Here is a 55,749-nt window from a genome sequence, read left to right as displayed (position 1 = left end):
ACCGGCCCGGCACGCGTGTTCGACGACGAGCAGAGCGCGATGGATGCGATCCTGGCCAACAGGATCCAGGCGGGCGATGTGCTGGTGCTGCGCTATCTCGGCCCCAAGGGCGGCCCCGGCATGCCCGAAATGCTCGCGCCGACGTCGGCGATCATCGGCAAGGGCCTGGGCGAATCGGTCGGCTTCATCACCGACGGCCGCTTCTCGGGCGGCACCTGGGGCATGGTGGTCGGCCACGTCGCACCGGAAGCCTATGTCGGCGGCACCATCGCGCTGGTGCAGGAAGGCGACTCGATCACGATCGACGCGCACCAGCTGCTGCTGCAGCTGAACGTCAGCGACGACGAACTGGCGCGCCGCCGTGCCGCCTGGAAGCAACCGGCGCCGCGCTATACGCGCGGCGTGCTGGCCAAGTTCGCGAAGCTGGCGTCGACGGCCAGCAAGGGGGCGGTCACCGACTGAAGCCGGACGGCGGTGCGGCGGCAACGACCGCCTCGCCCGCCCGATCGGCCGGACCGATCCGATCCCATTCGAATTCGAAGCCTGCGCGTTCGCGGGCTTCTTTTTTGCGGCTCGCGCCGCGGCGTGTTTACGCCATTTCATTACCGCAGCCATCACGATGCCCACCTACCGCTCCAAGACCTCCACCGCCGGCCGCAACATGGCAGGCGCGCGCTCCCTTTGGCGCGCGACCGGCATGAAAGACGAGGACTTTTCCAAGCCGATCGTCGCCGTCGTCAATTCCTTTACGCAGTTCGTTCCCGGGCACGTGCACCTGAAGGACCTGGGCCAGCTGGTGGCGCGCGAGATCGAGGCGGCGGGCGGCGTCGCCAAGGAATTCAACACCATCGCGGTCGATGACGGCATCGCGATGGGCCACGACGGCATGCTGTACTCGCTGCCCAGCCGCGACATCATCGCGGACGCGGTCGAATACATGGTCAACGCGCACTGCGCCGACGCGATGGTCTGCATCTCGAACTGCGACAAGATCACGCCGGGCATGCTGATGGCCGCGATGCGGCTGAACATCCCGGTGATCTTCGTCTCGGGCGGTCCGATGGAAGCCGGCAAGACGCGGCTGGCAAACCCGGTCACCAAGACCATCGAGCTCAAGAAGCTGGACCTGGTCGACGCGATGGTGATCGCGGCCGACCCGTCCTATTCGGACGCGGACGTGGCCGAGGTCGAACGCTCGGCTTGTCCGACCTGCGGCTCCTGCTCCGGCATGTTCACCGCCAACTCGATGAACTGCCTGACCGAGGCGCTGGGCCTGTCGCTGCCGGGCAATGGCACGGTGGTGGCGACGCACGCCGACCGCGAGCAGCTGTTCAAGCGTGCCGGCCGCCGCATCGTCGAACTGGCCCGCCAGTACTACGAGCAGGAGGATGCGCGCGTGCTGCCGCGCTCGGTCGGCTTCAAGGCCTTCGAGAATGCGATGACGCTGGACATCGCGATGGGCGGCTCGACCAACACGATCCTGCATCTGCTGGCGATCGCGCGCGAAGCGGAGATCGACTTCACGATGGCCGACATCGACCGGCTGTCGCGGGTCGTGCCGCAGCTGTGCAAGGTCGCGCCCAACACCAACAAGTACCACATCGAGGATGTGCACCGCGCCGGCGGCATCATGGCCATCCTGGGCGAACTCGAGCGCGCCGGCAAGCTGCACACCGATGTGCCGACCGTGCATGCGCCGACGCTGAAGGACGCGCTCGAGCAATGGGATATCGTCCGCACCCGCGACGAAGCGGTCCGCAACTTCTACCTGGCCGGACCGGCCGGCATTCCGACCCAGGTCGCATTCAGCCAGAACACGCGCTGGCCGAGCCTGGACCTGGACCGCGCCGAGGGCTGCATCCGCTCGTACGAGCATGCGTTCTCGAAGGAAGGCGGCCTGGCGGTGCTGACCGGCAACATCGCGGTCGACGGCTGCGTGGTCAAGACCGCCGGCGTCGACGAGAGCATCCTGATATTCGAAGGCACGGCCCACGTCACCGAATCGCAGGACGAGGCGGTCGAGAACATCCTGAACGACAAGGTCAAGGCCGGCGACGTGGTCATCGTCCGCTATGAAGGCCCGAAAGGCGGCCCCGGCATGCAGGAGATGCTGTATCCGACCAGCTACATCAAGTCCAAGGGCCTGGGCAAGGCCTGCGCGCTGCTGACCGACGGCCGCTTCTCGGGCGGCACCTCGGGCCTGTCGATCGGCCACTGCTCGCCGGAGGCGGCGGCCGGCGGCGCGATCGGCCTGGTGCGCGACGGCGACCGGATCCGCATCGACATCCCCAATCGCAGGATCGACGTGCTGCTGTCCGACCAGGAACTGGCGCGGCGCCGCGAGGAGCAGAACGCCAAGGGCTGGAAGCCTGCCAAGCCGCGCCCGCGCAAGGTCTCCGCGGCCCTGAAGGCCTACGCCAAGCTGGTGATGTCGGCCGACAAGGGCGCTGTACGCGATCTGTCGCTGCTGGACGACTGATCCGGACCCCGACGCGCCGCAAGGCCGCCCTTCGGGGCGGCTTTTTTTTGGTTCTTCGCAGAATTCCGTGAAGGGTTCCGGTTTTTCGTATGCTTGATGCCTGTTATTTCAGGGGTCAGGAGCGGGAATGCTGGATCGGAAGACGTTGCAGGCGCTGGGTTGCTGGACCGGATACCGTCTTGAGCGGGTAGTCTGGCCCGAAGGCGACAGTCGGACGCTATCGCTTTATCTGAAGCCGACCAGCAAGGTCATGCACTGCCAGGAATGCGGTGCGCGCTGCAAGCAGGTACACGAGACCACCGTTCGGCGGGTACGAGACCTGCCGATTTTCGACTATCGCGTCGTTCTACACGTGCCGCGCCGGCGTGTCTGGTGTGATCAATGTGGCGGCCCGCGGCTGGAGCGGCTGGATTGGCTCGGGCGCTATCAGCGCGTGACAGCGCGCCTGGCCGAGGCTTGTGGTCGACTGTTGCGCGACTGCTCGGTGCGCGCTGTCGCCGCGTTCTATGAGCTTGGGTGGCACACGATCAAGTCCATCGACAAGGCGCGCTTGCGCGAGGCGGTGACGGAGCCGGACTGGGCCAACATCCGCTATCTGGCGATGGACGAATTTGCGCTGCATAAGGGCCACCGCTACGCCACGGTCGTCGTGGACCCGATCGGCCGGCAGGTGCTGTGGATTGGCAAGGGCCGTTCACGCGAGACGGCGCGCGCCTTCTTCGAGCAACTGCCAGCGGGCGCGGCAGAGCGGATTGAAGCGGTTGCCATCGACATGACGACGGCATATGAACTCGAGATCCGCGAGCATTGCCCGCAGGCCGAAGTCGTCTATGACTTGTTCCATATCGTGGCCAAATATGGACGCGAGGTCATTGATCGGGTTCGGGTCGATCAAGCCAATCGGCTACGCCACGACAGGCCGGCCCGACGCGTTCTGAAGTCGACGCGTTGGCTGCTGCTGCGCAATCGGGCCAATCTGAGCGAGGGTCAGGCCATTCATCTGAACGAGGTGTTGGCTGCGAACCGACCGTTGATGACGGTCTACATCCTGCGCGACGAACTCAAGCGGCTGTGGTTCTACCGCCGCCCGGGATGGGCGCAGCGGGCATGGCACAACTGGTTTGAGCAAGCGCAGCAAAGCGGTATTGGTCCGTTACAGCAGTTCGCCCATCGCTTGAGCGGCTACTGGCACGGCATTGTGGCCCGGTGCCGGCACCCGCTGAACACCAGCGTCGTCGAAGGCATCAATAACACCATCAAGGTCATCAAGCGGCGCGCTTACGGCTATCGCGATGAGGAGTACTTCTTCCTCAAAATCCGCGCTGCCTTCCCCGGTATTCCTCGATGAACCTTTTTTTTTGCTGATCGATGCTCGGCCAGCGGCAGGCTTCAGCCGCCCGACACCGTCCGTTCGATCAGCCTGACCATCGCCGCGCGGATGGCGGCGGGGTCGTCGCCCGCGTCGATCGCCAGTGCCGCGCGGTCGAAGGCTGCCGACAGCAGCGTGGCGAGCGCGTCCACCGTCAGCGGCGGCGCAATGCGCTGGTCCAGCGCCGCTGCCAGCCCCTCGCGCAGCGTGCGGCCGGCGTGGGCCTGATCCAGGGCCAGGCTCTCGCCGGGGCCGAGCACCGCCGGACCGTCCACCAGCAGCAGCCGCGTGCGGCCGGCCACCGTCATCGCGTCGAGATAGGCCTCGCTGCCGGCGATCAGCGCCTTGCGCGGCGAGCGCGTGGCGGGTGCCGCGCGCTCGATCTCGTCGGCCACTGCCCTCGCCTCCTCCTCCAGCACCGCGCGAAACAGTGCGCGCTTGTCCTCGAAGTGGTGATACAGCGCGCCGCGCGTGATGCCGGCCGCCGCGACGATTTCCGGGGTCGAGGTGTCGGCGTACCCCTTGGAGACGAACAGCGCGCGCGCGGCCGCCAGCAAGGCGCCGCGCGTCGCTTCGGTGCGTTCACGATTGGTCCGTGGCATTGTTCTTTGCATACATACAGCCTGTATGTTATAACGGCAAAAAAGATACAGACTGCATGTTAATTCAATCCGACCGCCATCCGATCGTGGATCGAAGCGGCCGCACCGAACGGAGCCCGTCATGAAGATCACCAGCTTCTACCCCGTCATCCAGACCGCCGATGTGGCCGCCACCGCCGCCTTCTACCAGCGGCATTTCGGCTTCCAGGCACTGTTCTCCAGCGACTGGTACTGGCATCTGCAGTCCGCAGACGATGCCGGCGTCAACCTGGCGGTGCTTGACTACCGGCACGAGACCATCCCGGCGGGCAGCCGCGCGCCGGTGGCCGGGACGATCCTGAACTTCGAGGTCGAGGACGTCGACACGTTGTACGTCCAGCTGCAGCAGGCCGGCCTGCCGATCCGGCTGGCGCTTCGGGATGAGCCCTTCGGCCAACGGCATTTCATCACCGCCGACCCCAACGGCGTGCTGATCGACATCATCAAGCCGATTCCGCCTTCGCCCGAGTTCGCTGCGCAATACGACCCGCAGGCGATGCCGGGTTGATTCCGCCGGCGGGCGGTATCATGGCCCGGTAATCGGCGGCCGCGAGCAATGCGCGGCCCCCGGCGGCCTTCGAAACCGCAAGGAGGGACCATGAGGACAGTGATGTTGATTGGTGCGCCTACCGATGTCGGCGCCAGCACACGCGGTGCATCGATGGGACCGGAGGCGATGCGCGTCGCCGATCTCGCCGGCGCCCTGCTGCGCAATGGACTCGACGTCGTCGATGGCGGCAATCTGTCCGGCCCGGCCAATCCCTGGCACCAGCCGATCGACGGCATGCGGCATCTCGACGAAGTGGCCGCGTGGAACCGTGGCGTGTTCGATGCCTGCTACGGCTGCCTGCAGGACGGGCGCTTCCCGCTGCTGCTCGGCGGCGACCATTGCCTGGCGATCGGCTCGATCAGCGCGGCCGCACGCCATTGCCGCGAGACCGGCAAGAAGCTGCTGGTGCTTTGGCTGGACGCGCACGCCGACGCCAATACCGGTTCCACCAGCCCCACCGGCAACATCCACGGTATGCCCGTCGCATGCCTGTGCGGCGATGGCCCCGCGCCATTGATTTCGCTCAGCGGCACGGTGCCGGCCGTCAAACCCGAGCATATCCGGCAAGTCGGCATCCGCAGCGTCGACGCCGAGGAGAAACGGCGGCTGCGGGAGCTGAACCTGGCCGTCTTCGACATGCGCTATATCGACGAGAACGGCATGCGGCATACGATGCAGAACGCGCTCGCCGGCATCGACGACAACACCCACCTGCACGTCAGCTTCGACGTGGACTTTCTCGACTGCAGCATCGCGCCGGGCGTCGGCACGACCGTGATGGGCGGACCCACCTATCGCGAGACGCAGCTGTGCATGGAGATGATTGCGGACACCGGCCGGCTCGGTTCGCTCGACGTGCTCGAACTGAATCCGGCTTGCGACGTCCGCAATCAGACCGCGAGGTTGATGGTCGATTTCCTCGAAAGCCTGTTCGGCAAATCGACGCTGATTCGCTAGGTCCGTCGCGCTCCGTGCCGCCGGCGGCTCGCACCATGTCTTTGAAGGCGGCAAGCCGTCCCATCGCATCGATGCGGCGCCGGCTGCAGGCTAGCAGAGGAACACTTCATCCAGGCGTCCGGCGTATAGCACGCGACGCGTCCAATCTTCGATCTGTTCCACCGAGGAGGAAAGCACCTTGGAGACGATGTCTTCGGACAACGGGCCGAAGCGATGGTCGAGCAGTGTGATCAACACCTCCGCCTTCGCCTCCGCTCTCACCTCGGCCTTGACCTTCCGTGTGATGTCTCGCTCCAAGCGGCGCGCCCACTTTCCATAGTCTTGCGACAGTTCCATATCCAGCTCCATCAGGTTGTGCACTTCGTTCAGATCCAGCGCGGCGGCGCTGAAGTTGGCGGCTCTCGCCGCGATCCATGCGGTCAGCGCCGTGTCGAGCGCGGCATTGCCTTGTGCCAGCTCCTTGGCGAGCCGCAACGGCGCGAATACGGCATCGACCGACCTTGCCTGTTCGAGCCGCATCAGAGCGGCGATGAGATTACGCTGCGTCGCCAGCTCCGATTCTGTATAGGTGCTCCGGTCGATCAGGCAGTACTGCAGCCTTGGCTGATGAGCACCGACGCGCCCAGGAACCGGCGGGATCATCGCCGCTATGTCCGTCGGTGCCCGCCATCGCGCGGTACCGTTGTAGAACACGATCGGAAACACCAGCGGATATCGACGCCAGCCCGTGCCGCGGGTTCGCCGGCTGACATCGCGATAGAGCATGCCGACGTAGGCGAGCATGCGGGCGGCCATATGCGGATCGTTGCTGCTCTGGAACTCGATCAGCAGGTAGACCGGCTGCTGCTGTCCGGGCACACGAACCCGCCAGACCACATCGTTCATCCCCACGCGCAGGCCGTCCGACACATGGTGCGTCGGCACCATCTCCATGGAGTCGAAATCTGCGGTCTGTAACCATGGATCCGCAATGAAGTCGCGGATCAGGTCGCGGACGACCTCACGAAAGGCGAACACCAGCTTGTATGAGGCATCGTGATGACGGGCAAGCGTACGTTGCGCGTAGCCATTCGCCCCGTCGGCGGGCTCGCGTACCTTGAGGCAGGTGGGCCCTGGGAAGCGCCACGGCACATCGTGATCGAGGCCATCGTGGGCAGGCGGGATGCGGGAATGGCCGGTGGGATAGTCCGCAGGACCGTACAGCGGATAGCGCACGGCAGGACCGACGGCATGGCGGTCGACTGCGTTTCGGGCGGATTGGCGCGGCACACGCGGCCGCGACTGGCGAGCGGAGTAGTGGAGCATGGGCAAGAACACCTTGAGAAGGGACAACGGGATACGGCCGGGGCCGATGCCGTAAGTTGCCAGCCTATTGGCTACGGTGCTTGCCTGAATTGGCGCGGAGTTAACTAAAGGGGACCTCTATAGGGTGCATTCGAAAACGGCGTTCGAAGGGACCCTTTGAACGGCCCGTGAAGGGACCCGTTGAGGCGGGCGTCCAAGCGGTCTATCAAGCGGTCTATCAAGCGAGCAAGAGGCCGCGGATCGCGGCCCTGGCGACAACACTACGCGCCGGCGTCGCCCGGGTTGCGTTGCCCGATATCGTGGTGCGCCAGCGGATAGCCCCGCTCGCGATATTGGCGATAGCGTTCGCGCCCCGCCGCGCGATCGTCGGCGTCGCCGCCGACCACTTCGATCATCCGTTCGAAGCTGGCGAACTGCAGCGGGATCCTGGTATCGAGATTGATCAGCAGTTCGTGGTGCGGCACCGCATCGAGCGCGGCGGCCAGCACGATCGGCGTTTCCGCCGCGTGCGGGCTGTCGAGCCCGCAGTGCGGCAGGAAGTCCAGCGCCGAGAACGTCCACAGCTGCGCATCGAGCCGCGCCAGCACCGCCGGTTCGGCATGCACGACGATCTTCTGCCCGGCCCCGTAGGCCTTGCGGATCAGCCGGCAGACGTAGCCGAGCTTGTCCGGCACGTTGCTGTGGAAGTCGATGCGCGTCATGGGTCGGAGATCAGCCTGCGCGGTCCATCAGGAATTGCGTCAGCAGCGGCACCGGGCGGCCGGTGGCGCCCTTGGCCGCGCCGCTCTTCCACGCGGTGCCGGCGATGTCCAGGTGGGCCCAGTCGTACTTGTCGGCAAAGCGCGCCAGGAAGCAGGCCGCCGTGACGCTGCCGGCCGGACGGCCGCCGATGTTCGCCATGTCGGCGAAGTTGGACTTGAGCTGATCCTGGTACTCGTCGTCCAGCGGCATGCGCCAGGCGCCGTCCATCGCCTTGCGGCCGGCCTGCACCAGCTGGTCCGCCAGCGCGTCGCTGCGCGCGTACAGGCCGCTGTTGACGTGGCCGAGCGCGATGATGCACGCACCGGTCAGCGTGGCGACGTCGATCACCGCGGCCGGCTTGAAGCGCTCGACATAGGTCAGCGCGTCGCACAGGATCAGCCGGCCCTCGGCATCGGTGTTCAGGATCTCGATGGTCTGGCCCGACATGCTGGTCACCACATCGCCCGGCTTGGTGGCGGTGCCGCTCGGCATGTTCTCGCAGGTCGGCACCACGGCGATGACATTGAGCTTCAGGCCCATCTCGGCCACGGCCTGCAGCGTGCCGAGCACCGAGGCGGCGCCGCACATGTCGTACTTCATCTCGTCCATGCCCTCGCCCGGCTTCAGCGAGATGCCGCCGGTATCGAAGGTGATGCCCTTGCCCACCAGCACCACCGGCGCCTGGCGCGCACCGCCGCCGTCATAGCGCAGCACGATGAACTGCGGCGGTTCTGCCGTGCCCTTGGTCACCGCAAGGAAGGCGCCCATCTTCAGCGCCTCGATCTGCTTGCGGCCGAGCACTTCGACCTTCAGCTTGAAGCGGCGCGCGATCGAACGGGCGGTGTCGGCCAGATAGGTCGGCGTGCAGATATTGGAAGGCAGGTTGCCCAGGTCCTTGGTCAGCTCCATGCCGTTGGCGATCGCCACGCCCCGCGCCACGGCCTGGTTGGCGGCCTTGGCTTCGGCCGCATCGACGGCCAGCACGACCTTGCGCAGGCCGAGCCCCTTGTCGTTGTTCCTGGCGCCGTTGCGCTTGAGCTCGGGATGGCGCTCGAGCAGCCGGTAGCCGGCCTCGCGGATCAGCGTGACGGTGGTGATCACGCGCCAGCCGATATCGCGGGTCGCGCCCTCGCCGGCGCCCTGCCCTGCCGCGCGCGGGGCCGGCTGCGCGAGGCACCACAGCAGATTGGCGGCACGCGTGCCGCTCAACGCACGCAATGCGGTCCGTACCGCATCGGCGAACGCCTTGTCGCCGAACTCCGCCTCCTTGCCCAGGCCGACCAGCAGCACGCGGGCGGCGCCGATGCCCGCGACCTCGTGCAGCATCAACTGCGAATTGCGCTTGCCCTCGAAGTCGCCGAGCTTGATCAATCTAGCCACCAGGCCCTTGGTCGCGGCGTCCAGCGCCTTGGCGACGCCGTCCAGGCTCTGGCCCTCGAACACACCGACCACCAGGCAATCGGTCTTGGTCGCCAGGAAACCATTCTGGCCCGCTTTGCTCAAATCAAGGGCTTTTGTGCTAAATTCCATCGCGCTTCCTTCCAGGGGCTCGTTTAGAACGAAAGCCTCCATTATCCGCGATTTTGCTTCGCGAACTTTTGGCAGTCACTTCCGCAGCGACTGGCCGCCGCTGGCCTGCAGCGCTGACGCCGTACCCTTCGTCAGCCGCCGGCGTGCGCCGCCGCCGCGCTGGCCGGCAGCCCGGAACCGACATCGCATGATTTTTCAACAAGCCTTGCGACGCGAGCTCGCCTACACCGCCGGCGCGGTGTTCCTGGTCATGCTGACCTTCATGCTGACCTCGCTCGTGATCCGTATTCTCGGCATGGCCGCCACTGGCCGCGCCAGCCCCAACGACGTGCTGATGCTGATCGGCCTGGCCGCCCTCGGCTACCTGGCGATCCTGCTGTGCGCGACGTTGTTCATCTCCACGCTGATCGTGCTGACGCGCTGGTACAAGGACTCCGAGATGGTGGTCTGGTTCTCGGCCGGCCTGTCGCTGCGCGACTTCATCAAGCCCGTGCTGCAGTTCGCCGCGCCGTTCGTGCTGCTGGCGCTGTTCCTCGGCGCCTTCGCCTGGCCCTGGGCCAATCAGCAGAGCGCGCTGTTCCGCGACCGCTTCCAGCAGCGCGGCGTGCTGTCGATGATCGCGGCGGGCCGCTTCATCGAGCCGGCCAACGGCAACTACGTATTGTTCATCGAGAGCATCGACGGCGATATGCGCCATGCGCGCAACGTCTTCGTGGCCAATGCCGAGGCCGGCAAGGTCGGTGTCGCGCTCGCCCATCAGGGCCAGTTCGAGACCATGCCCAACGGCGACCGGCTGGTGGTGATGGAAGATGGCCGCCGCTACGCCGGCACCCCCGGCAAGCTGGACTACCGCATCGTCGAGTTCGACCGCTATGCGGTCAAGGTCGACAGCAAGCCGCCCGAGAGCGACGCCAACCTGCCGGTCAAGAGCCGCGACACCATCGAGCTGCTGCGCAATCCGACCAATGAAAACCTGGGCGAGCTGATCTGGCGGCTGTCGCTGCCGATCCTGGCCTTCAACTTCGTGCTGATCGCGATCCCGCTGGCCTATGTCAACCCGCGCCTGGGCCGCTATACGCCGCTGGTGTTCGCCGTGCTGATCTACCTGACCTACAGCAACCTGATCAACCTGTCGCAGGCGTGGGTCCGCTCCGGCTCGCTGCCGTTCGGGCTCGCCTGGTGGCCGTTCCACCTGCTGGCCTTCCTCGGCGCGGTGATGCTGTTCCGCTACCGCCAGCGCTACAGCCTGGGCGGCTGGCGCGCGGTATTCGGGCTGCGCCGCCGCACCCCGCAGGGAGACCTGGCATGAGGGTGCTGCACGTCTACGAGCGCTACTTCGGCCGGCTGATCTACGGCGTTTTCGCGTTCATCCTGTTCGCGGTGCTCGCGCTGTTCGTGTTCTTCGACATGCTCAACGAGCTGGAGAACGTGACCGCGGGCTACACCTCGCTGGTCGCCTTCTTCCACGTGGTGCTGCAGGCGCCGACGCGGATCTACGAGGTGCTGCCGATCGCGGCGCTGATCAGCGCGATCTATGTGTTCTCGCAGCTGGCGAGCCAGTCCGAATACACGATCTTCCGCGTGGCCGGGCTCAATACGCGGCAGGCGCTGTTCTCGCTGTTCAAGCTGGCGATTCCGCTGGCGATCGCGACGTTCCTGTTCGGCGAGTTCATCGGACCGAAGACCGAGCAGTACGCGCAGAAGGTCAAGCTCGATTCGCTGGGCGCGACGGTGTCGTCGGGCTTCCGCTCGGGCGTCTGGGTCAAGGACCGCGGCAAGGATCCGGCCACCGGCGGCGAGCTGACCCGCTTCGTCAACGTGGCGGGCCTGAAGCCGGACCAGACCATCAACGGCGTGACGATCTACGAGTTCGACGGCGACTATCGGCTCAGCGTGATCCGCGTCGCCGAGGAAGGGCGTTACCGCGGCGACCAGTCGTGGCAGCTGTCCAAGGTCACCGAGACCCGCTTTGCCGAAGCGCCGCCGCCACCGGGCGCGCAGCGCGACGGGCTGGCGCCGGCGTTCCGGGCCGAGCGCAAGAGCTTTCCCGACATGACGATGCATTCGGAGCTGACCCCGCAGATCCTGTCGGTGCTGCTGGTGACGCCGGAGCGCATGTCGACGCTGGACCTGTTCCGCTATATCCGCCACCTGCGCGACAACAAGCAGGACACGCAGCGCTACGAGATCGCGTTCTGGAAGAAGGTGGTCTATCCGCTGACGCTGTTCGTGATGATGGCGCTGGCGCTGCCGTTCGCCTATCTGCACGCGCGCGCCGGCGCGGTCGGCATCAAGGTGTTCGGCGGCATCATGCTGGGGCTGTCCTTCCACCTGTCGAACACGCTGTTCTCGCACGTCGGCCTGCTGCATACCTGGCCGCCGATCGTGTCGGCGCTGCTGCCCGGCACGCTGTACCTGCTGGTCGCGCTGACGGCGCTGCGCTGGGTCGACCGGCACTGAGCGATGGTCTCGCGCGCCGACCTGCCCAGCGACAAGCCGGCCCGTCAGGCGCTGGTGCTGTTCGCCCACGGCGCTCGCGATGCGCGCTGGCGCGAGCCGTTCGACCGGCTGCATGCGCGGCTGACCGCGATGCTGCCCGATTGCGCGGTGCGTCTGGCCTTTCTGGAGCTGATGACGCCCGACCTGCCCGGCACGCTGACGCAGCTGGCCGCGCAGAACATCGGCGACATCCTCGTGGTGCCGGTGTTTTTCGGCCAGGGCGGCCATCTGCGCCGCGACCTGCCGGCGCTGCTCGACGATTGCCGCGCGCGGCTGCCGGGCGTCACGATCCGCTGCGCGGCGGCGGTCGGCGAGGCCGACAGCGTGCTCGACGCGATCGCGGCCTATTGCGCGACGGCGCTCGCGGGCGCGGCGGGCAACGCCTCCGCCAGCGATTCCTCCAGCGATTCCTCCAGCGATTCCACCAACGACCCCGCCGACGACCCCGCCGGCAAGGACTGACGCCGCGACATCATCGCGTCGCCACGATGAACAGCCGCGGAAACGGCAGCAGCACCACCCCATCGACCTGCGCCGGATAGGCCTGCGCGATCGCGGCCGTGTAGCGCGCCAGGAAGGCCTCGCGCTGCTCCGCGTCAAGCGGCTCCAGAAAAGGCCGCAGCCCCGTTCCCTTCAGCCATTCGACCACGGCTGGCGCTCCCGCCAGCGTGTGGTGATACGTCGTGCGCCAGATATCGACGCGCGCGCAGTGCGGCCGCAGCAGGTCGTAGTACCAGCCCGCCGGCGGCAACGTGGTGCGCGCGGCCACCGCCTGCGACAGCGCCTGCGCCCACGGCCCGTCCGCCGCGACCTCGCGCATCAGCCGGTGGGTCGGCTGGTCGAGGTTGTCGGGCATCTGCACGGCCAGGCTGCCGCCCGGCGCAAGGCGCTGGGCCAGCGACGGGAACAGGCTGGCATGGTCGGGCACCCATTGCAGCGCGGCGTTGGCGAGCACCAGATCGTAGGGCCCCGGCTCGCGCCAGGCGCTGATATCGCCGAGCTCGAAGCGGAACTGCGGCAGCCGCTTGCGGGCGGCGTCGATCATGTCCTGCGAGCTGTCGAGGCCGACGATCTGCGCGTCGGGATAGCGCGCGGCCAGCGCCTCGGTCGAATTTCCCGGACCGCAGCCCAGGTCGATGGCGCTGCGGACGGTCTGCGTCGGCACGGCGGCAATCAGTTCGCGCGCCGGGCGCGTTCTCTCGTCTTCGAATTGCAGGTATTGACTGGAGGACCAGGTCATGGCGGTGAGCTCCGTGTGGCTGGGCGGTCGAGTGATGCCGCAACGATACACCCGGCACCTCGCGCCCGCATGCCGCGCCAGCGGCCACGGCGGCCAGGGCCAGAGCCCGGAGGCGCCTCGGGGCCCGACGACCCGCCTTCCCTGCTGCTGGCATAATCGCCAGCAAAAAGCCAGGGAACACCATGACCACAACCCGCGCCGCACCGCGCACCGGCCGCGTTTACCGCTACTACGATCTGGTGATGGTGGCCTTCGTCACCGTGCTGTTGTGCTCGAACCTGATCGGCGCGGCCAAGGCGGCGCAGGTCACGCTGCCCTGGATCGGACCGGTGACGTTCGGCGCCGGCGTGCTGTTCTTCCCGGTCTCGTACATCTTCGGCGACGTGCTGACCGAGGTCTACGGCTACGGCCGCGACCGTCGCGTGGTGTGGGCGGGCTTCGCGGCGCTGGCCTTCGCCACCTTCATGAGCCTGGTGGTGCTGTCGATGCCGGTGGCGCCGTTCATGGCCGACTATCAGAAGAGCCTCGAGGACGTGTTCGGCAACACCTGGCGCATCGCGCTCGGTTCGCTGATCGCCTTCTGCTGCGGCAGCTTCACCAACAGCTACGTGCTCGCCAAGATGAAGCTGTGGACGCGCGGCCGCTGGCTGTGGAGCCGCACGATCGGCTCGACGCTGGCCGGCGAACTGGTCGACTCGTCGCTGTTCTACGTGATCGCGTTCTACGGCATCTGGCCGCTGGAGAAGGTGGTGCAGGTCGCGGTCGCGCAGTATGTGCTCAAGACCGGCTGGGAGGTCGTGATGACGCCGGTCACCTATCGCGTGGTCGGCTTCCTCAAGCGTGCGGAGGACGAGGACTGGTACGACCGCGACACCGACTTCACGCCGTTCCGGTTGCGGGTATAGCGCGGTTGCGCGGTTGCGTGGTTGCGTGGTTGCGTGGTTGCGTGGTTGCGCGGTTGCGCGGTTGCGCGGTTGCGCGGTTGCGTGGTTGCGCGGTTGCGCGGTTGCGCGGTTGCCGTCGCGCGCACAGCCGCCGGGTCCCCGCCTTCGCGGGGACGACAGCCGGAAGGAAAAGGATCAGGGCACGCGGCGGTCGACTTCGTCGAGCGTCAGCGTCGCCAGGTGACTGACGTCGGCCCATTGCGCGACGGTCAGCCGGTAGCTGTCGCTGCGCAGACGGTTGACGCTGGCATTGAGCAGCTCATGCTCGCGCGGCGCTTCCAGCGTCATGCCGGTGGCCTCGCGATACAGGCAGTCGAGCACGCCGCCGTGCGCCACCAGCGCGATGCGCTCGCCCGGATGCCGGCGCACCAGCGCCAGCACGACCTCGACGGCGCGCTCGTGGAAGTCGCGCAGCGACTCGCCCTGCGGCGGCGCGTAGTCCGGCACGCGGGCCTGCCAGCGGGCGAAGTCCTCCGGCCGGTGCTGCGCGACCTCGGCATAGGTCATGCCCTCGAGCGTGCCGTAGCAGCGCTCGCGCAGTCGCGGCTCCGGCTGTACCGGCACGCCCACCGCCTCGGACAGCGGCGCCGCGGTCTGCATCGCGCGCGACAGGTCGCTCGAATAGATCGCGTCGATCGGTTCGCTGGCCAGCGCGCCGGCCAGCGCGCGTGCCTGCGCCTGGCCGGTGTCGTTCAGCGCGATATCGAGCTGCCCCTGCAGCCGCCGTTCGCGGTTCCAGGCCGTTTCGCCGTGTCGGATCACGATCAGGTGGGTGATGGCCAGCAGCGACTGCGGCCCGGGCGTAAACGTCATGCCGTTTCCTTCGCGCGCGCCGGGAGCGCGCTGTTCTTGCGCTTGCTTTTGGTATGGCGGCTGCGGCGGCGTCAGCCGGCCGACTGCTGCGCCGCCAGTTTCGGGTTCAGGGTATAGGTGCCGGTCAGGCTGGCCTGGTCGAGCACGTGGCCCTCGATCGCCTCGCGCACCTGCGCGCCGGTGAAACGGCCCTCGAGCGGCAGGCGGTCCAGATCGAGCGCATAGATCGTGAACACATAGTGATGCACGATCGCATCGTTCCACGGCGGGCACGGGCCGTCGTAGCCGTAGTAGTCGCCCGCCATGTCCTTGTCCCCGGCGAACCAGTTGGTGTAGTCGTTGACGCCGTGGCGCAGGCCGCCCGCTGCCGCGGTGCCGCCGGTCGCCTCCGGACCGGGCTTGCCGCGCGCGATCACGCCGTCGCTGTGCGAGCCGGCCGAGATCGTCGTCAGGCCCGGCGGAATGTCGACCAGCACCCAGTGGAAGAAGTCCACCCGGGGCAGGCTGGCCGGCACCTCGCGGCCCTCCTGGTTGACGTCGTCGCCGCGGCTGGGCACGTCGCGATCGTGGCAGATCAGCACGAACGAGCGCGTGCCGGACGGCGCGCCGTCCCAATGCAGGTCGGGATTGCGGTTGCTGGACAGCGTGATGTGGCTGGCGGCGTCCGGCACGGCAAAGGCGAACTCGCCGGGAATCGGCGCCATGTCGGCAAAGGCGTTGCTCCAGAGTCTCATGCTTGTCTCCTTGCGCTCAGGGGTTGGCCGCGCGCGGCGGCGTGGATGACGGGGCGGACGGCGGCGGCACGCGCAGCCAGAACGTGACCGGGCCGTCGTTGACCAGGCTGACCTGCATCATCGCGCCGAACTCCCCGGTCTGCACCACGGGATGGGCGGCGCGCGCGCGGGCGACGAAATGCTCGTACAGGCGGCGGCCATCTTCCGGCGAAGCCGCCGGCGTGAAGCTGGGCCGCGTGCCGCTGTTGGTATCGGCGGCCAGCGTGAATTGCGACACCACCAGCAGGCCGCCGGGCGTACCCTGGCCGTCGATGTCGCGCACCGGCAGGTTCATCTTGCCGGCGGCATCCGAAAAGACGCGATAGCCGAGCAGCCTGGTCAGCAGGCGCTCGGCCTCGCCTTCGGTGTCGCCGCGTTCGGCGCAGACCAGCGCCAGCAGGCCGGCACCGATCTCGCCGGTGACACGGCCATCGACCGTGACGCTGGCGCGCGCCACGCGCTGGATCAACGCGATCATCGGCTCGGCCTCAGGACAGCGTCACGCGCGCGAACCGGCGCTTGCCGACCTGGACCACATAGGTGCCGGCCTCGACCTTCAGCGCCTTGTCGCTGATCTGGGTGCCATCGATACGCACTCCGCCCTGCTCGATATTGCGGTTGGCCTCGGACGTCGACGGCGCCAGGTTGGCCTGCTTGAGCAGCTGCGCGATGCCCATCGGCGCGCCGGACAGGCTGACCTCGGGGATATCGTCGGGCACGCCGCCGCGGGCACGGTGATTGAAGTCCTCCAGCGCCTTGTCGGCGTCGGCGGCGCTGTGAAAGCGCGTGACGATCTCCTGCGCCAGCATCACCTTGCAGTCGCGCGGATTGCGGCCGAGCGCCACTTCCTGCTTCATCAGGTCGATCTCGGACATCGGGCGGAACGACAGCAATTCGTAGTAGCGCCACATCAGGTCGTCCGAGATACTCATCAGCTTGCCGAACATCTCGCTGGGCGCCTCGGTCACGCCGACGTAGTTGCCCTTGGACTTGGACATCTTCTCGACGCCGTCCAGGCCGACCAGCAGCGGCATGGTCAGGATGCACTGCGGCTCCTGGCCATACTCCTTCTGCAACTCGCGGCCGACCAGCAGATTGAACTTCTGGTCGGTACCGCCGAGCTCCAGATCGGACTTCAATGCAACTGAGTCGTAGCCCTGCATCAGCGGGTAGAGGAACTCATGGACCGAAATCGGAATCCCAGACCGGTAGCGTTTGGTGAAGTCGTCGCGCTCCATCATCCGGGCGACGGTGTACTTCGCGGCGAGCTGGATCATGCCGCGCGCGCCCAATGGGTCGCACCACTCGCTGTTGTAGCGGATCTCGGTCCTGGACGGGTCCAGCACCAGGCTGGCCTGGCGGTAATAGGTCTGCGCGTTGGCTTCGATCTGTTCGCGCGTCAGCGGCGGCCGCGTGCTGTTGCGGCCGGACGGATCGCCGATGGTCGAAGTGAAGTCGCCGATCAGGAAGATCACGTGATGGCCGAGGTCCTGCAGCTGGCGCATCTTGTTGAGCACCACCGTGTGCCCGATGTGGATGTCCGGCGCGGTCGGATCCAGGCCCAGCTTGATCCGCAACGGCACACCGGTCGCTTCGCTGCGCGCCAGCTTCTGCAGCCATTCGGATTCGATCAGCAGTTCGTCGCAGCCGCGCCTGGACACTTCCAGCGCGTGCATCACGGACGGTGTCAGGGGGTAGGAGGTCGCGGCGCCGGAGGATACGTCGGTCATGACTTAAGTCGTTGAAATACTTGAACATTCGGGCGGACACCGGGGAAGTTTTTGGTATAATCCGCCGATTCGGCCAGCCGGGAGCCATCCCGCAGGCCAACCGCCATTGTAGGCGGCAAACGAAAGACAGCCCGCGCCGCACCTCGGGGGAGGAAGGCAGACACGCACAGATCGTCGCGGCAGCGGAGCCCGAACCAAGGCAGAATTTTACGTGATGTGGTCCAGACTCCGCGAAGTTTTCGCGCGTGAGCTCGTGGTGCTCGTCGATCCGACCCATGCGCTGCATGCGCGCCGCCGCAAGCAATTGACGGCATCGGTCGCGACCGTTTTTACGCTCGGCATGGCGGCCGCCATGGGCGTGGCACCGCGCACCGCCTATGACGATCCCGATGCGCCCCGCGTGGTCCAGGGCATGCGCCTGCCCGACCTGCGCGACCAGCTCGAGCGCCTGACCGATACCAGCGCCACCTTCGTCCGCCAGGAGCGCATGCAGCGTGGCGACACCATTGCCACGCTGCTCAAGCGGCTCGGCGTGGATGACCCCGACGCGCAGGCCTTCATCCACAAGAACCCGACCGCGCGCGGCCTGTTCAAGCTCGAACCGGGCCAGATCGTGCAGGCGGAAGTCGACCAGAGCAATCTGCTGGTGTCGCTGCAGGCCAATCTGGGCGGCGACGTGTCGATCTCGCGCCAGCTGGTGATCGAGCGCGCCGGCGACCTGGCCGATCCCGACTACAAGGCCCGCATCGAGGTCGTCCAGAACGAGCTGCATTACGAAATGGGCTCGGGCACGATCGGCACGGGCGGCTTCTTCAAGGCAATGGATGCGGCCAACGTGCCGGACGAGATCGTCGATCAGATGATCTCGATCTTCTCGGGCGTCATCGACTTCCACCACGACATCGTCAAGGGCGACCGCTTCCGCATCGTCTACGAATCCGGTTATCGCGACGGCGCCTTCGTGCGCAACGGCCGCGTGGTCGCGATCGAACTGATCAACCGCAATCAGCTGCACCAGGCGCTGTGGTATGCGCCGGATGGCAAGAACGGCGCCTACTACACCTTCGATGGACGCAGCATGAAGCGGCCGTTCCTGCGTTCGCCGGTCGAGTTCTCGCGGATGTCGTCTGGCTTCGGCGGCCGCAATCACCCGCTGCATCACCAGTGGCTGCAGCACAAGGGCGTGGACTTCGCGGCGCCGACCGGCACCAAGGTATTTGCCACCGGCGACGGCGAGGTCGACTTCGTCGGCCAGCAGAACGGCTACGGCAATATCGTCGTCATCAAGCACCACAACGGCTACTCGACCTACTACGCGCACCTGTCGCGCTTTGCCGGCATCCAGCAAGGCCAGCGCGTGATGCAGGGACAACTGATCGGCTACGTCGGCTCCACCGGCTGGGCCACCGGTCCGCACCTGCACTACGAGTTCCGCCACAACGACGTGCCGCAGAACCCGCTGACGATCACGCTGATGGAATCGCCAGCGCTGACCGGACGCGCGCGCCAGCAATTCCTGAGCTACACCAGCGACATGCTGAGCCGCATCAACGCGCTGCGCACCTACAACGTCGCCTCCAACGGCAACTGACGCGGCACCGAGCGCACCGCCCCACGCCGCGATGTCCGCCACGCGCCCCGAACTCCTGATCGGCCTGATGTCCGGCACCAGCATGGACGGGGCCGACGGCGTGCTGGTGGACTTCGCCGGGACGCAGCCGCGGGTCCTCGCGGCCAGCCACCAGCTCTTCCCCGACAGCCTGCGCGACGCCTTCGGCGCGCTGCAGCAGCCCGGCGACGACGAGATCCATCGCGAGGCGCTGGCCGCCAATGCACTGGCGCGCGTCTATGCCGACTGCGTGGCGACGCTGCTGCGCGACGCCGCCGTGCAGCCCGACGCCGTCGCGGCGATCGGCGCGCATGGCCAGACCATCCGTCACCGTCCCGGCCGCTACGACGGCATCGGCTATACACGCCAGAGCCAGCATCCGGCGCTGCTTGCCGAGCTGACCGGCATCGATGTGGTCGCCGATTTCCGCAGCCGCGATATCGCCGCCGGCGGCCAAGGCGCGCCGCTGGTGCCGGCCGTGCACCAGGCGCTGTTCGGCTTGGCCGGCGAAACCCGCGTGGTCTGCAATATCGGCGGCATCTCCAATATCAGCGTGCTGCCCGGCGACGGCGGGCCGGTGATCGGCTTCGACTGCGGGCCCGGCAATGCACTGCTCGACCACTGGATTTCCCGCCATCGCGGCCAGCCATTCGACACCAACGGCGACTGGGCGACCGGCGGCAGCATCGACGAGGCGCTGCTCGCGCGGCTGCTCGACGAGCCGTATTTCAAGCAGCCTCCGCCCAAGAGCACCGGCCGCGATCTGTTCCATCCGGCCTGGCTGGACGCGCAGCTGCAGGACGCCGAACGCGATCCGCAGCACGTCCAGGCCACGCTGGCGGCGCTGACCGCCGAGGCGATCGCCCGGGATATCCGCCGCCATGCGGCGGACGCGCGGCGCCTGATCGTCTGCGGCGGCGGCGCCTGCAACGGCTTCGTGATGTCGCGGCTGGCCGCCGCGTTGCCCGGCGTCACCGTGCAACCTTCCGACGATTTCGGCGTGCCGGTCTCGCAGGTCGAGGCGCTTGCCTTCGCCTGGCTGGCGCGCCAATGCCTGCGCCGCGCGCCGGGCAATCTGCCGACGGTCACCGGCGCCGCCGGTCCGCGCGTACTGGGCGCGATTTACCCCCGCTGAACCTTGCGCCGGCATGGCGCGCGGTTGGTCTGCGGCTTTTCGCCTCCGACGGCCCCGCCTACCGAGCCGCGCCGGCCTCCACCTGCTCGTGCAACGCCACGGCACCCCGCTCCTGTTCTACCCACTGAATGAAGGCCTCCGCCACCGGCGAGGGCCGGATCGATTCCGCCCGCGCCAGCACCACGCGTTGGGGCGTCACGGTCTCGCGCAATGGCCGGCAGGCGATCGGCGTGCCGTCATAGCTGCGATCGCCGGCGGGCCGCGTGCAGGACAGCGCCACGCCATAGCCGTGCGCAACCAGGCCGCGCTGCATCTCGAAGGTCTGCGTGTACTGATGCAGCTGCGGGTACAGGCCGTGGGCCCAGAACAAGGACAGGAAGTACTCGCGCGTCTGCGCGATGTCCTCGAGGATCAGACGCTCGCCGGCCAGCTCGGCCAGGCTGACCTCCGGCTGCGCGGCCAGTGGATGCTCCGCCGGCAGCAGCGCGTAAGGCGCGAGTTCGGCGAGACGCCAGCGCAGCACACGGCGGTCGAAGCCGAGATCGTAGGTCAGCGCAAGCTCAGCCTTGCCGGCGTGCAGCGTACGGGCGACCGTGGTCAGGTCGGCCTCGAACAGCGTCACCGCGACGCCGGGATGGCGGGCACGAAATCCGGCCAGCAGCGCCGGTACATGGTAGGGGCCGAGATCCTGGAAACAGACCAGCGACAGCTGGCCGCTCAGCGTCGCCGCCTCGGCCTCGTCGGCGCCGATTCCGGCCGCCAGCGCCAGGATGTCGCGGGCGCGCGCCAGCAACCGCTGGCCCGCCGGCGTCAGCTCCAGTCCGCGGCTGACCTGCCGGCGAAACAACGGCGTGCCGAGGATCTGCTCGAGCTGGCCGATTGCCAGCGACACGGAGGGCTGGGAAACATGGCGCACGCGCGCCGCACCGCTGATGCTGCCCTGCTCGGCGACGGCAACGAAATATTCGAGTTGGCGGAAGGAGAAGGCGATCATCGGTGGCGGCTCGGCGCAGTCGCGGCCCATCTATAGCAGATGGCTATATTGGAACATAGAGAATATATGCTTTCCCTATTTTGGCGGCGCTTCGATACTGTCGTGGCGGACCAGTGTCAATCGGGGGAGCAGATGGAAATCACCACCACGCAGATCGAGACCTACCAGCGCGACGGCGCGCTGGTGCTGCGCGGCGCCTTCAGCAGCTGGGTCGAGCGGCTGCGCGACGGCTTCGAGCAGAACCTGGCCGAACCGGGGCCGTTCGCCATCGAGAATGTGCGCGCCGGCGAGAGCGGCCGGTTTTTCGAGGACTACTGCAACTGGCAGCGGATCCCCGCCTTTGCCGCCTTCATGCGCGAATCGCCGGCCGCCGCGATCGCGGGAAAACTGATGCGCTCGCAGGCGGCGCAGGTGTTCCACGAGCACATCCTCGTCAAGGAACCCGGCACCGCCAAGCCGACGCCCTGGCATCAGGATCTGCCCTATTACTGTGTCGACGGCTGGCAAACCGCCAGCTACTGGATTCCGCTGGATCCGGTCACCGCCGCCAACACGCTGCGCGTGGTGCTCGGCTCGCATCGCTGGCCCAAGCTGGTACGGCCCAAGCGCTGGGCCAGCAACGACAACTTCTATGCCGGCGACGATGCCTTCATGGAGATGCCCGACGTCGAGGACGGCTCGCACACCATCCTGACGCCGGAACTGGAGCCGGGCGACGCGGTGGTGTTCGACTTCCGCACCGTGCATGGCGCCGCGGGCAATACCGGAAGCGGACGCCGGCGCGCGTTCTCGGCACGCTTTCTCGGTGACGACGTGCGCTATGTCGAGCGTCTCGGCCGCACTTCGCCGCCCTTCCCTGGTATCGGGCTTGCCAATGGCGAACGAATGCGGGAAGACTGGTTTCCGGTGGTCTGGCGAGCGGCGCAGTAAGGCGCGGACCTGGTCGGAAACAGACAACAAAAAAGCGCACCGAGGTGCGCTTTTCGCTGAGGCGGACTGGCGTCAGACCGAGAACGACGAGCCGCAACCGCAGGTGGTCGTGGCGTTCGGGTTCTTGATCACGAACTGGGCGCCGTTGATGTCTTCCTTGTAGTCGATCTCCGCGCCGACCAGATACTGGTAGCTCATCGAATCGATCAACAGGGTGACGCCGTTCTTGACCATCGTGGTGTCGTCCTCGTTCACTTCCTCGTCGAAGGTGAAGCCGTACTGGAAGCCGGAACAACCGCCGCCCTGCACGAAGACGCGCAGTTTCAGATCGGCATTGCCCTCTTCCTCGATCAACTGCTTGACCTTGTCGGCGGCGCTGTCGGTAAAGACGAACGGGGCCGGCACGTCCTCGGTAATGGGTGCCTCTGCGACTGCGTTCATGGGGTTCTCCTATTTAGATACGCCGGTATTCTAAGCGCACTGGAAAGATCGTGCCGATCCCCCATCGATTCAAGGGGCATGGTGCACGCGCCTTTCCGGGCGCGGGGCCTCAGGCGCTTTCTTCGCTGCCTGCCGCCAGTTTCAGGTTGGGCAGCGCCTTCGGCTCGGTGTTCCCGAGCGGAACCAGACGGCCCTCGACAATCGCGCCCTGGTGCATTTCCAGAGCCGCGTAGTGCACTTCGCCTTGCACGCGTGCCTGTGGCTGCAACTCGAGCAGCTCGGCCGCATGCACGGGGCCGGTCACCGTGCCATTCAGCACCAGATGGCCGACCTTGACCTCCCCTTCGACCACGCCGGTCTCGCTGACCACCAGCATGCTCGGCTGATCGGCCACGGCGAGCACGTTGCCTCGCACGCGGCCGTCGAGCCGCAGTCCGCCCGAGAAGTGCAGGTCGCCTTCGACGACGGTCTGGCGACCGATCAGGGTGTCGATCGTCAACCCTTTCTTCTTCGAAAACAGCATCGCGGCCTCACTGGAAAACTGGGGAAAGCGCCATTGTATCCATGACGATGCATTGCGCGGCCAACTGCCCGTCCCCAGCGTGATGCCACAACAACGCTGCCGGCCGCGACGCCCGGACGGCAAGGCCTACAAAACAAAAACCGCACGACGGGCGTGCGGTTCTTGCTGGCTGCGCAATCCGGGACAGGATCCCGGCTTGCCCGGCGCATCAACGCTTCGAGAACTGCTTGCGACGACGTGCCTTGTGCAGACCGACCTTCTTACGCTCGACTTCACGCGCATCGCGAGTGACGAAGCCGGCCTTCGACAGCGCGGACTTCAGCGTGGCGTCATAGTCGATCAGCGCGCGGGTGATGCCGTGGCGCACCGCACCGGCCTGGCCGGTTTCGCCGCCGCCGGTCACGTTGACCTTGATGTCGAAGGTCTGTGCGTGGGCGGTCAGTTCGAGCGGCTGGCGCACGATCATCAGCGAGGTTTCGCGAGCGAAGTACTCGTTGATGGGCTTGCCGTTGACGACGATGTCACCCTTGCCCGACTTGATGAAGACACGAGCCACAGCGCTCTTGCGGCGGCCAGTACCGTAGTTCCAATTTCCGATCATGGATGGCCCCCTTAGATTTCCAGCGCCTTGGGCTGCTGCGCTTCGTGCGGATGCTCGGCTTCGGCGTACACCTTCAGCTTCTTGATCATCGCGTAGCCCAGCGGACCCTTCGGCAGCATGCCCTTGACAGCCTTCTCCAGGGCGCGGCCCGGGAAGCGCTGTTGCATCTTGCCAAACGTGGTTTCGTAGATACCGCCCGGGTAGCCCGAGTGACGGTAATACTTCTTGTCGGTTTCCTTCGTGCCGGTGACACGCAGTTTGGCCGCGTTGACGACGATGATGTAATCGCCCGTGTCGACGTGCGGAGTAAATTCCGGCTTGTGTTTGCCGCGCAGACGGCGTGCCACTTCGCTGGCGACACGGCCGAGGACTTTGTCCGTCGCGTCAATCACGAACCAGTCGCGCTTTACCTCATGAGGCTTGGCGGAAAAGGTTTTCATGATCTTTCCTGAGACTTGTAGAACCTGCCCGTAACATGACTTGCGTCGTCGGCCGGCCCTTTGGACCTGACCTTCCTGCTTGTGTGTGCAGGCTCTCCCTGAGTTCTTCTTCCGCGGGCATGACGGAAAAGCCCTCGATTATACTTGCGGATCGCCGCCTGGCACAAGCAAACAATGCGTTTGCCGTCAAGGGATGGGTCATGCAGTGTCTTGCGGACCGCTTTTCTGAAAAGAAGCCGGCGCAGGGGCGAAAAAAAACCCAAGCCGCTGAGGCTTGGGTTTGAATCCACCAAAGGAGGAGGGTGGAGGAGACACTGGGAGAACAACGGGACGGGGCCGGCGGTGCGGGCTGGCGTCGGGAGACTGTCTCGGTCGCTTCGACCACCCTTCGCTTTCGCACTCTGGCGGGCCTTCGGCGCGCCGTCGTTCAATGGTTCGAATTATACATGACGGCTTGTGCGACGCAAGAAAATTTGCAGTGCGAAATGGCATTTCGTAATGCAAAAAATTGTCACGGCCGCGCCAGATGACACGAAGTCCGTAAATTCAACGACTTACGGACACAGCGCGATGTCACCAAACTGACATCCTAGAGGTTTCCCTCGGTTTTCCGGCCCCGCAAGCGGCAAAGACACCACACGGCGCAAGGAAAATTTGAGGAAAATGCAAGGGCTCGATGCGCGCGCATCGCAGCATCGAAACGAAACATTGAGAGCAGGAACGAACGAAATGGAATGCAAGGTCACCTGGATGGGCAACGACGGCATGAGCTTCGTCGCGCAGACCGGCAGCGGTCACCTCGTCGCGATGGACGGTGCCCCCGAGGGCGGCGGCCACAACCTGGCGCCGCGGCCGATGGAGATGGTGCTGCTCGGCACCGGCGGCTGCACCGCCTATGACGTGGTGCTGATCCTGAAGCGCGGACGCCACGATGTACGCGGCTGTTCCGTCACGCTGCAGGCCGACCGGGCCGCCGAAGACCCGAAGGTGTTCACCCGCATCCACTTCAAGTTCACCGTGACCGGCCGCAACCTGAACCCGGCGACGGTCGAACGCGCGGTGCAGCTATCGCACGACAAGTATTGCTCGGCGTCGATCATGCTGGCCAAGACGGCCGAGATCAGCCATAGCGTCGAACTGGTCGAGGTGTAAGACCGCAGGCTCGATACCGGCGCATCGGCGCGGTGGAGGCGTTCCCGGTGCGGCGCACCGGGAAGCGAATTCGAAGCGAAGCAGGCCGATAAGCCGGATTCTGTGCGCGACGCGCGGGCCTTGCGGTCCGCGCGTGCGTGACAACCATTCCTCTAGGCCGACCGTTACCGGCCGGCTCCAGCTCCCTACCCGCAGACTCGGCGGGCCGCTTCATCGTCTGCCTATTTGGGATTGCTCCGGGTGGAGGTTACCGCGTTTCACCCTTCGCACCGGGCAAACCCGGCGCGAAGACTCGTCTCTGTGGCCCTGTTCCGCACGTTGCCGTGGATGGCTGTTAGCCACCACCCTGCCCTGTGGAGTCCGGACTTTCCTCCCCTCGCCCGTTGCCGGGCGAGCAGCGGTTGTCTGTCCTGCTTCGCGGGCCGCAGTCTAGCACCTTTGCATCGGTCCCGCCGGTTCCGCCAGCCTCGTTGGCGCCGCGGCGCCCAGGGCGGAACACCGTGGTGTCGTCGTAGAAGGCGGCGTCGGCATTGGCCGGCCACCAATGCGGGATGCCGAGCACCGGCAGCGGCGCGAAGCTGCTGCGGCCGCGCAGCTCGGCCCGCGCCAGCATGTCGGCCAGTGGCCCATCCAGCGTCTCCGGCGTGGCCGGACGCGGATCGGCGGGCGCCATGGCGACCGGCCAGGCGTGCGCGGTGATGGACTTGTAGGGCGCGACCAGCTTTTCCAGCAAGGCATGGCCGAACGGCACCACGGTGCAGCGGCCGTGCCACGCATCCCGGCCCTCGATGAACAGCTCGCGCCAGCGGAAGCCGCGCAGCGCCGCCTCCAGCCGCGGCTCCTCGCTGACGAACAGCACCGCGTTCTCGTCGAACAGCGTGGCCGCGTCGCGCAACGGCCCGCGCGTCGGCTGCACGCCCTCCGCGGCAATGGCCTCGGCCTGCAGCCGGTTCAGCATCGCCTTCGTGCGCGGGAAATGCAGCCAGATCAGGCCGTTGAAGAGATCGTGCAGGTTGTCGCGCGTCGGCACCTCGCCGTGCGCGTGGATATGGGCCTCGTAGGCGCTGCCGGTCGGCAGCGCCTGCTGCGGGACGAAGCGCAGCGGCAGTCCGGCGGCATTGGCCAGCCCCTGCGCGGTGGCAACGGCGTCGAGCACGGCATGGACCGGCCGGCCCTGGCGGACCTCGGCCGCGATCGCGGCGCCCGTCCCGGCGAACGGCGCGAACCAGGGCCGGGACCAGTCGATCCCGGCCAACTGGAGCTTCAGGTCCCCGCCGGACTGCAGACCGCCGGTGGCCCGGCCGCCGTCCCGTTCACCCACCGCTCAGGCGGCCAGCGCCGCCTTCCATTGCAGCGTTTCGCCGCCGCGCAGCGGCACCAGTTCCGTCTCGCCATACGGCAGCGCTTCGGGCAGCTGCCACGGCTCGCGCCGCAGCGTCAGCGTACCGGTGTTGCGCGGCAGGCCGTAGAAGTCGGCGCCGTGGAAGCTGGCAAAGCCCTCCAGCTTGTCGAGCGCGCCGGCGGCATCGAAGGCCTCGGCGTACAGCTCCATCGCATGCAGCGCGGTATAGCAGCCGGCGCAGCCGCAGGCGTGCTCCTTCAGGCCGCGCGCGTGCGGCGCGCTGTCGGTGCCAAGGAAGAAGCGCGGATTGCCGGACACGGCCGCGGCGACCAGCGCCTGGCGATGCGTCTCGCGCTTGAGCACGGGCAGGCAGTAGTAATGCGGGCGGATGCCGCCGATGAAGATCGCGTTGCGGTTGTACAGCAGGTGATGGGCGGTGATGGTCGCGCCGACCGGCCCTTCGGCCTCGCGCACGTAGTCGGCGGCATCCTTGGTCGTGATGTGTTCGAACACCACCTTCAGTGCCGGGAAGTCTCGGCGCAGCGGCGTCATCACGCGCTCGATGAACACCGCCTCGCGATCGAACAGGTCGATCTCGCTGTCTGTGACCTCGCCGTGCACCAGCAGCGGCAGGCCGACGCGCTGCATCGCTTCCAGCGCCGCGGTGCAGCGGCGGATGTCGGTCACGCCGGCATCGCTGTTGGTGGTGGCGCCGGCCGGGTACAGCTTGACCCCATGGACGAAGCCGCTCGCCTTGGCGGCGACGATCTCGTCGGCCTGTGTGTTGTCGGTCAGGTACAGCGTCATCAGCGGCTCGAACGACAGGCCGGCCGGCAGCGCGGCCAGGATGCGCGCGCGATAGGCCTCGGCCTGCGCCACCGTGGTGACCGGCGGCTTCAGGTTCGGCATCACGATGGCGCGGGCAAACTGGCGGGCGGTATCGGGCAGCACTGCGGCGAGGGCGGCGCCGTCGCGCAGGTGCAGATGCCAGTCGTCGGGGCGGGTGATGGTCAGGGTCTGGGTCATGACTTCGGCAAATCGAAAGCGTAGGGATTGAGCGGGCGGCGGTGGGCGAACGGCGATCGGCGATTACAGGATCAGGATGGCGCGGTAGTCGTTGACGTTGGTGCGGGTCGGACCGGTCACGACCAGGTCGCCGATCGCATCGAACAGGCCCCAGGCATCGTGCGCTTCCAGCTGGCGGCGCGCCGGCATGCCGGCCGCCTCGGCGCGGGCCAGCGTGTCGGGGTCCGCGAGCGCGCCCGCATTGTCCTCGGAGCCGTCGATGCCGTCGGTATCGGCGGCGATCGCGTGGACGCCGGCCACGCCTTCCAGTTCGATCGCCAGCGACAGCAGGAATTCGGAGCAACGGCCGCCGCGGGCGCGTCCGGCGCCGTCCTTGGGCAGCGTCACGGTACATTCGCCGCCGGAAATCAGCGCCACCGGCGCGGCAAACGGCGCATTGTACGCGCGGATTTCGCGCACCAGCGCCGCGTAGACGCGCGCCACCTCGCGCGCCTCGCCGGTGACGGTGTCGCCCAGGATCACCGGGGCCACGCCCTGCGCCCGGAACACCTCGGCGGCGGCGGCCAGGCTGCCGTGGGCGGTGGCGATCATGCGGTTGTCGACGCGCGCGAACAGCGGATCGCCGGGCTTCGGCGTCTCGGCGTGTTCGCCGCGCGCGCCGGCTTCGAGATAGGCCTGCACCGCGGGCGGCACGCGTGCCTCGTAGCGGCGCAGGATCGCCAGCGCATCGTCATAGGTACTGGGATCGGCAACGGTCGGGCCGGAAGCGATGGCGCTGGGATCGTCGCCGGCGACGTCGGAGACGATCAGCGTGGTCACCGGCGCGCGGCTGGCCTGGGCCAGGCGCCCGCCCTGGATACGCGACAGATGCTTGCGTACCACGTTCATCTCGGTGATCGGCGCCCCGCAGCGCAGCAGCTCCTGCGTGGTCGCGCGCAGATCGGCCATCGACACGCCGTCGGCCGGCAGCGACAGCAGGCTGGAGCCGCCTCCCGAGACCAGCACGATCAGCCGGTCCTCGGGGCCGAGCGCCTGCACGCGGGCCAGGATCTCCGCGGCGGCGCGCTCGCCGGCCTCGTCCGGTACCGGATGGCCGGCCTCGATGACCCGCACATGCGCGGTCGGCAGACCGTGCGCGTAGCGCGTGACCACCAGCCCTTCCAGCGCCACGCCGGCGCCGGCATAGGCGCGTTCGACCGCCAGCGCCATCGACGCCGCGGCCTTGCCGGCGCCGACGACCAGCGTGCGGCCCTGGCGGCTCGGCGGCGGCAGATGCGCGGCGACGATGCGCAGCGGATCGGCGGCCGCGACCGCGGCATCGAAGCTCGCGCGCAGCAGCGCGCGCGGCTCCACGCCCAGCGTGGCGGCCCCGCTCACAGGGCTTCCGCGATCGCGCGGCCGAGGTCGGCGGTGCCGGCGCTGCCGCCGATATCGCGCGTCAGCGGCGCGTGCGCGGGTCCGGCGGACAGCACCGATTCGATCGCACCGAGCACGGCGGCGCCGGCATCGGCATGGCCAAGGTGTTCGAGCATCATCACCCCGCACCAGATCTGCCCTATCGGATTGGCAATGCCGCGGCCGGCGATATCGGGCGCCGAGCCATGGACCGGCTCGAACAGGCTCGGAAAGGTCCGCTCCGGATTGATATTGGCCGACGGCGCCACGCCGATGGTGCCGGTGCACGCCGGCCCGAGGTCCGACAGGATGTCGCCGAACAGATTGCTGGCCACCACCACGTCGAACCAGTCCGGATGCAGCACGAAGTTCGCGGTCAGGATGTCGATGTGGTACTTGTCGACCTTCAGGCCGGGATAGTTGGCCGCCATCGCCTCGACCCGCTCGTCCCAGTACGGCATCGTGATCGAGATGCCGTTGGACTTGGTGGCCGAGGTCAGATGCTTCTTCGGACGCTTGCTGGCCAGCTCGAACGCGAACTTCAGGATCCGGTCGACGCCGATCCGGCTCATCACCGTTTCCTGGATCACGACCTCGCGTTCGGTGCCCGGGAACATGCGGCCGCCGATGCTGGAATACTCGCCCTCGGTGTTCTCGCGCACCACGTAGAAATCGATGTCGCCGGGCTTGCGGTCGGCCAAGGGGCTGCGGATGCCCGGCATCAGCCGGACCGGCCGCAGGTTCACGTACTGGTCGAACGCGCGGCGGAACTGCAGCAGCGAACCCCACAGCGACACATGATCGGGCACCGTCGCGGGCCAGCCGACCGCGCCGAAGTAGATCGCGTCATAGCGCGAGAGCGTATCGAACCAGTCGTCCGGCAGCATCTTGCCGTGGCGGGCGTAATAGTCGCAGCTGGAAAAGTCGAAGTGGTCCCACTGCAGGTCGATGCCGAAGCGGCGCGCGGCGGCGTCCATCACGCGGACGCCTTCGGGCATCACTTCGGTGCCGATCCCGTCTCCAGGGATCACGGCAATCTTGTATTGGCTCATGGCGGAGGGCTCGTTGGAGGCGGATTGAAGCGGATCGACGGGCGATTCGGCCGTGCCGGCGGACCGCGCCGGCAGCCGTGGACGTGCTTGGCAGAACGCCCGGCCCGGCGGGATAATGTCGCAATTCTATTGCAATCGGCCGGCCCTCACGCCGACCCGGTCCCACGCCATGTGCCAGCTGCTCGGCATGAACTGCGCCACGCCGACCGACGTGACGTTTTCCTTCACCGGCTTCGCCGCGCGCGGCGGCGTCACCGATCATCATGCCGACGGCTTCGGTGTCGCGTTCTTCGAGGACAAGGCCTGCCGGCTGTTCATCGACAACCAGTCCGCCGGCACCTCGCCGGTGGCGGACCTGATCAAGAACTATCCGATCAAGTCGAAGAACGTCATCTCGCATATCCGCAAGGCGACCCAGGGCACGGTGCGGCTCGAGAACTGCCATCCGTTCATGCGCGAGCTGTGGGGCCGCCACTGGATCTTCGCCCACAACGGCGACCTGAAGGGCTTTTCGCCATTCCTGTCGGGCGTCTATCAGCCGGTGGGCGACACCGACAGCGAGCTCGCGTTCTGCGCGCTGATGCAGGGCCTGCGCAAGCGTTTCCCGGGCTCGCAGCCGCCGCTGAACGAGCTGTGCCACGCGCTGGCCGACATCACGCGCGAGATCACGCTGTACGGCGTCTTCAACTATCTGCTGAGCAATGGGCAGGCGCTGTTCGCGCACTGTTCGACGCGGCTGTATTACCTGGTGCGCCAGTGGCCGTTCTCGACCGCGCATCTGATCGATGCGGACCTGTCGATCGACTTTGCCCAGGTGACCACGCCGGAAGACCGGGTGGCCGTGATCGCCACCGCGCCGCTGACCGACGACGAAGTGTGGACGCCGTTCGCGCCGGGAGAATTGATGATGTTCGAGGCCGGGCAGCCGACGATGACGCTGACGGTGCCGATTCCGCCCGAGGTGCAGGCGCGCAACGCGGCCAATTCGGCCTGTACTTGAAGGGAAAGCTGGAGGGAGGTTTGACTCCCCTCGCCGGCTTGCGGGAGAGGGGTTGGGGGAGAGGGAAATCAGCAGCGCAGCGGCTGCTGCGGTTGTTGAAACGACTTCCCTCTCCCCGGCCCTCTTCCCCTGAAGGGAAGAGGGAGAACCGCCGGGACAGCAAGGACCTCAGTGCTGCAGGATCTTCGACAGGAACTGGCGCGCCCGCTCCGAACGCGCCTCGATATTGCCGAAGAACTCCTCCTTCGGCGTGTCCTCGACGATGTGGCCCTGGTCCATGAAGATCACGCGGTTCGCCACCTTGCGGGCAAAGCCCATTTCGTGGGTCACGCACATCATCGTCATGCCCTCGTGGGCCAGCTGCACCATCACGTCGAGCACCTCGTTGACCATCTCCGGGTCCAGCGCCGAGGTCGGCTCGTCGAACAGCATGCAGATCGGATCCATCGACAGCGCGCGCGCGATCGCCACGCGCTGCTGCTGGCCGCCCGACAGTTGCCCCGGATACTTGTTGGCCTGGTTCTTCAGGCCCACGCGCTCCAGATACTTCATGCCCTTGGCCATCGCCTCGTCGCGCGAGCGGCCCAGCACCTTGATCTGCGCGATGGTCAGGTTCTCGGTGATCGACAGGTGCGGGAACAGTTCGAAGTTCTGGAACACCATGCCGACCCGCGAACGCAGCTTCGGCAGGTCGGTCTTCGGTCCGCCGACCGAGGTGCCGTCGACCAGGATCTCGCCCTTCTGGAAGGGCTCGAGCGCATTGACGGTCTTGATCAGCGTGGACTTGCCCGAACCGGACGGGCCGCACACCACCACCACTTCGCCCTTGGCCACGCGGGTGGTGCAATCGGTCAGCACCTGGAAGGAGCCGTACCACTTGGAGACATTATTGATTTCGATCATACAGCCACCTTTTTCTGGTATCGCTTGACCAGCAACGATGCGGAAAAACAGATCACGAAATAGACCAGACCGGCGAACAGCAGCATCTCGACGATGCGGCCATCGCGTTCGCCGATGCCATACGCCTGTCCGAAGAAATCGGCCAGCGCGCTGACGTAGACCAGCGAGGTATCCTGGAACAGGATGATGCCCTGTGTCAGCAGCAGCGGCACCATGTTGCGGAACGCCTGCGGCAACACCACCAGCCGCATGGTCTGCCCATAGGTCATGCCGAGCGCCTGCGCCGCGTACATCTGCCCGCGCGACACGCTCTGGATGCCGGCGCGGATGATCTCCGAGTAATAGGCCGCCTCGAACAGCGCGAACGCGACCAGCGCCGACGTCATCCGCAGATCGGTCGCCGGCGACAGGTTGAAGATCGACTGCAGCACCTGCGGAATGATCAGGAAGAACCAGAGCAGCACCATCACCAGCGGTATCGAGCGGAAGATGGTGACGTAGCCCTGCGCGAACCAGTTCAGCGGCTTGACCGAGGACAGGCGCATCATCGCGAGGATGGTGCCCCAGACGATGCCGACCACCACCGCGGTGGCGGTGATCTTCAGCGACACCATCATGCCCTCGCCGAGCACGTGCAGCGTATCGGCGTTGATCGAGGTGAAATCGAATGAATAAGCCATCGCGTTCCCCTTACTTGCTGCCGATGAAGCCCGGCACGCGCGTGCGCTTTTCCACCCAGCGCATTCCCAGCATGACGACGATATTGATCAGCGCGTACATCAGCGTGACCGCGATGAAGGACTCGTACGGCCGCGCCGTGTAGTCGACCAGCTGGCGCCCTTGCGCGGCCAGTTCCAGCAGGCCGATCGTCGACGCCACCGCCGAGTTCTTGAAGATGTTCAGGAATTCGGAGGTCAGCGGCGGCACGATGACGCGGAAGGACATCGGCAGCAGCACGTAGCGATAGGTCTGCGGCAGCGTGAAGCCCATCGCCAGGCCGGCGTTGCGCTGTCCCGGCGGCAGCGAGTTGATGCCCGAGCGCACCTGTTCGCAGATCCGCGCCGCGGTAAAGGTACCGAGGCAGAACATCGCGGCCAGGAATTGCTGGGTGAACGGATTCATCTGCTTGATCGATTCGCCGAACGGCAGCAATTCGGGAATGACGAAATACCAGATGAACAGCTGCACCAGCAGCGGAATATTGCGGAAGATTTCGACGTAGGTGGCCGCGATACCCGACAGGAATTTATTCGGAACCGTGCGCAATACGCCGAGAATCGAGCCGATGATCAGGGCGATCACCCACGAAGTCAGGCCGAGCGCGATGGTGACCTTCAGACCGGAAATCATCCAGTCGAGATAGGTCTCGTTCATCGCGGCTTCTTCGAGGAATACACCCCAATGCCAGTTGTAATTCATGATGCGTCCTCAAAAAGAAACGGAAGGACATGCCTTCGCGCACGCCTTCCGTTTCACACGCGTGACTGGAGCCGAATCAGTCGAGCGCCTTGTCGTTCGGGTTCTTGATCAGCGCCTTCATGTCGTCGGACATCGGGAAGTCCAGGTTCAGGCCCTTCGGCGGCACCGGCTGGGTGAACCACTTGGCGTAGAGGTTGTTGATCTCGCCGGTCTTCATCAGGTTGGCGATCACGTTGTCGGCGACCTTCTTGAACGGCGCATCGTCCTTGCGCAGCATGCAGCCGTACGATTCGCGCGACTGCGGCTTGCCGGTGACGATCCAGTCGGCCGGGTTGCGCGCCTTGGCGCGCTCGCCGTACAGCAGCGCGTCGTCCATCATGAAGGCGGCGGCGCGGCCCGACTCCAGCGTCAGGAACGACTGGCCGTGGTCCTTGGTGCTGATGATGTTCATGCCCAGCTTCTGCTGGTCGTTCATCGTGCGCAGCAGGCGCTCGGACGTGGTGCCGGCGGTGGTGACGACGTTCTTGCCCTTCAGGTCGGCCCAGTCCTTGATCCCGCTGTCCTTCTTGGTCATGAAGCGGGTGCCGATGATGAAGATGGTGTTGCTGAAGGCGACCTGTTTCTGGCGGTCCAGATTATTGGTGGTCGAGCCGCATTCGATATCGATGGTGCCGTTCTGCAGCAGCGAAATGCGGTTCTGCGAGGTGATCGGAATTTCCTTGACCTGCAGATTCGGCAGTTTCAGCTGGTCCTTGATCGCCTCGACGATCTTGACGTTGATGTCATAGGAATAGCCGACGGTGCGGACGCCGCCGAGGTTATAGCTGAAGGGAATCGACGATTCCCGCACGCCCAGCGTAATGACACCCGTGTCTTTGATCTTCTTCAGCGTGCCGGTCAATTGCTCGGCCGCTTGTGCGGTACCGCACAGCACTCCTGCCGCAATCATCAGCGCAGCCAGTTTGGCAACCTTCATAACATCTCCTTGACCATGAGAGAAAGGCGGGACTCTAACAAGAAACGTGCCGCCGACGAAATAGTATTGCGCAAGCCGACGCTCGGATACAACGGGTATTTCCCTAGCCGCCGCTGTCCGGCAATCGGCTGCGCCACGCGGCTGTAATAAAAAAACGGCAGCCGGAATTTTCCGGCTGCCGCCTCGCTGTTGTCCGGACCCTGTCTTGGTGCATCGCAACATCCTGCTTGCCCCGACGCGGGTCCGATCGCCCCGATATCGCGCGTGGCGATCAGGGATACAGGCCGCGCATTTCGCGCGCCTGCAGGATACGGGTACAGGCAATGATGAACGCCGCGGTCCGCAGCGTGACCTTGTTTTCCTGCGCGACCTGCCAGATCGAGCGGAATGCCTCTTGCATGATCCGTACCAGCCGCTGATTGATCTCCTCTTCGGTCCAGAAGAAGCTGGAGAAGTCCTGCACCCACTCGAAGTACGACACCGTGACGCCGCCGGCGTTGGCGATCACGTCCGGCGCCACCAGGATATTGCGCTCGCGCAGGATGTCGTCGGCCTCCGGCGTGGTCGGACCGTTGGCGCCTTCGATGACCATGCGGGTCTTGATGTGGGGCGCGTTGGCGGCGGTGATCTGGCCTTCCAGCGCGGCCGGGATCAGGATCTCGCTCTCGGTCTGCCAGAACTGCTCGGCGCTGATCGTTTCGGCGCGGAAGCCCTCGATGGTGCCGTTGTGCGACACGTGTTCGATCAGCGCCGGCACGTCCAGGCCGGCCGGGTCGAACAGCGCGGTCTTGTGGTCCTGCACCGCGATGACCTTGGCGCCGGCCTCGTGGAACAGCTTGGCGGCGACGCTGCCGACATTGCCGAAGCCCTGCACGACGATGCGCGCGCCCTTGATTTCGAGGCCCAGGTTGCGCGCGGCCTCGGCGCCCACGACGAACACGCCGCGGCCGGTCGCCTCGCGGCGGCCCAGCGAGCCGCCCAGCGAGATCGGCTTGCCGGTGACGACGCCGGTCGACGTGCTGCCTTCGTTCATCGAATAGGTGTCCATCATCCACGCCATCACCTGCTCGTTGGTGTTGACGTCCGGCGCCGGGATGTCCTTGTTCGGTCCGATGATGATGTTGATCTCGCTGGTATAGCGGCGCGTCACGCGCTCGAGCTCGGCGCGCGACAGCTTGCGCGGGTCGACGCGGATGCCGCCCTTGGCGCCGCCGTACGGCACGTTGACCGCCGCGTTCTTGATCGACATCCAGGCCGACAGCGCCATCACCTCGGACAGCGTCACGTCCTGGTGGAAACGCACGCCGCCCTTGCCCGGGCCGCGCGAGGTGTTGTGCTGGACGCGGTAGCCCTCGAAGTGGGCGATGGTGCCGTCATCCATCTCGATCGGCACGTCGACCACCAGCGCCCGCTTGGGGCGCTTCAGCGTCTCGACCCAGCGGGCCAGCGAGCCCAGGTAGGGCGTCACGCGGTCCACCTGTTGCAGATAGATGCCCCAGGGGCCGAGGTTGTCGGCGTTCAGATAGGAGGGAACGGAATGCGCGGAGGCGGTGATGATCGGCGAATCGGAAGACATCGTGGAAATCCGGAAATGGAATGGCGACAAGCTTAGGGGCGCCGCCCCGCGGAAATCCAATGCCGTTTGTTCATTCGGTCATGCAGGAAATGCATAACCTTCGAGCGGGCAACGCACCCTTCCAAGGTGGGTGCGGGCGGGTCTTCCCGGCGGTCCCGGCCGACTCAGGCCACCCCGCCCTCGATCGGCGCGGCGCCGGACGACAGGCTGGCCCAGATGCGGTCGACCAGTTCGCGCTTGCGGCGCAGCTGGCTGCCGCGCCGGTCGTTGCCATGCTCGCCGGGGCGCGCACGGTACAGCCGGATCTCCATCTCGATCGACAGCGGCGCCGCGCGCGGCCCCTCGGCCCGCACCAGCCGGCCCTGCGCGACCTCCTCGCGCACCGCGCTCTCGGGCAGGAAGGCCAGCCCGTGTCCGGCCAGCGCCATCACCTTGAGCGCCTCGGCCATATCGGTCTCGTAGCATTTGTCCAGCTTGAACGACTCGCTGGTGTCCGACAGCAGCATCTCCACCATGCGGCCGAGGAAGGCATTCGGCGTATAGCTGAGGAAGGACACCGGCTTGCGGTCGGTGCCCGGCAGCCGGTACAGCGGCTTGCCGCTGGCGTCCGGCACGCTGAACGGCGACATCCGCTCGACGCCGAGCACCAGCATGTCGTAGTGCGAGGGATCGAGCTGGATCGCCTGGCGCGGATGGTGGTAGACCATCACCAGGTCGCAGCCGCCCTCGACCAGCATCAGCACCGCGTCGTGCACGTTCAGCGCGCGCAGCCGGCAGGCCAGCGTGCCGACCTGCCGCTCCAGCGCCTTCAGCCATTCGGGGAAGAAGGTCAGCGACAGCGTGTGGGGCACCGCGAATTCCAGCATCTGCGCGTTGGCCGAGCGCTGGCCGCGCATCAGCGCGCGCGTCTCGCTGACCTGGGCGAGCATCGCCAGCGCCTGCTCGTAGAACACCTTGCCGGCCGGCGTCAGGCTGGTCGGATAGCTGGAGCGGTCGATCAGCTCGGTACCGAGCCAGGCCTCGAGCGACTGGATGCGGCGCGAGAAGGCGGGCTGGGTCACGTGCCGCAGCTCGGCCGAGCGCGAGAAGCTGTGCGTCTCGGCCAGGCTGACGAAGTCTTCAAGCCATTTGATTTCCATGGCGCATTATCCCCCGGCGGTCACCGGCGCAAAAATATTCCAGAACGACCTGATAAATCGGAATATCATCCTCCAATGGATCGCTTCGGCACCACATTTTAGATCGGCTTGCTCGGCCCCGCTGGCTATGATCGGACCCATCCGATCCCATGTCACCGTTCTCTCCTGCGGAGTCCCCATGCCAAGCCTGCACGCCGAACCGAAGCCGCGCCCGTCCTCGTCCCTGCCCACCGGCCCGCAGGCCGCGCTGTCCGCGCTGTCGCCGGCGCTGGCCCGGGTGTTCGACGACAGCGCGCGGACCGTGGCGGCGCAGGTCCAGGCCTGCCTCGGCGACGACGCCGACGCGCTGCTGGCGCTGCTGCCCGCGGCCGCGCGTGCCGGCAGTCCGGATGGCTATACGCGCCATCTGGTCTATGCCGACCCGATGGCGCGCTTCTCGGCGATGCTGCTGGTCTGGCGCCCGGGGCAGGCGAGCCCCGTGCATGGGCACCGGACCTGGTGCGCCTACCGCGTGCTGCAAGGCACGCTGTACGAGCAGCACTACCGCTGGGACGAGGCGGCGCAGCTGGCGCGGCCGAGCGGCGGCGCGATGCGCGAGACCGGCGCGGTGTTCAGCGTGCCGGCCGGGCTCGGGCATATCCATTCGCTCGGCCATCCCGGCCGTGCGGATCGGGGAGACGGTGCGGCCGCCGACGTCGCCATCTCGCTGCATCTGTACGGCGTCGAGGCCGCGCAGATCGGCACCGGCGTCAACCTGCTGGTGGCGGCCGGCTAGCGCGTCGCGATGCGGTGGCGCGCTCAGGTGCGCCGAGGCCCGCCGGTTCGCGATCCACCGAACCCTGGCAACACCGACGGAGCAAGCGCAATGGATCGATTCGACCGATATGACCGCCAGATCCTGGCCGAGCTGCAACAGAACGCCGACCTGCCGGTGGCCGAACTGGCCGAACGGGTCGGCCTCACCTCGACGCCATGCTGGCGCCGTGTGCAGAAGCTGCAGGAAGCCGGCGTGATCCGCAAGCGCGTGGCGCTGCTCGATCCCGCCAAGCTGAACGTCGGCGTCACCGTCTTCGTGTCGGTCCGCACCAACCAGCACAGCGCGAAGTGGCTCAAGACCTTTCACGGGCTGGTCGCGTCGATCCCGGAGGTCACCGAGTTCTACCGGATGGCGGGCGACACCGACTACCTGCTGCGCGTCGTGGTGCCGGACATCGCCGCCTACGATCGCGTCTACAAGCGGCTGATCCAGGGTGCCGAGCTGGCCGACGTCAGCTCGAGCTTCGCGATGGAGCAGATCAAGTACACGACGGCGCTGCCGCTGGAGTACGTCTGACCTGGCGGGCCATGTTTCTGCTCCCCTCTCCCGCCCTCTCCCGCCCGCTGCGGGAGCGGGGATGGGGAGAGGAGAGACAACCGGGCTGTATCCCGGCCCTTCACCCGCGATGCGCCCAGCCGGTCATCCGCTTCTCCAGCACGGCGAACAGCTCGTACATCGCCATCGCCATCACCGCGATCACCACCAGGCCGGCGAAGGCCAAGGGCATCTTCATCGCCGAGCCGGCCGATACCAGCAGATAGCCGATGCCTTCGTTGGCCGCGTTCATCTCCGACACCGTGGTGCCGACGAAGGCCAGCGTGATCGCGACCTTCAGCGAGGCGAAGAAATACGGCATCGCGCGCGGCAGTCCGACCTTGAACAGCACGTCGGTGCGCCGGGCGCCGAGCACGCGCAGCACGTCCTCCAGCTCGGGCTCGAGCGTCGCCAGCCCGGTGGCGATATTGACCATCACCGGAAAGAACGAGATCAGGAACGCCGTCAGGATCGCCGGCCCGGCGCCGAGGCCGAACCACACCACCAGGATCGGCACGAAGGCGGCCTTGGGCAGCGCGTTGAACGCCGTCATCAACGGATAGCCGGCCGCATACGCGAGCCGCGACGACCCCATCAGCAGGCCCAGCACCACGCCGACCGCGATCGCGATGCCGAAGCCCACCATCGTGGTCCAGAAGGTGCGCCACGCATGGGCCGCGATCACGTCCCAATAGTCGACCAGCGACACCACGATGGCCGCCGGGCTCGGCAGGATGAAGTCGGACACCTCGAAGATCATGCAGGCGCCCTGCCACAGCAGCAGGCAGGCAGCCAGCAGCAGCCAGGGCGCGACGCGCTCCACGCGCCGCTGCGTCGAATCGGTCAACGTGGTCATCTCAGTGCTGGCGGACATGGCCGATCTTCTCGCGCAGCGTGTGCACCAGATCGGCGAAGGGTTCGGTATAGGTCAGTTCCAGATCGCGCGGACGCGGCAGCTCGATCGGCTTGCGCATCAGGATGCGGCCCGGCCGCTGGCTCATCACGTAGACCGTATCGGCCAGGAACACCGCCTCGCGCAGATCGTGGGTGACCAGGATCACGTTGAAGCGTTGGGCCTGCCACAGGTCGCGCAGCACGCACCACAGTTCTTCCCGCGTGAAGGCGTCGAGCGCGCCGAACGGTTCGTCCAGCAGCAGCATGCGCGGCTCGTGGATCAGCGCGCGGCAGATCGACGCGCGCTGCTGCATGCCGCCGGACAGCTGCCACGGGTACTTGTCCTCGTAGCCGGCCAGGCCCACGGTGCGCAGCAGCGTGCGGGCGCGCTCGACGTATTCGTCGCGGCGGGCGCGCAGCGTCGAGCGGTAAGGCTCGACGATCTCGAGCGGCAGCATCACGTTCTGCAGCGTGGTGCGCCACGGCAGCAGCGTCGGCGCCTGGAAGGCCATGCCGACCATCTTCAGCGGCCCGGTCACCCTCTCGCCGGCGATCCTGACCACGCCGCGCGTGGCCGGCTTCAAGCCGGTGGCCAGCTTCATGAAAGTCGACTTGCCGCAGCCCGACGGCCCGACGATCGCGATGAACTCGCCCGGCTGGACCTGCAGCGAGATGTCCTCGACCGCGAACTCGCCGTTGCGGGCCAGCTCGTCGTTGTAGGCCAGCCAGACGCGATTGAAGTCGACGAACGGGGCTTCGGCGTCCGCGCCGGGCGGCGCGGACGGTGCGGCAGCGAACGCAGCGGTTTCCACCGTCATCGCAGCACGTCCAGTTCCGCCGCCGACGGCAGATAGGCGTCGGTCCACAGCGCATCCGGGTTGATCCGGCCCTTGGTGCCGAACGCATCGGCGACCTGCGACGCCATCAGCGACAGCCGCGGCTTGTTGACGCGGCCGAAGCCCTCGGCCTTCGCGTCGGGCGACCTGACTACGCTGTCGAGCGCCAGCTTCAGGCGCCGGACCTCGAGCTTCTCGTCGATGATGCCGTCGCGCGCCTTGACAGCCTTGATGCCCTCTTCGGGCCTGGCGATCACGTCGCGCGCGGACTTGGCGAAGGCGCGCAGGAAGGCCTTGACCGCCTCGGGGTTCTTCTTCAGGAAGTCCTCCGACGCGATCACCGCATTGCCGTACAGCTTGACGCCGTATTGCGGGTACGGCAGCACCACGATGTCCTCGTCCTTCACGCCGCGCGCATTCAGGTTCAGGATCGAGGTGAACGAGAACCCGGTGATCGCATCGAGATCGCCGCGCGTCAGCATGGTCTCGCGCAGCGTCGGGTCCATCGCCTGCCAGTTGAAGCTCGATGCCTGCAGGCCGTTGGCCCTGGCGAAGATCGGGAAGGCGCGGCGGCCGGCATCGAACACCGGCGCGCCGAGCTTCTTGCCGGCCAGGTCCTTCGGCGCCTTGATGCCCGACTTCTTCAGCGCCAGCACGGCGGCCGGCGTGTTGTTGTAGACCATCATCACGGCCACCGGCTTGTTCTTCGCGTCCGGGTTGTTGCCGTAGAACTCCATCACCGAGGCCAGGTCGGCGAAGCCCATGTCATAGGTGCCGGAGGCCACGCGGTTGACCACGTTGCCCGAGCCGTTGCCGGCGTCGATCGACACATCGAGCTTCTCGGCCTTGTAGTAGCCCTTCTGCTCGCCGAGCAGGAACAGCGCCGACGGACCCTCGAAGCGCCAGTCGAGCTGGAAGCGGACCTTGGTCGCGGCCTGTGCATGGGCCGGCGCGGCCCATTGTGTCGACAGCACCATTGCGGTGCCAAGCATCGTGCCGAGCCGCAGCATCCGGCGGCGCAGCATCGATGGCGCCGTGCCGGCGCAGGTCTGTCGTGCCTGCTCGTGGCGATGCGTGTCCTGCTGCGTATGCTGGTGATGCGATCCGTGTTGCGACCCGTGATGCGGCGTGTCCTGCGGCATGTTTGCTCTCCTGTTCGTGCCTGTCTTGCGCGAACAGTGTCTGCAAGCGATATGCCAGCCAAAACCGCATCGAAACCGCCCCAAAGCGGGGCATGACCGCGGCGTCTTGTCCAACCAAACTTGTGCATCGGACATGGCCGCGCGCGATTGCGCGCCGCCATTGTCGACAATACGAAGGCGACCTCGGTGGTCTCAGGCGTCCTGCGTCGCGTCGCCGAGATCGGCCGCCACCGCCGCGGCGCCTTCGATGCGGGCCAGCTCGCCGCCGTCCGCGGCGGCGGCGCCCTGCGCCGCGCTGCGCGCCTGGATGCGCCACATCTCGGCATAGCGGCCGTCCGCGCGCATCAGTTCCGCATGCGTGCCGCGCTCGACGATGCGGCCGCGGTCCATCACCAGGATCTGGTCGGCATGCACCACGGTGGACAGCCGGTGCGCGATCAGCAGCGTGGTGCGGTTCTGCGCCAGCCGCATCAGCTCGGCCTGGATCGCCTGCTCGGTGCGCGAGTCCAGCGCCGAGGTCGCTTCGTCGAAGATCAGGATCGGCGGGTTCTTCAGCAGCGTGCGCGCGATCGCCACGCGCTGCTTCTCGCCGCCCGACAGCTTGAGCCCGCGCTCGCCGACCGGCGTGTCGTAGCCCTGCGGCAGTTCGCGGATGAAGGCGTCGATCTGCGCGGCGCGCGCGGCCTCGATGACCTCGTCGCGGCTCGCGCCCGGGCGGCCATAGGCGATGTTGTAGTAGATGCTGTCGTTGAACAGCACGGTGTCCTGCGGCACGATGCCGATCGCGCGCCGCAGGCTGTCCTGCGTCACGGTGCGGATGTCCTGGCCGTCGACCAGCACCGCGCCGCTGCCGACGTCGTAGAAGCGGAACAGCAGCCGCGCCAGCGTCGATTTGCCCGAGCCGCTATGGCCGACCACGGCGGTGGTGGTGCCGGCCGCGATCGTGAAATCGACGTCGTCGAGGATGCGGCGGTTGCTGTCGTAGCCAAAGCCGACATGGCTGAAACGCACTTCGGCGCCGCGCACGGCCAGCGGCCGCGCATCGGGCGCGTCGGCGACTTCGCGGTTGGTGCCGAGCAGCACGAACATCCGGTCCATGTCGGTGGTGGCCTGCTTGATCTCGCGATAGATCACGCCGAGGAAATTGAGCGGGATATACAGCTGGATCATCAGCGTATTGACCAGCACCAGGTCGCCCAGCGTCAGCACGCCCTGCGCCACGCCGACGGTGGCGCGCCACAGGATCAGGATCAGGCCGATCGCGATGATCGCCTGCTGGCCGAAGTTCAGCAGCGACAGCGAATTCTGCGAGCGGATCGCGGCGGTCCGGTAGGTGCGCAGGTTCTCGTCGTAGCGCGCGGCCTCGTAGGCCTCGTTGCCGAAATACTTGACGGTCTCGAAGTTCAGCAGCGAGTCGATCGCCTTCTGGTTGGCGCGCGAATCGAGCTCGTTCATCTTGCGGCGGAAGTGCGTGCGCCATTCGGTCACCACCACCGTGAAGACGATATAGGCAAGCAGCGCGCCGCCGGTGATCGCGGCGAACCAGATGTCGTAGTGCAGCAGGAAGAAGCCCATCACCAGCGCCATCTCGACCAGCGTCGGCAGGATGCTGTACAGCGAATACGAGATCAGCGACTGGATGCCGCGCGTGCCGCGCTCGATGTCGCGGCTCATGCCGCCGGTCTGCCGGTCCAGATGGAAGCGCAGCGACAGGCTGTGCAGATGGCGGAATACCTGCAGCGCGATCTCGCGCACCGCGCTCTGCGTGACCTTGGAGAACAGGATCTCGCGCAGCTCGGTGAACAGCGTGGTCGACAGCCGCAGCAGGCCGTAGGCGACGATCAGCCCGGCCGGCACCGCCAGCAGCGCGCGAGGATCGCCCGGGGCGATGTTCATCGCGTCGATCAGCCGCTTCATCAGCACCGGCACGCCCAGGTTGGCGGCCTTGGCCGCCACCAGGCAGGTGAGCGCCAGCATCACGCGCCACTTGTAATGCCACAGATAGGGAAGCAGATTGCGCACGGTCTGCCAGTCGCTGCGCTGGCCGCGCGCGACGGAGAACAGCGGCGAGGACGGGGCCGTGGGGGCCGGCTCGTCCGTCGTGGAATAGCGTCGCATACGTTAGAATTCGGGCCAATATGCGATTGTCGCAGAGTTCGGCGCGGGGGGTTTTTGCCCGCTTCGCCCCCTTCGCCGTTAGCCGGATTGACCATGAACCTGACCGAAACCCTGTCGTCCCTGCCTCCCGGCAAGAACCCCGCGCTGCGCGTGGTGCCGATGCCCGCCGATGCCAATGTGCACGGCGACGTGTTCGGCGGCTGGATCATGGCGCAGGTCGACATCGCCGGCTCGATCCCGGCGGTCGAGCGCGCGCAGGGCCGCGTCGCCACGGTCGCGGTCAATTCCTTCCTGTTCAAGCATCCGGTGTTCGTCGGCGACCTGGTCAGCTTCTATGCCGACATCGTCAAGACGGGACGGACCTCGATCACCGTCGAGGTCGAGGTCTATGCGCAGCGGATGCGCCATAGCAACGAGATCGTCAAGGTCACCGAGGCCACGCTGACCTACGTGGCGACCGACGAGGACCGGCAGCCGCGGGTGCTGCCGAAGGTGTGAGGGCTGGGGGCATGCCCCAACCCATCCAGGCCATTCAACCGATCAATTGAACTTCGAGAAATCCGGCTTGCGCTTCTCGAAGAACGCCGTGAAGGCCTCCTTCGCTTCCGGCGACTGCAGCAGCCGGCGGAACACCGCGCCTTCCTGCGCCATCTGCGTTTCCATCTGCGCGGTATCGACGCCCTTCATCAGCCGCTTGGTTTCCCGCAGCGACGACGCCGGCAGCGCCGCCAGCTTGCGCGCCTGCGCCAGCGCGAACTCTTGCAGCTCGCCAGCCGCCACCACGCGCGTGACCAGGCCGATCTGCTGGGCCTCCTGCGCACTGAACGGCTCGCCCAGCAGCAGCTTCTCGGCGGCGCGCTGGTAGCCGGCCAGGCGCGGCAGCAGCAGGCTGGACGCCGCTTCGGGACACAGGCCCAGCTGCACGAACGGCAGCGAGAAACGCGCGCCCTCGGCGGCATAGACCAGGTCGCAATGCAGCAGCAGCGTGGTGCCGATACCGACCGCCGGCCCGCTGACCGCCGCCACCAGCGGCTTGGCGGCATGGCTGATCTCGTGCAGGAACTGGAACACCGGCGCCTTGGTGGCGTCTTCCTCGCTGCTCGGCGGCCGCTTCATGAAGTCTTCCAGATCGTTGCCGGCGGTGAAGATCTCGTCCTTGCCGCGGATCACGATCGCCCGCACGGCGTCGTCGCTCGCCGCCGCGCGCAGCGCGTCGGCCATCTGCTGGTACATCGCCGCGGTGATCGCGTTCTTCTTGTCCAGGCGGTCGAACTCGATGGTCAGCACGCCTTGCTCGATGCGGGTCAGGATGCTCATGGTGTCTCCTTGGTGGTCGGTGTTCTTGTCGGGGGGGCGGGCGGCCGGAACCGCCGGGACTCCCGGGAACCGCCCGCCAGAAGGACGGCCCACGGGACGGCTTGCAGAACGATTCGCGTCAAACCCGTTCGAAGATACCGGCGGCGCCCATGCCCGTGCCGACGCACATGGTCACCATGCCGTACTTCAGGTTGTGCCGTCGCAGCGCATGGACCACGGTGGCCGAGCGGATCGCGCCGGTCGCGCCCAGCGGGTGCCCCAGCGCGATCGCGCCGCCCATCCGGTTCAGCCTGGCCGGATCGAGGCCGAGGTCGCGGATCACCGCCAGCGCCTGCGCGGCGAACGCCTCGTTCAGTTCGATCCAGTCGAGCTGGTCCTGTGTCATGCCCGCCGCCTTCAGCGCGGCCGGAATCGCTTCCTTCGGACCGATGCCCATGATCTCCGGCGGCACGCCGCGCACCGCGAACGACACGAAGCGCGCCAGCGGCACCAGGTTGCAGGCCTTCAGGATCTTCTCCGAGACCAGGATCAGCGCGCCGGCGCCGTCCGAGGTCTGCGAGCTGTTGCCGGCGGTCACGCTGCCCTTGTTGGCGAACACCGGGCGCAGCTTCGCCAGCCCTTCGAGCGAGGTATCGGGACGCGGGCCCTCGTCGAGCGACAGCGTGCGGGTCTTGAGCTCGACCTCGCCGCTGGCCAGGTTCGGCAGCTTCTCGACGATCTCGACCGGCGTGATCTCGTCGGCGAACTCGCCGGCCTGCTGCGCGGCCAGCGCCTTCTGGTGCGAGGCCAGCGCGAAGGCGTCCTGATCCTCGCGGCTGACCTTCCATTGGCGCGCCACCTGCTCGGCCGTCAGGCCCATGCCATAGGCGATGCCGACGTTCTCGTCGCGCGCGAAGATCGACGGCGACATCGACGGCGTATTGCCCATCATCGGCACCATGCTCATCGATTCGACGCCGGCGGCGATCATCACGTCGGCCTCGCCGACGCGGATGCGGTCGGCCGCCATCGCGACGGCGCTCAGGCCCGAGGCGCAGAAGCGGTTCACCGTGATGCCGCCGACCGAGGTCGGCAGGCCCGACAGCAGCGCGCCGATGCGCGCGACGTTCAGGCCCTGCTGCGCTTCGGGAATCGCGCAGCCGACGATGGCGTCCTCGATCAGCGCCGGATCGAGGTTCGGCACCTGCGCCAGCGCGGCGCGCAGCGTGGTGGCCAGCAGATCGTCGGGCCGGTAGTGCTTGAACGCGCCCTTGGGCGCCTTGCCGATCGGCGTGCGGGTCGCGGCAACGATATAGGCGTCTTGCAGTTGTTTCATGATCGATTTCCTCGCGTGCCGATTAGTTGCGCACCGGCTTGCCGGTCTGCAGCATGCCCATGATGCGTTCCTGCGTCTTGGGGTTGCCCAGCAGTTCGATGAAGGCGCGGCGCTCCAGCGCCAGCAGCCATTCCTCGCTGACCAGCGCGCCCGCTTCGACGTCGCCGCCGCAGACCGCCTCGGCGATACGCGAGGCGATCAGGAAGTCGTGCGCGGAGATGAAGCCGCCGTCGCGCATGTTGACCAGCGACGCCTTGATCGTGGCGATGCCCGAGCGGCCCGCCACCGGCACCAGTTCGCCCTGCGCGGGCGGCCGGTAGCCTGCCTCGTGCAGCGCGCGCACCTCGCTGCAGGCGACGTGCAGCAGCTCGTGCACGTTGAAGACGATCGGATCGCCCGCCTGCAGATAGCCCATCTGCCGCGCCTCCAGCGCCGAGCCCGAGACCTTGGCCATCGCCGCGTTCTGGAAGCGCTGCGTCAGGAACTGCAGATAGTTGGTGCTGCCTGCCGCCTGCGCCGCGCGCGCGGCCGCCAGCGCGGCTTCCTTCAGGCCGCCGCCGGCCGGCACCAGCCCGACGCCGACCTCGACCAGACCGACATAGGTCTCGAGCGCCGCCACGCGCCGCGCCGAATGCAGCATCAGCTCGCAGCCGCCGCCCAGCGCGATGCCCGACGCCGCCGACACCACCGGCACCGCGGCGTACTTGACGCGCATCATGCCGTCCTGGAACTTCCTGACGAAGGGCTCGACGCCCTTGGCGCCGCCCATCATGAAGGCCGGCATCGCGGCCTCCAGGTTCGCGCCCGCCGAGAACGGACCGCCCGGCGCGCCCAGCTGCAGCGAGGTCGGCTGCCACACCACCAGGCCCTTGTAGGCGCTCTCGGCCAGATCGATCGCGCGGATCAGCCCGTCGATCGTGTCCGGTCCGATCGTGTTCATCTTGCTGTTGAACGAGATCACCAGCACGTCGTCCTGGCCCTCGCAGACCCAGATCCGCACCGCGTCGTTCTGCTCGACGGTGCGCCCGGCCTTGCGCGGATCGGCCGCGTCGCTGCCCTTCAGTGCGGCGCGGAAGGCCTGGCGGCGATAGACCGGCAGCGCGCTGCGGCCGACGAACGACTGCGTGGCCGGCGACCACGAGCCCTGCGCCGAATGCACGCCCTGGTTGTCCGCCACCGGGCCGGCGAAGACCCAGTCGGGCAGCGGCGCCTTCGACAGCGCCTTGCCGGCCTCGATGTCTTCCTTGACCCATTGCGCGACCTGCTGCCAGCCCGCGGCCTGCCAGTCCTCGAACGGACCCGAGTTCCAGCCGAAGCCCCAGCGGATCGCCAGGTCGACGTCGGCCGCCGAGCCGGCGATCTGGTCCAGATAGACGGCGATGTAGTGGAACACGTCGCGGAAGATCGCCCACAGGAACTGCGCCTGCGGATTGCCCGATTCGCGCAGCAGCTTGATGCGCTCGGCCGGCTCCTTCTTCAGCATGCGCGCGACGATCTCGTCGGCCTTGCCGCCGGCGTCGACGTACTGGCCGGTCTTGGCGTCGAGCACCTTGATCTGCTTGCCTTCCTTCCTGTAGAAGCCGGCGCCGGTCTTCTGGCCCAGCGCGCCGGCATCGACCAGCGACTTGAGCACCGCGGGGGTCTGGTACACCGGCGCGAACGTATCGTCGCGCAGGTTGTCCTGCATGGTCTTGATCACGTGGGCCATCGTGTCCAGGCCCACCACGTCGGCGGTGCGGAAGGTGGCCGACTTGGCGCGGCCCAGCTTGCTGCCGGTCAGGTCGTCGACCACGTCGAACGGGATGCCGTACTTCTCGGCCTCGGCAAACACCGCCAGGATCGAGAAGATGCCGACGCGGTTGGCGATGAAGTTCGGCGTGTCCTTGGCGCGCACCACCCCCTTGCCGAGCGTGGTGGTCAGGAAGGCTTCCAGGCGGTCGAGAATGGCCGGCTGCGTCGCCTCGGTCGGGATCAGCTCGACCAGATGCATGTAGCGCGGCGGGTTGAAGAAGTGCACGCCGCAGAAGCGCGCCTTCAGCTCGGCGTCGAAGCCCTCGGACAGCGCGGTGATCGACAGGCCCGAGGTATTGGTGGCGAAGATCGCGTCGGCGCCCAGATGCGGGGCGACCTTCCTGTACAGGTCGTGCTTCCAGTCCATGCGCTCGGCGATCGCCTCGATCACCAGGTCGCATTCCTTCAGCAGCGCGAGGTCGTCCTCGTAATTGGCGGCGCGGATCAGGCCGGCGTCGTCCTTCAGGCCCAGCGGCGCCGGGGACAGCTTCTTCAGGTTGTCGATGGCCCGCAGCACGATGCCGTTCTTCGGGCCTTCCTTGGCCGGCAGGTCGAACAGCACCACCGGCACGCGGGCATTGACGAGGTGGGCCGCGATCTGCGCGCCCATGACGCCGGCACCCAGCACGGCGACTTTCTTGACGATGAAATTGGACATGCGCGCTCCTTGGAGATGAGCGTTGAAATGATGAGTGCCCCTCGGTTTTCTCCCCTCTCCCGCGTGCGGGAGGGGGGTTGGGGAAGAGGGCATGCGGCGGCAATACCGGCGATACCGCACGCTGCCGCCGCTGCCCTCTCCCCTGCCCCTCTCCCAAAGGGAGGGAGAGGGAAACCGACAGAGTGTTTTCAGTGCCTCAGAACAATTCCGCGTCCAGCGCCATCAGCGGCGCGGCGCCGGCGCGCGCCATGCGGATCTGCGCGGCGGTCTCCGGCAGCAGCTTGGCGAAATAGAAGCGCGCGGTGGCCAGCTTGGCGGTGTAGAACTTGTCGCCGCTGTCCTGCTTTTGCAGCGCGATCTTCGCCATCCGGGCCCAGAAATAGGCGAACACCAGGTGGCCGACCACGCGCAGGTACGGCACCGCGGCGGCGCCGACCTCGTCGGGATTGGCCATCGCCTTCATGCCGATCTCCATCGTCAGCTTCTGCACCTTGTCGCCCAGGTCCGCCAGCGGATTGACGAACTCCTGCATCGCCTCGTCGGTGCCCTCGGCCTCGACGAACTCCTGCACGATCTTGCCGAAGGCCTTCATCTTCGCGCCCATGTCGCCGAGGATCTTGCGGCCCAGCAGGTCCAGCGCCTGGATCGTGTTGGTGCCCTCGTAGATCATGTTGATGCGGGCATCGCGCACGTACTGCTCCATGCCCCATTCGGAGATATAGCCGTGGCCGCCGAACACCTGCATCCCTTCATTGGTGGCGATGAACGCGTTGTCGGTCAGGAAGGCCTTGATCACCGGCGTCAGCAGCGCGACCAGGTCGCCGGCCTGCTTGCGCACGGCCTCGTCCGGGTGCGACAGCTCGCGGTCGATCTGCAGCGCGGTCCAGTAGCTGAACGCGCGGCCGCCCTCGGCGAAGGCCTTCTGCGTCAGCAGCATGCGGCGCACGTCCGGATGCACGATGATCGGATCGGCCGGCTTGTCCGGTGCCTTCGGCCCGGTCAGCGAACGCATCTGCAGCCGTTCCTTCGCGTAGGCCACCGAGTTCTGGTAGGCGACCTCGGTCAGGCCCAGGCCCTGCATGCCGACGCCGAGCCGCGCGGCGTTCATCATCACGAACATCGCGTTCAGGCCCTTGTTGGGCTCGCCGACCAGCCAGCCGCGCGCGCCGTCCAGGTTCATCACGCAGGTGGCGTTGCCGTGGATGCCCATCTTGTGCTCGATCGAGCCGCAGACGATGCCGTTGCGCTCGCCCGGATTGCCGTCGGCATCGGGAATGAACTTCGGCACCACGAACAGCGAGATGCCCTTGGTACCCTGCGGCGCGTCAGGCAGGCGCGCCAGCACCAGGTGGATGATGTTGGCCGACAGGTCGTGTTCGCCGGCCGAGATGAAGATCTTGGTGCCGGTCAGGCTGTACGAGCCGTCGTCCAGCGGTTCGGCCCTGGTGCGCAGGATGCCCAGGTCGGTGCCGCAGTGCGGCTCGGTCAGGCACATCGTGCCGGTCCATTCGCCCGACACCAGCTTGGGTAGGTAGCGCTGCTGCAGCTCGGGCGTGCCGTGGGCGTGCAGCGCCTCGTAGGCGCCGTGCGACAGGCCGGGATACATGGTCCAGGCCTGGTTCGCCGAGTTCAGCATCTCGAACAGCGCGTTGTTGACCAGGATCGGCAGGCCCTGGCCGCCGAATTCCGGATCGCAGGCCAGCGCCGGCCAGCCGGCCTCGACGTACTGCCGGTAGGCTTCCTTGAAGCCGGTCGGCGCGGTCACGACGCCGTCGCCGTGGTGGGTGCAGCCCTCGCGGTCGCCGCTCTGGTTCAACGGGAAAATGACTTCCGAGCAAAACTTGCCGGCTTCCTCGATGACCTGGTTGATGGTGTCCGCGTCGATGTCGGCGTGCGGCGGCATCGCCTTGAGCTCGGCCTCGACGCCGAGCAGTTCGTGCAGCACGAATTGCATGTCGCGCAGCGGAGCGGTGTACTGGCCCATCAAGATCTCCTTGGAGTTGGCGAAGCCGCCGCGCCGCTGGTGCTGTCAAGCACGCCATGCCCGCGGCGGCATCAGGTACGGTAGGACTGAATCAGCTTGTTGAGCGCGACCATGGCAAGCTCGGCGCTGTCGGGCAGGCGCAGGAAGCGGGCGTCGTGATGCAGCCCCAGCTCGAGGCTGTACATCTCGAACAGCATCAGCCGCGGATCGCAGTCCGCGCGCAGATGGCCTTCTTCCTTGGCCTGTTCGATCGCGCGTGTCAGCGCGGCCCGCCAGATCGTGACGCTCTTGATCAGCTCGTCGCGCACCGGGCTTTCCGCGCGGTCATCGTATTCGACCGCCCCGCTGATGTAGATGCAGCCGGTGGTAACTTCCTGGATCCGTTTTTCCATCCAGCGACGCACCATCGACCACAGCCGCGGCAGACCGCGCGGCTCGTTCAGCGAGGGATAGAAGACCTCCTGCTCGAACCGGCGGTGATACTCGCGCACCACCTCCACCTGCAGGTCTTCGCGCGAACCGAAATGCGCGAACACGCCGCTCTTGCTCATTTGCATGCGTTCCGCGAGCAGACCGATCGTCAAACCTTCGAGTCCGTCGCGGGACGACAATTCCAGTGCGGCGTCGAGAATCGCCACGCGCGTCATCTCCCCCTTGCGCATCGGGGTGGGAGTCGCGTTGGCGGCGGATTCGAGACGGGCTGACTGGTGTCGCATGATTTTTCTCCGTACTTTTTGCGGCATCGGTTCGCGATGCCGCGCTTGGCCCTGGCCTGTGATGTCGATCGCCGCCGGCCCGCCCGGTAGAGCGGGCCAGGCGGCGAATGCACGCAGTCTAAGCCAAAAAAGAACGGTCGTTCAGATTATTCTGGCCGCGCCTGCCGCTATCAAGTTTTTAATTAGACCTTCGTTTCTAAACCGCTCGTCGGCCGAACTGCGGTGCAACATCCGGCGGTCGGCATCGGCGGCGAGGCCGAGGTGCCGGTGCGCGCCGCATTTTGCCGCAAGGCAGCACCGGCATGCCACGTTTCAGTAGCGGCCCGCGGCCCCGGCGACCATGACGCCGAAGCGCAACAGCATGTAGGCCATCCAGTCCAGGCAGCGGCGCAGGCGTCCGCGGCGGGCATGGTCCTCGGGCACGACCGGTGCGCTGCGCTGTGCGATCGCGCGCTCCAGCTCGTCGCGCAGCCTGGCGGCAAAGGCCTCGTCGTAGACCGCGACATTGGCCTCGCGCGCCAGCAGCAGGCTGAACGGATCCATGTTGCTGGAGCCGACCGTCGCCCAGCTGTCGTCGACCACCGCGACCTTGGCGTGCAGGAAGCTCTCGGCGTACTCGTGAATCTCGACGCCGGCCTCGAGCAGCGTCGCGTACAGCGCGTGGGTCGCGTAATGCTGCAGCCGGTACTCGACCATGCCCTGCAGCAGCAGCCGCACGCGCACGCCGCGGCGGCGGCAGGCCAGCAGCGCGCGCCGCATCTTGGCCCCGGGCAGGAAATAGGCGTTGGCGATGATCACATCGTGCCGCGCTGCGCCCAGCGCCTGCAGATAGGCGCGCTCGATGGTGCGGCGATTGCGCAGGTTGTCGCGCAGCAGCAGTGCCGCCCGCACGCCGCCGCCGTCGGCGGGCGCGGGCAGCGGACCCGGCGGCAAAGGGAACTCGCCGGCCAGGCCCGACAGGCCGCCGGCCAGTCCGCCGCCCTGCATCTCGCCGCGCAGCGCGAGCCGCCACCACAGCCGCTCCGCCGTCAGCGCGATCTGGCTCGCGAGCGGACCGGTGACCCGCACCGCGAAGTCGTAGCGCGGACCGAGCTGGGCCTCGTCGAAGGGGCCGTGATTGTGATCGTCGATGATGTTGATGCCGCCGACGAAGGCAACGCGCCGGTCGATCACCGCCAGCTTGCGGTGCAGCCGGCGCAGATGCCGGCGCGCCAGCCGGAAGCCACGCAGCGGCCGGTAGACCCGCAGCCTGACGCCACCCCGCTCCAGCCGCTCGACCAGCGCCGCCGGCATGTCGCCCGCGCCGAAGCCGTCGACCAGCAGGTGCACGCGCACGCCGCGCTCGACCGCGCGCAGCAGCGCGTCGGCGACGGCCTGGCCGACCTCGTCGTCGGCATAGATATAGGTCTCCAGCGAGACCGACAGCACCGCCTGGTCGATCGCGGCGATCAGCGCGGGAAAGTAGTCGGCGCCGCCGCGCAGCAGTTCGACACGATTGCCGCCCACCGGACGGCCGGGCCCGCCGCGCAGCAGGCGGGAGCCGTGGCGCGCGTCGAGGGTCGTGGCGGCGGCCGCCTCCGTCGTGCCTTCTACCGCATGGGCGACGGCGGTCATGGAAGAGCGGACGGATTCGCTTGGGCTCTCGGGCAAGGACATGACGGCATTATCGGTCACCTGGCGGCGGAAACGCCACCCGGCGCGCAGCGGCGCGGGATGTCGAACCAGGCATCGGGTCCGGCGCGGGGCAGGCGGACCGGGACGGACGGGCGCGGCCCGACTCTGCTATCGTCGCGCTTTATTCCCGACTTTGTTCCCGACTTCGTTGGCGTCTGCGTTGACAGCCTCGTCCACGACATCGTCCCACCCTCGCCCCCGCGCACTGAGCTGATTCCATCGTGAAGGTTTTCGGTATCGCCGGCACCTCCGGCAGCGGCAAGACCACCTTGCTGGACCAGTTGATCCCCCGCTTCGTCGGCGCCGGCCTGCGCGTGGCCGGCATCAAACACACCCATCACGGATTCGACCCCGACACCCCGGGCAAGGATTCGTGGCGCATGCGCGAGGCCGGCTGTGCCAATGTGGTGCTGGTCGGCGCACGCCATCTGACGCTGATGCGCCGCTACGCGCAGGGCGCGCCGTCGCCCGAACTGGCCGACGCGCTGGCGGTGCTGCCGGCCGATACCGACCTGGTTCTGGTCGAGGGATACAAGCACAGCGACGTGCCCAAGCTGGAGGTCTATCGTCCCGGCCATGGCCGGCCGCCGCTGTGGCCCGACGTGCCCGGCATCGTCGGCGTCGCCACGGACGACCCCGAGCGGGTGGCCGCGCTGACCCGGCTGCCAGTGCTCGACCTGAATCGGATCGACGCCATCGAGGCCTTCGTGCGGGAGCAGGCTGGGCTGTCGCTGAAGCGAAAGCGGTAGCGCGGCTTCGCCGCCGGGCCAGCGAACCGGGCGGCTAGCCGGCCGCGCCCGCCGTCTCGTCGCTGTGCCGCGGATTGACCTCGGGTACCTGCGGCCGCGCCAGCTCGGCGACCAGCGGCACGTGGTCCGAGCGCTGCGCCCAGTCGCGGCCGGTCAGCACGCGGGCGCGCTCGATCTCGAAGCCGCGCACGTAGATGCGGTCGAGCTGCCACCACGGCATATGGCTCGGAAAGGTATGCAGCCGGGAACCGCGCGCATGCGAGGCCTCCAGCGCGCCCAGCGTATTGCAGATCAGCGCGTCGAGCCGGTGGTTCCAGTCGTTGAAGTCGCCGGCGATCACCAGCGGCGCGTCGGCCGGCACCACGTTGCGCACCCGTTCGACCAGGGCCTCGGCCTGGCGCGCGCGGCTGCGCGCGAACAGGCCGAAATGCACGCAGATCAGATGCGCCTCGATGCCGTGGATGTCGGCCACTGCATGCAGCAGCCCGCGCTGCTCGAAGCGATGGTCCGAGATATCGAGGTTCTCCGACATCAGGATCGGATGGCGCGACAGGATCGCGTTGCCGTGGTGGCCGTGGTCGTAGACCGCGTTGCGGCCATAGACCGAATGCGGATAGGCATCGGTCGCCAGGTAGTTCAGCTGCGTGTAGTCGGAATCGAACAGCGCGGCGGCCACCAGGCGGTCGTTGCGGTCCTGCACTTCCTGCAGGAAGACGATGTCGGCGTCGACCGTCTGCAGGCCGTCGCGCACATGCTGGATGCGCGGGCGGCGCGCGAAGCCGGTCAGTCCCTTGTGGATGTTGTAGGTGACCACACGCAACTTCATCGCGGCCCTCCGGAGTGGCCGGCGTCCGCGATGGCGACGGGGCCAACGGCGCCTGCCGCACAGGCAGTCGCCCCGGCCGCGGCGCGCCAGGCCAGCTGGCGGACCGCTTCGGCATTGCTCGACGAGAAGCAGCGCGCGGCCGCCTGCTCCCACGGCAGCCAGACCGATTGCAGATGCTCGCGCGGCGCCAGCGTGACCGGCAGCGGCCGGTCGACGCACAGGCCGAACCAGTGCTCGACATTGCGCGTGACGCCGGGCGCGTAGCGATGGCGCCATTCGGGGTAGATCTCGTACTCGATGTGGTGGCCCCAGTCCTGCAAGCGGTGCTCGCTGGCGACGATGCCGGTTTCCTCGGCCACCTCGCGGGCGGCGGTCAATGCCAGGGGTTCGTCGGGGGTATCGAGGCTGCCGGTGACCGATTGCCAGAAGCCGGGACGGTCGGCCCGCTCCAGCAGCAGGACCTGCAGATCGGCCGTATGGATCACGACCAGCACGGATTCGGGAATCTTGTAGGGCATGGGATCGGACGGGAACAGGCTGACAAGCTTAACGCAGTTGCCTGATGGCGCCACCGGCGTTAGTCCGACAAGCCCTGGAGGCGTGGGGATGATGTGATGGCATGGGCACTGGCAAGGCGCCCAGCCCCATTGCCCCCCGCTCAGGCCCGCTCTTCGCGGACGGAAGCTTCGCGCACCCAGCTGTCGAACACGTCCGGCGAGTCGCCGTGGCCCCAGGCGGCGCGCAGCTGCTGCATCAGCGGCGCCAGCGATTCGGTGTAGCGCGCCGCGGCGGCGTGGGCCTCGGTCGCCAGCGCCTCGGCGGCCTGGGCGGCGCGCGCCTGCATTTCGGTGCGGGCCTGCGCGACTTCCTTCTCGCGCTGGCCCAGCGCGTGGTACTTCTGGATCAGGAAGCGCTGGTAGTCGCCACCCTCGCCTTGCGGCGCCTGCGCGGCCTGGGCGTTCACCTGTTCGAAGCGCAGCACGATGCTGGCGGTCTCCTGCTCGATCTGCGCGGCCTCGGCCACCAGCGCCTGCGCCGCGTCCTGCAGCGCCAGCGCATCGCGGCGGCGGGCCTGCAGTTGCGCGGCCATCGTCTCGAAGGTCCGCTGCGCGGCCAGGTAGGCCTGCACCACGGGCTGCGGCGCGACCACCAGC

Annotated in this window: 54 protein-coding genes, 1 other RNA gene and 1 pseudogene (2 of these 56 running past the window's edge); 18 read left to right on the top strand and 38 right to left on the bottom strand. The window is 67.2% G+C overall.

Going from position 1 to position 55,749, the window contains the following annotated elements; translation table 11 throughout:
• From ilvD (FOB47_RS12500) to FOB47_RS12490, 3 genes are all read left to right on the top strand, one after another.
• Positions 1-462, top strand: the end of a protein-coding gene (gene ilvD / locus FOB47_RS12500) for a dihydroxy-acid dehydratase (RefSeq protein WP_174781217.1). Its footprint begins 1,212 nt before the window's first position; only the last 462 of its 1,674 coding nucleotides appear in the window; its start codon lies beyond the left edge, outside the window; its stop codon occupies positions 460-462.
• A gap of 157 nt (positions 463-619) precedes the next feature.
• The gene (ilvD, locus tag FOB47_RS12495; RefSeq protein ID WP_174781216.1) at positions 620-2,479 is read left to right on the top strand and encodes a dihydroxy-acid dehydratase; all 1,860 of its coding nucleotides are present in this window, start codon (positions 620-622) and stop codon (positions 2,477-2,479) included.
• Between the two features lie 127 nt (positions 2,480-2,606).
• Positions 2,607-3,827, top strand: coding sequence for an ISL3 family transposase (locus FOB47_RS12490; RefSeq protein WP_174781215.1), 1,221 nt, complete (start codon positions 2,607-2,609; stop codon positions 3,825-3,827).
• Between the two features lie 41 nt (positions 3,828-3,868).
• On the opposite strand, the gene FOB47_RS12485 is transcribed toward FOB47_RS12490, so the two are convergent.
• On the bottom strand, positions 3,869-4,450 hold the full coding sequence (locus FOB47_RS12485) for a TetR/AcrR family transcriptional regulator (RefSeq protein WP_211923502.1): 582 nt from the start codon (positions 4,448-4,450) through the stop codon (positions 3,869-3,871).
• A gap of 121 nt (positions 4,451-4,571) precedes the next feature.
• Between FOB47_RS12485 and FOB47_RS12480 the strand changes: the two genes are divergently transcribed.
• Entirely contained in the window at positions 4,572-4,997 is a 426-nt protein-coding gene (locus tag FOB47_RS12480; protein ID WP_174781214.1) for a VOC family protein, read from the top strand.
• A 90-nt stretch (positions 4,998-5,087) separates the two neighbouring features.
• A complete protein-coding gene (rocF, locus tag FOB47_RS12475) occupies positions 5,088-5,996 on the top strand; it encodes an arginase (RefSeq protein ID WP_174781213.1) in 909 nt (302 codons plus the stop codon).
• Positions 5,997-6,086: 90 nt separating this feature from the next.
• Here the strand turns inward: rocF and FOB47_RS12470 are convergent, their stop codons facing one another.
• The 3 genes from FOB47_RS12470 to FOB47_RS12460 form a co-directional block, all read right to left on the bottom strand.
• Positions 6,087-7,301, bottom strand: a complete 1,215-nt coding sequence (locus FOB47_RS12470; RefSeq protein WP_174781212.1) for an Rpn family recombination-promoting nuclease/putative transposase — start codon at positions 7,299-7,301, stop codon at positions 6,087-6,089.
• A gap of 260 nt (positions 7,302-7,561) precedes the next feature.
• Positions 7,562-8,002 (bottom strand): DNA polymerase III subunit chi, encoded by a 441-nt coding sequence (locus FOB47_RS12465; RefSeq protein WP_053821114.1) that lies wholly within the window; start codon positions 8,000-8,002, stop codon positions 7,562-7,564.
• 10 nt (positions 8,003-8,012) lie between these two features.
• Positions 8,013-9,572, bottom strand: coding sequence for a leucyl aminopeptidase (locus FOB47_RS12460; protein ID WP_174781211.1), 1,560 nt, complete (start codon positions 9,570-9,572; stop codon positions 8,013-8,015).
• A gap of 187 nt (positions 9,573-9,759) precedes the next feature.
• Here FOB47_RS12460 and lptF point away from each other — a divergent pair, with 187 nt between their 5' ends.
• Genes lptF through FOB47_RS12445 form a run of 3 tightly spaced genes read left to right on the top strand, consistent with a single transcriptional unit; the run spans position 9,760 to position 12,533 of the window.
• On the top strand, positions 9,760-10,881 hold the full coding sequence (gene lptF / locus FOB47_RS12455) for an LPS export ABC transporter permease LptF (RefSeq protein ID WP_064572654.1): 1,122 nt from the start codon (positions 9,760-9,762) through the stop codon (positions 10,879-10,881).
• A complete protein-coding gene (gene lptG, locus FOB47_RS12450) occupies positions 10,878-12,032 on the top strand; it encodes an LPS export ABC transporter permease LptG (RefSeq protein ID WP_053821111.1) in 1,155 nt (384 codons plus the stop codon). Before lptF ends, lptG begins: the two co-directional genes overlap by 4 nt.
• A gap of 3 nt (positions 12,033-12,035) precedes the next feature.
• Positions 12,036-12,533 (top strand): sirohydrochlorin chelatase, encoded by a 498-nt coding sequence (locus tag FOB47_RS12445; protein ID WP_174781210.1) that lies wholly within the window; start codon positions 12,036-12,038, stop codon positions 12,531-12,533.
• A gap of 10 nt (positions 12,534-12,543) precedes the next feature.
• Here FOB47_RS12445 and tam read toward each other — a convergent pair whose 3' ends face one another.
• A complete protein-coding gene (gene tam, locus FOB47_RS12440) occupies positions 12,544-13,311 on the bottom strand; it encodes a trans-aconitate 2-methyltransferase (RefSeq protein WP_053821109.1) in 768 nt (255 codons plus the stop codon).
• Between the two features lie 182 nt (positions 13,312-13,493).
• On the opposite strand from tam, the gene FOB47_RS12435 reads away from it, so the two are divergent.
• Positions 13,494-14,216: a queuosine precursor transporter gene (locus FOB47_RS12435; protein ID WP_053821108.1), complete on the top strand. Its 723-nt coding sequence runs from the start codon at positions 13,494-13,496 to the stop codon at positions 14,214-14,216.
• Positions 14,217-14,390: 174 nt separating this feature from the next.
• Here FOB47_RS12435 and FOB47_RS12430 read toward each other — a convergent pair whose 3' ends face one another.
• From FOB47_RS12430 to tyrS, 4 genes are all read right to left on the bottom strand, one after another.
• Entirely contained in the window at positions 14,391-15,068 is a 678-nt protein-coding gene (locus FOB47_RS12430) for a histidine phosphatase family protein (RefSeq protein WP_151022206.1), read from the bottom strand.
• A gap of 71 nt (positions 15,069-15,139) precedes the next feature.
• Positions 15,140-15,802, bottom strand: coding sequence for a YbhB/YbcL family Raf kinase inhibitor-like protein (locus tag FOB47_RS12425; protein ID WP_174781209.1), 663 nt, complete (start codon positions 15,800-15,802; stop codon positions 15,140-15,142).
• Between the two features lie 16 nt (positions 15,803-15,818).
• Entirely contained in the window at positions 15,819-16,319 is a 501-nt protein-coding gene (gene dtd / locus FOB47_RS12420) for a D-aminoacyl-tRNA deacylase (RefSeq protein ID WP_174781208.1), read from the bottom strand.
• A gap of 10 nt (positions 16,320-16,329) precedes the next feature.
• Positions 16,330-17,571, bottom strand: coding sequence for a tyrosine--tRNA ligase (tyrS, locus tag FOB47_RS12415; protein WP_053821106.1), 1,242 nt, complete (start codon positions 17,569-17,571; stop codon positions 16,330-16,332).
• 214 nt (positions 17,572-17,785) lie between these two features.
• Between tyrS and FOB47_RS12410 the strand changes: the two genes are divergently transcribed.
• Positions 17,786-19,162 (top strand): M23 family metallopeptidase, encoded by a 1,377-nt coding sequence (locus FOB47_RS12410; RefSeq protein WP_053821105.1) that lies wholly within the window; start codon positions 17,786-17,788, stop codon positions 19,160-19,162.
• A gap of 31 nt (positions 19,163-19,193) precedes the next feature.
• Positions 19,194-20,315 carry an anhydro-N-acetylmuramic acid kinase gene (locus tag FOB47_RS12405; protein WP_174781207.1) on the top strand — a complete coding sequence of 374 codons (1,122 nt, stop codon included), beginning with the start codon at positions 19,194-19,196 and terminating at the stop codon, positions 20,313-20,315.
• Positions 20,316-20,373: 58 nt separating this feature from the next.
• Here FOB47_RS12405 and FOB47_RS12400 read toward each other — a convergent pair whose 3' ends face one another.
• On the bottom strand, positions 20,374-21,309 hold the full coding sequence (locus FOB47_RS12400) for a LysR substrate-binding domain-containing protein (RefSeq protein WP_053822980.1): 936 nt from the start codon (positions 21,307-21,309) through the stop codon (positions 20,374-20,376).
• A gap of 132 nt (positions 21,310-21,441) precedes the next feature.
• Here FOB47_RS12400 and FOB47_RS12395 point away from each other — a divergent pair, with 132 nt between their 5' ends.
• The gene (locus FOB47_RS12395) at positions 21,442-22,239 is read left to right on the top strand and encodes a phytanoyl-CoA dioxygenase family protein (RefSeq protein ID WP_174782409.1); all 798 of its coding nucleotides are present in this window, start codon (positions 21,442-21,444) and stop codon (positions 22,237-22,239) included.
• A gap of 72 nt (positions 22,240-22,311) precedes the next feature.
• On the opposite strand, the gene erpA is transcribed toward FOB47_RS12395, so the two are convergent.
• The 4 genes from erpA to rplM all read right to left on the bottom strand — a co-directional run bounded on the left by erpA (position 22,312) and on the right by rplM (position 24,244).
• Positions 22,312-22,680, bottom strand: a complete 369-nt coding sequence (gene erpA / locus FOB47_RS12390) for an iron-sulfur cluster insertion protein ErpA (RefSeq protein ID WP_006576927.1) — start codon at positions 22,678-22,680, stop codon at positions 22,312-22,314.
• A 109-nt stretch (positions 22,681-22,789) separates the two neighbouring features.
• Positions 22,790-23,203 (bottom strand): bactofilin family protein, encoded by a 414-nt coding sequence (locus FOB47_RS12385; protein ID WP_053821102.1) that lies wholly within the window; start codon positions 23,201-23,203, stop codon positions 22,790-22,792.
• A 208-nt stretch (positions 23,204-23,411) separates the two neighbouring features.
• Positions 23,412-23,804, bottom strand: a complete 393-nt coding sequence (gene rpsI / locus FOB47_RS12380) for a 30S ribosomal protein S9 (protein WP_006576929.1) — start codon at positions 23,802-23,804, stop codon at positions 23,412-23,414.
• 11 nt (positions 23,805-23,815) lie between these two features.
• Entirely contained in the window at positions 23,816-24,244 is a 429-nt protein-coding gene (gene rplM / locus FOB47_RS12375; RefSeq protein WP_006576930.1) for a 50S ribosomal protein L13, read from the bottom strand.
• Positions 24,245-24,973: 729 nt separating this feature from the next.
• Between rplM and FOB47_RS12370 the strand changes: the two genes are divergently transcribed.
• Complete coding sequence (locus FOB47_RS12370) at positions 24,974-25,396, top strand: OsmC family protein (RefSeq protein ID WP_006576931.1); 423 nt, start codon at positions 24,974-24,976, stop codon at positions 25,394-25,396.
• 73 nt (positions 25,397-25,469) lie between these two features.
• Here the strand turns inward: FOB47_RS12370 and rnpB are convergent.
• From rnpB to FOB47_RS12345, 5 genes and pseudogenes are all read right to left on the bottom strand, one after another.
• Positions 25,470-25,813: RNase P RNA component class A (rnpB, locus tag FOB47_RS12365), an RNA gene on the bottom strand.
• A 55-nt stretch (positions 25,814-25,868) separates the two neighbouring features.
• Positions 25,869-26,681: pseudogene (locus FOB47_RS12360) on the bottom strand (DUF3025 domain-containing protein); the annotation flags it as partial.
• 39 nt (positions 26,682-26,720) lie between these two features.
• Positions 26,721-27,764, bottom strand: coding sequence for a dihydroorotase (gene pyrC / locus FOB47_RS12355; RefSeq protein ID WP_174781206.1), 1,044 nt, complete (start codon positions 27,762-27,764; stop codon positions 26,721-26,723).
• A gap of 63 nt (positions 27,765-27,827) precedes the next feature.
• The gene (locus FOB47_RS12350) at positions 27,828-29,141 is read right to left on the bottom strand and encodes a glycerate kinase type-2 family protein (RefSeq protein ID WP_174781205.1); all 1,314 of its coding nucleotides are present in this window, start codon (positions 29,139-29,141) and stop codon (positions 27,828-27,830) included.
• On the bottom strand, positions 29,138-30,211 hold the full coding sequence (locus FOB47_RS12345) for a tartrate dehydrogenase (RefSeq protein WP_174781204.1): 1,074 nt from the start codon (positions 30,209-30,211) through the stop codon (positions 29,138-29,140). The genes FOB47_RS12350 and FOB47_RS12345 overlap by 4 nt, the downstream gene beginning before the upstream one ends.
• A gap of 169 nt (positions 30,212-30,380) precedes the next feature.
• Between FOB47_RS12345 and FOB47_RS12340 the strand changes: the two genes are divergently transcribed.
• Positions 30,381-31,211, top strand: coding sequence for a class II glutamine amidotransferase (locus tag FOB47_RS12340; protein WP_053821099.1), 831 nt, complete (start codon positions 30,381-30,383; stop codon positions 31,209-31,211).
• Positions 31,212-31,379: 168 nt separating this feature from the next.
• Here FOB47_RS12340 and FOB47_RS12335 read toward each other — a convergent pair whose 3' ends face one another.
• The 6 genes from FOB47_RS12335 to FOB47_RS12310 form a co-directional block, all read right to left on the bottom strand.
• Positions 31,380-32,114, bottom strand: coding sequence for an amino acid ABC transporter ATP-binding protein (locus tag FOB47_RS12335; protein WP_006578985.1), 735 nt, complete (start codon positions 32,112-32,114; stop codon positions 31,380-31,382).
• Positions 32,111-32,794, bottom strand: coding sequence for a glutamate/aspartate ABC transporter permease GltK (gltK, locus tag FOB47_RS12330; RefSeq protein ID WP_006578984.1), 684 nt, complete (start codon positions 32,792-32,794; stop codon positions 32,111-32,113). Before gltK ends, FOB47_RS12335 begins: the two co-directional genes overlap by 4 nt.
• Positions 32,795-32,804: 10 nt before the next feature.
• Entirely contained in the window at positions 32,805-33,533 is a 729-nt protein-coding gene (locus FOB47_RS12325) for an amino acid ABC transporter permease (protein WP_053821098.1), read from the bottom strand.
• A 76-nt stretch (positions 33,534-33,609) separates the two neighbouring features.
• A complete protein-coding gene (locus FOB47_RS12320) occupies positions 33,610-34,509 on the bottom strand; it encodes a glutamate/aspartate ABC transporter substrate-binding protein (RefSeq protein ID WP_053821097.1) in 900 nt (299 codons plus the stop codon).
• A gap of 271 nt (positions 34,510-34,780) precedes the next feature.
• A complete protein-coding gene (locus FOB47_RS12315; protein WP_151022210.1) occupies positions 34,781-36,085 on the bottom strand; it encodes a Glu/Leu/Phe/Val family dehydrogenase in 1,305 nt (434 codons plus the stop codon).
• Between the two features lie 164 nt (positions 36,086-36,249).
• Entirely contained in the window at positions 36,250-37,224 is a 975-nt protein-coding gene (locus tag FOB47_RS12310; protein ID WP_174781203.1) for a LysR substrate-binding domain-containing protein, read from the bottom strand.
• Positions 37,225-37,402: 178 nt separating this feature from the next.
• On the opposite strand from FOB47_RS12310, the gene FOB47_RS12305 reads away from it, so the two are divergent.
• Together FOB47_RS12305 and FOB47_RS12300 are read left to right on the top strand one after the other, a co-directional pair.
• Positions 37,403-37,999 (top strand): cysteine dioxygenase family protein, encoded by a 597-nt coding sequence (locus FOB47_RS12305; RefSeq protein ID WP_174781202.1) that lies wholly within the window; start codon positions 37,403-37,405, stop codon positions 37,997-37,999.
• A gap of 90 nt (positions 38,000-38,089) precedes the next feature.
• Entirely contained in the window at positions 38,090-38,557 is a 468-nt protein-coding gene (locus FOB47_RS12300) for an Lrp/AsnC family transcriptional regulator (protein ID WP_053821094.1), read from the top strand.
• Positions 38,558-38,657: 100 nt separating this feature from the next.
• On the opposite strand, the gene FOB47_RS12295 is transcribed toward FOB47_RS12300, so the two are convergent.
• The 4 genes from FOB47_RS12295 to FOB47_RS12280 all read right to left on the bottom strand — a co-directional run bounded on the left by FOB47_RS12295 (position 38,658) and on the right by FOB47_RS12280 (position 43,565).
• Positions 38,658-39,431 (bottom strand): ABC transporter permease, encoded by a 774-nt coding sequence (locus FOB47_RS12295; protein WP_053821093.1) that lies wholly within the window; start codon positions 39,429-39,431, stop codon positions 38,658-38,660.
• A 1-nt stretch (position 39,432) separates the two neighbouring features.
• Complete coding sequence (locus FOB47_RS12290) at positions 39,433-40,287, bottom strand: ABC transporter ATP-binding protein (protein ID WP_244959409.1); 855 nt, start codon at positions 40,285-40,287, stop codon at positions 39,433-39,435.
• Positions 40,284-41,282: an ABC transporter substrate-binding protein gene (locus tag FOB47_RS12285; protein WP_390884876.1), complete on the bottom strand. Its 999-nt coding sequence runs from the start codon at positions 41,280-41,282 to the stop codon at positions 40,284-40,286. Before FOB47_RS12285 ends, FOB47_RS12290 begins: the two co-directional genes overlap by 4 nt.
• A gap of 357 nt (positions 41,283-41,639) precedes the next feature.
• Positions 41,640-43,565 (bottom strand): ABCB family ABC transporter ATP-binding protein/permease, encoded by a 1,926-nt coding sequence (locus FOB47_RS12280; RefSeq protein ID WP_174781201.1) that lies wholly within the window; start codon positions 43,563-43,565, stop codon positions 41,640-41,642.
• 93 nt (positions 43,566-43,658) lie between these two features.
• Here FOB47_RS12280 and FOB47_RS12275 point away from each other — a divergent pair, with 93 nt between their 5' ends.
• Positions 43,659-44,063, top strand: a complete 405-nt coding sequence (locus FOB47_RS12275; RefSeq protein WP_006578336.1) for an acyl-CoA thioesterase — start codon at positions 43,659-43,661, stop codon at positions 44,061-44,063.
• Between the two features lie 42 nt (positions 44,064-44,105).
• On the opposite strand, the gene FOB47_RS12270 is transcribed toward FOB47_RS12275, so the two are convergent.
• From FOB47_RS12270 to clsB, 6 genes are all read right to left on the bottom strand, one after another.
• Positions 44,106-44,882, bottom strand: coding sequence for an enoyl-CoA hydratase (locus FOB47_RS12270; RefSeq protein WP_053821090.1), 777 nt, complete (start codon positions 44,880-44,882; stop codon positions 44,106-44,108).
• 118 nt (positions 44,883-45,000) lie between these two features.
• Positions 45,001-46,200 (bottom strand): acetyl-CoA C-acyltransferase, encoded by a 1,200-nt coding sequence (locus FOB47_RS12265; protein WP_053821089.1) that lies wholly within the window; start codon positions 46,198-46,200, stop codon positions 45,001-45,003.
• A gap of 19 nt (positions 46,201-46,219) precedes the next feature.
• Positions 46,220-48,646 (bottom strand): 3-hydroxyacyl-CoA dehydrogenase/enoyl-CoA hydratase family protein, encoded by a 2,427-nt coding sequence (locus FOB47_RS12260; protein ID WP_174781200.1) that lies wholly within the window; start codon positions 48,644-48,646, stop codon positions 46,220-46,222.
• A 196-nt stretch (positions 48,647-48,842) separates the two neighbouring features.
• Positions 48,843-50,630 carry an acyl-CoA dehydrogenase C-terminal domain-containing protein gene (locus FOB47_RS12255; RefSeq protein WP_174781199.1) on the bottom strand — a complete coding sequence of 596 codons (1,788 nt, stop codon included), beginning with the start codon at positions 50,628-50,630 and terminating at the stop codon, positions 48,843-48,845.
• Between the two features lie 71 nt (positions 50,631-50,701).
• Positions 50,702-51,292 carry a TetR/AcrR family transcriptional regulator gene (locus tag FOB47_RS12250; protein ID WP_006578334.1) on the bottom strand — a complete coding sequence of 197 codons (591 nt, stop codon included), beginning with the start codon at positions 51,290-51,292 and terminating at the stop codon, positions 50,702-50,704.
• Positions 51,293-51,658: 366 nt separating this feature from the next.
• A complete protein-coding gene (gene clsB / locus FOB47_RS12245) occupies positions 51,659-52,960 on the bottom strand; it encodes a cardiolipin synthase ClsB (RefSeq protein ID WP_244959408.1) in 1,302 nt (433 codons plus the stop codon).
• Positions 52,961-53,241: 281 nt separating this feature from the next.
• On the opposite strand from clsB, the gene mobB reads away from it, so the two are divergent.
• The gene (mobB, locus tag FOB47_RS12240; protein WP_174781197.1) at positions 53,242-53,769 is read left to right on the top strand and encodes a molybdopterin-guanine dinucleotide biosynthesis protein B; all 528 of its coding nucleotides are present in this window, start codon (positions 53,242-53,244) and stop codon (positions 53,767-53,769) included.
• A gap of 34 nt (positions 53,770-53,803) precedes the next feature.
• Here the strand turns inward: mobB and FOB47_RS12235 are convergent, their stop codons facing one another.
• From FOB47_RS12235 to FOB47_RS12225, 3 genes are all read right to left on the bottom strand, one after another.
• Positions 53,804-54,595, bottom strand: coding sequence for an endonuclease/exonuclease/phosphatase family protein (locus FOB47_RS12235; protein ID WP_053821084.1), 792 nt, complete (start codon positions 54,593-54,595; stop codon positions 53,804-53,806).
• Positions 54,592-55,113, bottom strand: coding sequence for a dihydroneopterin triphosphate diphosphatase (gene nudB, locus FOB47_RS12230; RefSeq protein ID WP_174781196.1), 522 nt, complete (start codon positions 55,111-55,113; stop codon positions 54,592-54,594). Before nudB ends, FOB47_RS12235 begins: the two co-directional genes overlap by 4 nt.
• Before the next feature lie 140 nt (positions 55,114-55,253).
• Positions 55,254-55,749: the 3' portion of a hypothetical protein gene (locus FOB47_RS12225; protein WP_053821082.1), read on the bottom strand. The gene runs 389 nt beyond the window's last position; only the last 496 of its 885 coding nucleotides appear in the window; its start codon lies off the right edge, out of view; the stop codon is at positions 55,254-55,256.

This window comes from Cupriavidus gilardii, assembly GCF_013347325.1.
GTDB lineage: Bacteria > Pseudomonadota > Gammaproteobacteria > Burkholderiales > Burkholderiaceae > Cupriavidus > Cupriavidus gilardii.
This window is presented reverse-complemented; position numbering and strand designations above follow the sequence as displayed.

Coding starts and splice junctions, on each gene's coding strand:
- tam (WP_053821109.1), bottom strand. CDS start 13,311: ATGACCTGGTCCTCCAGTCAATACCTGCAATTCGAAGACGAGAGAACG.
- FOB47_RS12300 (WP_053821094.1), top strand. CDS start 38,090: ATGGATCGATTCGACCGATATGACCGCCAGATCCTGGCCGAGCTGCAA.
- FOB47_RS12425 (WP_174781209.1), bottom strand. CDS start 15,802: ATGAGACTCTGGAGCAACGCCTTTGCCGACATGGCGCCGATTCCCGGC.
- FOB47_RS12470 (WP_174781212.1), bottom strand. CDS start 7,301: ATGCTCCACTACTCCGCTCGCCAGTCGCGGCCGCGTGTGCCGCGCCAA.
- FOB47_RS12435 (WP_053821108.1), top strand. CDS start 13,494: ATGACCACAACCCGCGCCGCACCGCGCACCGGCCGCGTTTACCGCTAC.
- rocF (WP_174781213.1), top strand. CDS start 5,088: ATGAGGACAGTGATGTTGATTGGTGCGCCTACCGATGTCGGCGCCAGC.
- FOB47_RS12465 (WP_053821114.1), bottom strand. CDS start 8,002: ATGACGCGCATCGACTTCCACAGCAACGTGCCGGACAAGCTCGGCTAC.
- lptG (WP_053821111.1), top strand. CDS start 10,878: ATGAGGGTGCTGCACGTCTACGAGCGCTACTTCGGCCGGCTGATCTAC.
- dtd (WP_174781208.1), bottom strand. CDS start 16,319: ATGATCGCGTTGATCCAGCGCGTGGCGCGCGCCAGCGTCACGGTCGAT.
- FOB47_RS12250 (WP_006578334.1), bottom strand. CDS start 51,292: ATGCGCAAGGGGGAGATGACGCGCGTGGCGATTCTCGACGCCGCACTG.
- FOB47_RS12405 (WP_174781207.1), top strand. CDS start 19,194: ATGTCCGCCACGCGCCCCGAACTCCTGATCGGCCTGATGTCCGGCACC.
- FOB47_RS12290 (WP_244959409.1), bottom strand. CDS start 40,287: ATGACGGTGGAAACCGCTGCGTTCGCTGCCGCACCGTCCGCGCCGCCC.
- pyrC (WP_174781206.1), bottom strand. CDS start 27,764: ATGACCCAGACCCTGACCATCACCCGCCCCGACGACTGGCATCTGCAC.
- FOB47_RS12460 (WP_174781211.1), bottom strand. CDS start 9,572: ATGGAATTTAGCACAAAAGCCCTTGATTTGAGCAAAGCGGGCCAGAAT.
- FOB47_RS12345 (WP_174781204.1), bottom strand. CDS start 30,211: ATGAGCCAATACAAGATTGCCGTGATCCCTGGAGACGGGATCGGCACC.
- FOB47_RS12490 (WP_174781215.1), top strand. CDS start 2,607: ATGCTGGATCGGAAGACGTTGCAGGCGCTGGGTTGCTGGACCGGATAC.
- FOB47_RS12485 (WP_211923502.1), bottom strand. CDS start 4,450: ATGCCACGGACCAATCGTGAACGCACCGAAGCGACGCGCGGCGCCTTG.
- FOB47_RS12255 (WP_174781199.1), bottom strand. CDS start 50,630: ATGGGCCAGTACACCGCTCCGCTGCGCGACATGCAATTCGTGCTGCAC.
- FOB47_RS12270 (WP_053821090.1), bottom strand. CDS start 44,882: ATGAGCATCCTGACCCGCATCGAGCAAGGCGTGCTGACCATCGAGTTC.
- FOB47_RS12310 (WP_174781203.1), bottom strand. CDS start 37,224: ATGGAAATCAAATGGCTTGAAGACTTCGTCAGCCTGGCCGAGACGCAC.
- FOB47_RS12430 (WP_151022206.1), bottom strand. CDS start 15,068: ATGACGTTTACGCCCGGGCCGCAGTCGCTGCTGGCCATCACCCACCTG.
- FOB47_RS12325 (WP_053821098.1), bottom strand. CDS start 33,533: ATGAATTACAACTGGCATTGGGGTGTATTCCTCGAAGAAGCCGCGATG.
- FOB47_RS12275 (WP_006578336.1), top strand. CDS start 43,659: ATGAACCTGACCGAAACCCTGTCGTCCCTGCCTCCCGGCAAGAACCCC.
- FOB47_RS12445 (WP_174781210.1), top strand. CDS start 12,036: ATGGTCTCGCGCGCCGACCTGCCCAGCGACAAGCCGGCCCGTCAGGCG.
- FOB47_RS12335 (WP_006578985.1), bottom strand. CDS start 32,114: ATGATCGAAATCAATAATGTCTCCAAGTGGTACGGCTCCTTCCAGGTG.
- rplM (WP_006576930.1), bottom strand. CDS start 24,244: ATGAAAACCTTTTCCGCCAAGCCTCATGAGGTAAAGCGCGACTGGTTC.
- FOB47_RS12280 (WP_174781201.1), bottom strand. CDS start 43,565: ATGCGACGCTATTCCACGACGGACGAGCCGGCCCCCACGGCCCCGTCC.
- FOB47_RS12315 (WP_151022210.1), bottom strand. CDS start 36,085: ATGTCTTCCGATTCGCCGATCATCACCGCCTCCGCGCATTCCGTTCCC.
- FOB47_RS12395 (WP_174782409.1), top strand. CDS start 21,442: ATGGAAATCACCACCACGCAGATCGAGACCTACCAGCGCGACGGCGCG.
- FOB47_RS12410 (WP_053821105.1), top strand. CDS start 17,786: ATGTGGTCCAGACTCCGCGAAGTTTTCGCGCGTGAGCTCGTGGTGCTC.
- FOB47_RS12385 (WP_053821102.1), bottom strand. CDS start 23,203: ATGCTGTTTTCGAAGAAGAAAGGGTTGACGATCGACACCCTGATCGGT.
- tyrS (WP_053821106.1), bottom strand. CDS start 17,571: ATGACCGACGTATCCTCCGGCGCCGCGACCTCCTACCCCCTGACACCG.
- FOB47_RS12340 (WP_053821099.1), top strand. CDS start 30,381: ATGTGCCAGCTGCTCGGCATGAACTGCGCCACGCCGACCGACGTGACG.
- gltK (WP_006578984.1), bottom strand. CDS start 32,794: ATGGCTTATTCATTCGATTTCACCTCGATCAACGCCGATACGCTGCAC.
- FOB47_RS12295 (WP_053821093.1), bottom strand. CDS start 39,431: ATGACCACGTTGACCGATTCGACGCAGCGGCGCGTGGAGCGCGTCGCG.
- FOB47_RS12235 (WP_053821084.1), bottom strand. CDS start 54,595: ATGAAGTTGCGTGTGGTCACCTACAACATCCACAAGGGACTGACCGGC.
- FOB47_RS12480 (WP_174781214.1), top strand. CDS start 4,572: ATGAAGATCACCAGCTTCTACCCCGTCATCCAGACCGCCGATGTGGCC.
- clsB (WP_244959408.1), bottom strand. CDS start 52,960: ATGACCGCCGTCGCCCATGCGGTAGAAGGCACGACGGAGGCGGCCGCC.
- FOB47_RS12370 (WP_006576931.1), top strand. CDS start 24,974: ATGGAATGCAAGGTCACCTGGATGGGCAACGACGGCATGAGCTTCGTC.
- ilvD (WP_174781216.1), top strand. CDS start 620: ATGCCCACCTACCGCTCCAAGACCTCCACCGCCGGCCGCAACATGGCA.
- FOB47_RS12320 (WP_053821097.1), bottom strand. CDS start 34,509: ATGAAGGTTGCCAAACTGGCTGCGCTGATGATTGCGGCAGGAGTGCTG.
- FOB47_RS12285 (WP_390884876.1), bottom strand. CDS start 41,282: ATGGTGCTGTCGACACAATGGGCCGCGCCGGCCCATGCACAGGCCGCG.
- lptF (WP_064572654.1), top strand. CDS start 9,760: ATGATTTTTCAACAAGCCTTGCGACGCGAGCTCGCCTACACCGCCGGC.
- FOB47_RS12260 (WP_174781200.1), bottom strand. CDS start 48,646: ATGTCCAATTTCATCGTCAAGAAAGTCGCCGTGCTGGGTGCCGGCGTC.
- FOB47_RS12400 (WP_053822980.1), bottom strand. CDS start 21,309: ATGATCGCCTTCTCCTTCCGCCAACTCGAATATTTCGTTGCCGTCGCC.
- FOB47_RS12305 (WP_174781202.1), top strand. CDS start 37,403: ATGCCAAGCCTGCACGCCGAACCGAAGCCGCGCCCGTCCTCGTCCCTG.
- nudB (WP_174781196.1), bottom strand. CDS start 55,113: ATGCCCTACAAGATTCCCGAATCCGTGCTGGTCGTGATCCATACGGCC.
- rpsI (WP_006576929.1), bottom strand. CDS start 23,804: ATGATCGGAAATTGGAACTACGGTACTGGCCGCCGCAAGAGCGCTGTG.
- erpA (WP_006576927.1), bottom strand. CDS start 22,680: ATGAACGCAGTCGCAGAGGCACCCATTACCGAGGACGTGCCGGCCCCG.